This window comes from Affinundibacterium nitidum, assembly GCF_014284155.1.
In the GTDB taxonomy this organism is placed as follows: domain Bacteria; phylum Pseudomonadota; class Gammaproteobacteria; order Burkholderiales; family Burkholderiaceae_D; genus Undibacterium; species Undibacterium nitidum.
In genome coordinates this window covers 1-57,671 of sequence record NZ_JACOFZ010000013.1, presented here as the reverse complement: position 1 = coordinate 57,671, position 57,671 = coordinate 1, and the positions used below count along the sequence as shown (strand labels likewise).

Sequence of the window (57,671 nt, the reverse complement as noted above, 5' to 3'; positions counted from 1 at the left end):
CTGATGTCATCAAGAAATCGAGACCACGGTTCAATGCGTATTGGTAAGCATCAGTCGGGCCAAATGCCGCTGACTGTGGATTCTGTGCACCTGTACAAGAGCTCAAATTGCCACCGCCATCGCTATGGTTGGTTTGACTATGCAGATTGCCGTAGTAGACCGTGTACGGTAGTGAGTTCGTTGCTGGTACGGCAGGTGCCATCGCGGTTTTTGCCGCTGGCGGTGCACTCATTTTACGTGGGTTCTTGCCCGTGTTCATTGGCGCGAACGCTGGCATCGCTACTTGACTAGCTGCACCAATTTGCATAGGCCAAGATTGTTCAGTTACTTCTGCTTTATTGTGGAGCAAAACTTCATTAACTAATTGCGGAGCTGGCTTTCTTGCCGCATTTGGAATTTCTCTCGTTTCGACTGCGGCAGCGGTTAAACGCAATTGATAGACGCCATCAGGTAAGGCACTCGCATTCGCTGCTGTGCGGCCTGCCCAGAAAATCTGTTTGACCAATGCTTGGTTTGGTAATTTTTCTGCACCATTCCAGGTTTGTACAACGCGGCCGCCAGGTGTGACCAGCTCAAGTTTCCAAGCAACTGTGTGTTCTTTTTGGTTCAGCGGAAAACTGAAATCCAAGGTGAAAGTACGAGACTCGTCACCAACACGTGCGCTGGCTGCTGCGCGGTACGGCACGTGCAAGCTCGCTTCGAATTCGTGGTGATCTGAGATCGCCGCATAAACAGTGGAACTTGCGGTGAAAGTGAGTGCGCTGAGCGCGAACAAGCCGATTGCTCCGGACTTGCGCCGGATATTCTTCAGGTGAACCATGGTTTCCTCTCCCACATGTTTTGGTTTGGGCAGTGTGTCCCGCACCAAACATGGTCTTTGCGAACTGATGACGCAGCGCGATGTCGAATAAATCGTGTTTATGCGCAGTGCTGAATCGCCATTTCTAAGTTATAAAAATAATTTTTCGGTATCGACTAGGATGCATTTGGTGCTCGCTTTGGAGCTGCTTTTTTTGCCTGAGATCAATACTTTTTGTATGTTTGTTTTGCAAACAAACGAAGCCTGACACAGCGATGTGACAATTCAATTACAGAATGACATCTTGTTTTCAGAAGGGGCGCTAAAAAGAAAGAAAAATTGACTGGTCTACCCTCTGGGAGTAGGCATTTTCGAGGGTAAGAGTGAGAATTAGAGTTAACACTCTAACTGGTATTTTTCGTGGCAAAAATGGCACGGTATTTTGTTCGGACGGTCGTGCTTTTTACTGTGGGAAATTTGAATTTTTGTGGTTACAGTGACAACGCGTTTTGATGTATGAACAGGCCAACAGATGCATATCTTGGCAGTCTAAAATAATTAACAAAAATGAATATCGCACTCAGCTTCATCACACCGAACGAAAACCCGGTGTTTATAACCAAAGAAATTATCCACGATACTTCGAATAACACCTGGAAATAAAAGCACTGGCAAGAGCAGCAAGTGAAATGCAAGTAGCCAAACACGAAAGGTTTTTCCTTTTCTTAGTTCGACTCCGTTTGCCCACTCTTTGTGGACGACATATCCATCTTCAACCAGCAAAGAAATTTCTTGCAGAGCTTCGACTGGAATACTCTTTTTGAATGGATACACATTTGTTCCCATAGGAAAAGAACACCCTTTACTTGAATTTTAGTTTGGAGCGGCTTGCACATGTAGTTCGAATACCTGCGCATTCGTACGCAAAATGTGCTCAACCTTGTTAATCACTCCAGCCAATGAGTCTTGGACTTCTTTTGATCTCCAAATTGACTGTATAAAGCTTGGTTCAGCAGAGACGAATACGCACCAAGCGTCGGGAATGCTTCTATAGTCGTCGTCCTTTTGACTCACGCACCCCACCCATAAGTGGAATGGCTTACGCTGCACTGCGACCAACCAGCCCCAATCTTCCGCGGCGATATCCTCAGTAATCGTCAGACCAGATGCGCTCAGCTGATTTAGCATCCACTGAGCGAGCGCCCTTCCGAAACACTTTGGGTTCGTTTCTAATTCTTCACCTGTTTCTATTCGAAATAGAGAGGATTTAAATCGATATTCGACGCTCGTGAGCATCTTAGTTGATCATATCCCGCGCCAAACGACGTGGTACTTCCCAATCTAGCTCCCAGTCACGTTTTTTCTCTAAGCTGTCGATATGCTTGAGCTTTTTGCCTTCAACGAATTTGCCTGACAACAGCAATTTCGGTTTGGTCGGTGCTGAGACGTAACCGCGTTCTTCCCACAAGGAACGTTTCATGGTGGTTGCGGCGAGGATGCCGTAGTCGGCACCGCAGGTCAGACCTTTTTCTGCCACGACCGCTTCACCTGCTTTGATGTATTTCGCTGCGTAGATGGTGCCTTTAGTCGCGATCCAACGACCGCTGTGGATTTCGCCGTTGAGGCTAGTGATTTGGCCAACAGCGCGAATGGTGCCCCAGGCGCTGATATCGCCATTGCTATGGATAGAGTCTGCTTGCAAGTTACCTTGGCAAATAATCTCGCCGACGTAGATGCCGCCATGCACGGCGATGTCGGTTTCAGAAAACAATTCACCTTTGATGTTGATGTCGCCATCGGCAGCAATCGCAATCGCGCTCAAATGGCCACCGACGTATTGAATTTCGCCGACGTCGAGCACGTCATCGAGTTGCACATTGCCGTGGCAATCTAAAACGTCGCAAGCCAGATAGCCGAGCACTTGGATATCGCCGTAGCCTCCAAATGTCTCGTGATGGGCATCGCGTTTCAAAATACTTGGGTGTACCAGCTTATCGATAAACGAGCTGCCGTCTTTGGCTGGTTTGGCTTGGTCAAGCTCTAACAAACGCGCCATCCATTCGGCATTCGCGCCGGTTTTGAGCATGTGTTCCACATCGATATCGCCGGCGCAATCGAGCGCTTGCCCCACATACAAAGATTGCACGCGAATATCACCCGTAACGGTCAACTTACCGAGGCAAAATACTTCTTCCGCCTCTAAGTGACCATCGACTAAGAGGTCGCCGCCAACGATGACTTGATTTGTAATTTGCAAATCACCTTGAATATGGGCATCGCCCGTACAAGCAAATTGCTTACGTTTGAGTTTCTTGGCGAGGAAAGGAGCTGGTGTTGTGGACATATAGTTCTCTTGGAATTAGGTGGTTAAGCCGATAGTCGGCCATTCTTATGGGTTCTCGTTGAATGCAGCGCTTAATTCATCAGGGCATTGAGTAAACCGCCTTCGGCTAGTTCTCGGATCATACGCACGGTATCCACATCTGCTTCATGATAAGCGGCTCGGCGGTAATCGTCGTACATTTTATTGGTTTCATCTTCTTCAGCGGTGTGACCGTCGTCGTAGCAGAAACGTACAAATAAGCGATTTGCCTCAGGTTCTTCGATACTCATGCGCAGTGAAGATGCCTTGATATCGTTTTGCGCCGGTACTTGGTAATGAACGTGGTCATTGTGAACGATGCTGACATGATCTTTAACGAGCAAATTACCGTATTGGATTTCGCGTGTCATCGACACCTCAGTGCGATCAGTAATCGCGCATTGGTCGATATACGAAACAAACATCTTTGGAGATTCAGCGCGCAGCACCAAGCCACGCCACAATTGTTCGCGAGTGATGACTTCGATCATCGGGTTCTCAAGGTCGTTGATTTCAACGAGGTGTTCAAATTTCATTGCATTTGCTCTGTTGTTCTAAACTAAGCCGCTAGTTTACACCCGAAACCGATTGTCACCTAAATGTCGGCTAAATTCCAAAAAACCTAGGCAGAGCCCTTGATGGCGGTAACTTCAATTTCTATCTTCATGCGCGGGTCCGCCAAGCCTGCCGAAATCATCATTGCCGCGGGGCGAACCTCCCCGAAATACTGGCGCAAGGTGGGCCAGCATAAAGGAAACTCGTCTGCATTTGGCACCACGTAGTTGACCCGAACCACATCCGCCAAGCTTGATCCAGCTTGTGTTAACGCTGCTGCAATATTGCGTAAACACTGGTCAGTCTGCGTGATGATATCGTCGGAAATCGTCATATTGCTGTAGTCAAAACCGGTCGTGCCCGAAACGAAGACCCAGTTCTCATGGACGACGGCACGCGAGTAGCCTATGGTTTCTTCGAAGGTAGAGCCTGAACTAATGCGTTGACGAGTCATTTTATTCTTTCGATTTTGTTGATGGGTCGTGCTGGTGAATCCAATCTGTGATTTGCTTGGCTGTTTCAGCTTCGATACCGATGTAGCCATGGAAATGCAAAGCTTCACAAGCGTCGCCTTGCGGATTTTGTCCCCCCTGCATCCAAATGAGTTGCTTGTCTTTCGTGTTGCTCAGTCGTTCAAGTATGGAAGGCACAAGGCTAGGTGTACATACTTGGCAGGCGTCATTTTGATGATGTACCAATAGAACCGGAAGTGTTATCCCTTGTAGGTTTTGGAATGGAATGGCGCCGGGCTTACGGTTTGATACGATGCTAGAACTTAAAACTATACCCGCCAATTTATTTGGACCTAAATTGATGGCTGCTGCTGTTGCTGAAACCGTTCCGCGGCTGGTGCCAATTAACCAGACGGGTAAAGAAGTGTCATTGCTGACCATCTCGACAACCGCAGCGATATCTTGTTGGTGAGGTGCAGCGATGCGATCGGCATAATCTAAATCGTTGATATCAGAAGGTTTCCCCATGATCACAACATTAAACCCTGCGTTGAGGAAGTATTGGTAAGAACGCACTAGAAAATTGCGGCCGTCAGGTTCGCCGTTTTGCATCTTTCCAAATCCACCTGCACCACCGGGCAATAAAATCAGATTGGCTCTCGCCTTCGGGTGTTTGACATAAATAAGTGGCACGCTGACACCATCGCGCGTATTGAGTCGGGTAATTTCGCTAGCGAGAGCGGTGAATGAAGTGATGCTGAAGATGAGAAAGATCAATACATGGCGCATCATTGTCGTTGGTAAGAATTAAAAGCTAATCGCTTGATTGAAACGTTTCAGTACCTCATCCGAAACGCGTTGACTGCACATCAGGTAACGATCTTGTACTTGCGGCATGCCGCTTGGCGTATAGATATACAGTTGTTCGCCATTCGGGGTGGTTTTGATCAATCGTTGCGCCTCTTCGACCGAAACGAAAATAAAGTCTGCGCGTCGCGCCACAATCATCTTGGCCATGTTGCGAGACTCTGCCGTGGTCGTAACGATTTGGACTTTAGATTTAGCGATGGCATCGTCAATAGTCTGGCCGTAGGAAGCTGTTTCTTTCTTCAATAGGCGTCCGCCGCTTTGGCTTAAAGCTTGTAATAGATCAAGCGAAGGCGGCAATTGGAAATCGCGATGGGCTAGCATGATCGATGGACGATCCTGGTCGTGGAAGATCGCTTCAGAAAATTTCGCGTAGCGACCGCGCTCGGAATTCTTAAATAAACCTAGGGCACAACTAATTTGATCGTTGCGTTCGACCACACTTAATTGTCGTTTGAAAGGGGTTTCAACCCATTCAAAGCGGATGTTTGCCTTAGTGAAAGCGCGTGCTACTGTTTCAGCGAGTACACCAGTCACTTTTCCTTGTGGATTTTTAAAGACAAAAGGCTCGCGGGTCTCGTATAAGAGTTTGAGTGGTTCCGTCGCGTGACTGGCTTGCCAGCAAGCATTGAGGGCACATAATATAAGCGCTCGTGGGACAAACCATTTCCACATATCTTCATCACCGTTGGTTGAAACTATGTTGTGTACTTACACAAACTCACCACAGCATACGAAGTCGTTGTCGACTTGTCAAAAAGAATTACTTCTATGAATAAAATAGAAAGCCTAGGAAATAAGACTAATCAACAAGGTAAAGTAGAGCGGGTGGTTAAATTAGTCCCGCTTTGGCGGAATCGCATAGGTTGTGACGACATGCGCGACGACATCTTCACTGCCTTCCGAATACAAACCCACCTCACCAACAGCCAAACTCTTGCCTACTTTAAGTAAATGGCAAACGCCAATGATCGCGCATTCCGCTGAGGGTTTGCGGAGAAAATTGATGTTCAAATTGGTGGTAACGGCTAAGGGTACGATACCGATTTCATTGAGTACCGCGACATACATGGCAACGTCGGCGACCGTCATCAAGACCGGGCCTGATACCGTGCCGCCCGGACGCAAATGGGCGTCGCTAATATCTTGCCTGACAGTGGTGCTCTTATCCCCTAAGGACACGACCTTGACCGTGCTTTGCGGGAATTCGCGGTCAAGAAAGGCTTGCATAGCTTCAATTTGCATCATGGTGTTGTGCTCCCGTCCTTCATTTATAAAAACTTAAGGACGCCTTGAATATTAATCACGCGCTCTGTGCTTAAGTTTCTGTAGAATTTATTGATCGATTGTTGCAGCAGCCCTCGTGCTATTTCTAGCCACTTTCGGGGAAATGCTTTATGTTCCTCATTATGCCTTAAACCTATTCTTACTTTGTGAGTGCACTATGTCCAACCAAAAACCTATGCGTCGTGGATTCCTAAAAACTCTCGGTGGCCTGAGCGCGGGTCTTGCCGCATTTGGTGCAACACAAGTACAGGCGCAGGGCAAAGCCGGTGCTGGTGCTCTGACTCGCCCTAAAGGCGGTAAATACATGGGAGACTTCATTGCGCCTAAGCTCGACAAAGTGAAAGTCGCCATCATTGGTGTCGGCGCGCGAGGATCAGGCCATGCTTCCCAGCTTGCTGAGATCGAAGGGGTACAGTTCGTCGGTATTGCTGATGTGGTGGAGGCACGCGCACGCAAATCTGAAGTTGCAGTCGCAAAATTTGGACATACACCTAAAGTTTATTTTGGCGATGAGAACGGCTGGCGCACGATGTTGGCAGAAACCAAACCAGATGCCGTGTTTATCGCGACGCCATGGAATACGCATGCACCGATGGCCATCGCCAGCATGAAAGCTGGCGCCCATGCTTTTGTCGAAGTGCCGATGGCAACTACCATCAAAGATTTGTGGGAGATGGTCGATACTTCTGAGGCGACTGGTCGTCATTGCATGATGATGGAAAATGTTAACTACGGGCGTGAGGAATTGTTGTACCTAAATATGGTGCGCCAAGGAGTGCTAGGTGATTTGTTGCACGCAGAAGCTGCCTATATCCATGCATTGCGCTTTCAGATGGAAAATGGAGATTCGACAGGCTCTTGGCGTACTTTCGAATACGCGAAACGCAATGGCAATTTGTATCCTACCCATGGTTTGGGACCAGTCGCTCAGTACATGAACTTAGCGCGTGGTGAAGATAACTTCGGTCGTATCACTTCATTCTCATCGCCCGCCAAAGGCCGTGCCGCTTATGCACAGAAGTCGACAAAACTGACTTCACCCAAATTCAAAGAGCTCGATTTCAAAGGTGGCGATATCAATACTTCGATTATCAAGACGCAGCTCGGGCGTACCATCATGGTGCAATGGGATGAAACCACACCACGCCCATACACCCGTCACAATATGATACAAGGTGTGAATGGCGTGTTAGCAGGGTTCCCCAATCGTATTTCGGTGGAAGGCATTACCAGCAACTATCACAAGTGGGCAGAAGGCAAAGATTGGGAAGCGATCGCACAAAAGTATGAGCATCCTTTGTACGTCCGTCTAGGTGAGCTGGCGACGAAGATGGGTGGCCATGGCGGCATGGACTTTTTGATGTTATATCGCATTATCGAATGCTTACGTAATGGCGAGGCGCTCGACCAAAACGTGTACGAAGGCGCTTTCTGGTCAGCAGTGGGGCCATTGAGTGAGAAGTCGGTAGCTGAGGACGGTAGCTCACAAGTCTTCCCCGATTTCACGCGCGGCGACTGGAAGCGCACCCATCCTTTGAAAATTATTGCTTAAAATTGGAATAGAAAATAGACGCCGATTACTAGGGCGAATGCATTAGCGCCGCGGTAGTAGAGCGGCGTTTTTTCTTGCTCATTTTGTAGGTGTTTCAACATCCAGAAAACGCTGATGCATAGGCCAATAAAGAGTAGCTGGCCTAGCTCAATACCGAGATTGAATCCGATTAGGCTCCACCAGCGGTGATGGCTATTGATAACCATATCGCTGATACTCGATGCAAATCCGAGCCCGTGAAAGAGACCACAAAAGAACACTGCGATTAAACGAAAGTTTGACGGTAACTCTTTTTTAATCAAATTGAGGCTCGCCATGAATACAATGCTGGCGGCAATCGCAGGCTCGTACCATTGCGTCGACGTTGGTATCACGTCCATTAAAGACAGTATAAAAGTCGCGCTGTGAGCAAGTGTAAATGCAGTTGTTACCAACAGCATGTGACGCCAAGTCGCGGCGACTGCAACGATGCTCAGTAAAAAGGCCAAATGATCCCAGCCCGTTAATATATGGTGTAGCCCCGTGTTGATGAAATCAACCAGAACTTGATGTGGCTCGCGAAAAAAACGGTGTTGTAGGTGACCTGGGCGCAAGATAACGATCTCTTGTTCCGCATCACGGATTGCCTTGATTGTTAATTGCTGTTCTCCAGTTCGCTTTCCAAAAAAATTGGCCTTAATCTCGAGTGCTTGCGGTGCTGTTGTAAACGAAAATTTGATGAGCACCAGAAAAAAACGTGCACCATCGTTGGTATTGCCAATGTTCTCTTGGCTGTGCTTGTCTTCACTCTCTGCATTGATTTGTATGAAATCAATCGTTCCCGCTTGAGTCCCATCGAATAGTTGAACTCTCTCACCGACTTGCTGGGCTATCGCCGATTGGTAGACTGAAGCTTCCAAGGGAGATAGTTTGCCATCCCCATTCTGGTCGCCTTGTTTGAGCGCCGATACAGGAAGCGCTATCGCCACGAAGGCCGATGTTCCTTGGATATTGATACTTCCTTGTTGTGCCGGCATCAGATGTGCGAAAGCATATTGGCTAAAAAATAAGCTTAGAAAAAGGGTGCGAACTAGCAAAGTCTTCATATTGTGAAACGGTAAAAGTAGACCTTGTAGATTTTGCTCAAACAATGTGTAGGAAATATGAATTCCCGTTCATGACTGTTGTGAAGATGTAAGCGATTGTAAGTATTCATTTTCTTCATTTTTTCTTCATATTTGTTTTGCAAACTGGCTCACCAATAAGGCCCTTTCTTATCGTTGTGTAGTGATGAGAATCCTTTTACAAAACTTTCGCTAGGATTAAGAATGAAAAAGAATTACTTCAAACTAGTACTTTGCTTACTGTGCGCGATACCGGTGTTAACAGCTTGTGGTGGTACTGAACAGAGTGTTAGTACAGCAACGATTGCGCTCGCCCCAGCGCCAGCCTCTGTGACTAATACGGCGAATTTCCCTGCGCCGCGTGCAAACTATGCGCTCACCAAAATGGGTAACCAAATTACGGTGACGGATCTCGTTGGAAGTACCGGAAGCCAAACGCTGACTGATGCGAGCAAGTTGAATTTCGCCGATATGAGCATCAATTTGCGCGTTGGCGACATCGCTCAGAAGATGTCCGAGGCGAATTTACAGTCCTTAATCGAACTCTATATCGCTTTCTTTAATCGAAGCCCTGATGCTGATGGCTTGGCGTATTGGATGGAAACCATGCAGGCCGGAGGGAGTCTGGAGCGAATTGCAGAGAGCTTTTATGAAGCAGGGAAACTCTATCCGCAGTTGACAGGGTATTCAGAAACGATGAACCCGCAGGAGTTTATTCGAGTGGTGTATAAGAACGTATTGGGTAGAACAGGGTCCACTGCGCCTACCGATAGCGAAGTCAATTATTGGGCAAATGAAGTTAGCGCCGGACGTTTTACAAAAGCCTCTGTCATCAACGCGATGCTGGTGTCTGCGCGTACTTTTGCCAAAGATCCTGAATACGGATGGGTTACTACGCTACTCAATAACAAGGTCAATATTGGGCGATATTTGTCCGTCGAGCAGGGAATAAGTTATCTGAACGATAGCGATAATATTAGTAAATCTATGGCCGTGATCGCAGCAATTACTAAAGACGATACGAGTAAAGCCTTATCCTTGGTTGGCTTAGGACAAGATGACTTTTCTTTGTTGCCAAGTCGTACCGATATACCTAAGATAATCGCACTCGGTAAAGGTGACGGCGTATTGTCGGTCTTGTTTGATGCGTCTTTAGCGGCGAACAATAGTGGAAGTGTTTATGTCATCAATTGCTCAGCTGCAGGAAAGACAGTCAGTGCGAGCGGTAGTAGTAGCCTCATCCGTGTCACAGGTCTGGTCAATGGTGTGGCCTATGCGTGTACGCTGAATAGCCGCAGTGGCACTATTTTAGGGACGGCTTCTGTACCTGCGATTGGGACACCGACAGCGTTTTCCAGTTTGGTCGAATTTAAAGGCAATGTCGTGCTAGGAGCTCCGACTAACGAAGCGGTCATCGCTAACGTTCTCTCTCCGACTGAAAATTGGAATGTCATCGTTTCTTACGGGCGAATCAGCGGCACCTACGAAAAGAAAACATCGATTCGTAACTTGTTAGCTGGCGTGCCAACCGAAATCAATTTAGAAGGCTTGGCCGCAGACAGTGCTTATTTTTATCGACTGCATCTACTCAATAGTAGCAACGTTGAAATTGGAACGACCTCAGAAAGTCGCTTCCACACGGCGCGCTCAATTGGGTCCAGTTTTAGCTTTACGATTCAGGGCGACTCGCATCCTGAAAGACCAAGCGAATTTAGCAGTAGCTTGTACACACGCACTTTGCAAACAGCGGCTGCTGACCAAGCTGATTTTCATATCACCCTTGGCGATGATTTTAGTGTCGACACTTTAGATCCTGCAACCGTAACTAAGGCTCAGGTCGTTGAACGTTATACCTTGCAACGTCCGTATTTAGGTCTCATTGGACGTTCCTCGCCGGTGTTTTTGGTCAACGGCAATCATGAGCAATCTGCTGGCTACTTATTGAATGGCACCGAAAACAATGTCGCAGTATGGGCGCAAAATGCACGCAATATGTACTACACGCAACCTGCACCTAATAATTTTTATAGTGGGAATACTCAATTTTTACCGTTCATTGGACAGCCACGAAATTACTATTCTTGGACTTGGGGCGATGCTCTCTTTGTCGCCATTGATCCCTACTTGCCATCAACCGTGCCACTCGCCACCATTTTTGGTAATACTCCACTTAACACTGATATTTGGGCAGTAACGCATGGCGACGCGCAATACCAGTGGTTGAAGGCGACCTTGGAACAAAGCAAAGCAAAATACAAGTTTGTGTTCGCTCACCACGTGATGGGTGCTAACCGAGGTGGGGTAGAAGTTGCCAACTTAGCAGAGTGGGGTGGATACAATAAAAACGGTGTGAACGAATTTGCGCAGAAAAGACCTACTTGGTCCTTACCGATTCACCAATTGATGGTGGCGAATAAAGTGACCGCCTTCTTCCAAGGACATGATCATGTGTGGGTACGTCAACAGTTAGATGGAGTGACTTACCAAACTTTGTCAGAGCCAGCGAACCCTAACTACAACTTTTCTGAATTTTCATCGTCATTCTTGTCCGGCGATAAATTTCCGAATTCAGGTTACACCCGAGTCAATGTGTCTACCTCTGGTGTGAAAGTAGACTACGTACGGACTTATTTGCCAGCCGATGAGGGCGTAGGTAAAACGAATGGTAGCGTGGCGTTTAGTTACACGATTGCTCCAGTTAGTGTGGTGAGTGGCACTAGTTCTACGCAAGGTGTTGGCTGTAATCTCAGCTATTCTGGTTTCAATAGTAGTACTAGGGTTAATGCCAACAGTATCTATAACTGGAGCTGTAGCGACAGCAAGCGAATATTGTCGGGTAATGACATTCCAGATCATGCGGTCACTACCGGTAATTTTGCGACACCGATGTCCGCGCAAAACATTAACGTCACAATGCCGATAGCGCCCGTCCTTGCGACCAAAACGCCAACGACGATCATAGGTTATGCCAACAATAGTGTGAAGTTCGATCCTGCGACGGCTGGTTCTTGTTCATCGACCGCAACTTCTACCGCAAACAATGGTGGTTGCGTGATGGTGGGGGGAAGTGGGCCTTGGATTTTGGAAGCAATAGGCGGTGCGTTCGTGTTTGGTACGGATGAAAGCAATGCGCACGTGCAGCCCAACGGACAATATCATTATCACGGCATGCCAGAAGGCATTTTGAATAAACTTAATAAAGGCACGGCGATGAGTCTGGTGGGTTTCGCGGTGGATGGTTTCCCTATCTATGCGAGATATGGGTACATCAACAGTAACGATAGTAATTCGGGAATCAAGGTCTTGGCCTCAAGTTATCGTAAGAAGTCAACACCAGATGCAGGGCGCCCATCGACAAACATTTTCCCTATGGGTACCTTCACGCCTGATTATGAGTATGTGTCTGGATTAGGAGATCTTGATGAGTGTAACGGTCGATTCGGTGTCACACCTGAATTTCCGAAGGGCATTTACTACTACATGATTACTGATTCTTTCCCCTATATTCAACGATGCACAAAGGGAGCGAAGTAAGGTTTTTGTGAGTGCATGATGTTGAAGAGGCATTTTCAACATCATGGTAGAAACCTGAATAGCCACGATGATGCTGATCTGCATTTGCGCACTGAGTGCAGATCTGGCATAAACTTTATTTTGCTTGTGGTACCCAATTCATGAAGCTATCTTTCATTTCTAATTTAGCTTTCTTGAAAGGGATCTTGATATCGATTTTGCTCTCGGATTCGATTGGCAAGCTCGGGCTATTTGCTTCCATTTGATAGAGCGTGGTGATCGTTCCTTCGAATGCTAAGGGCATGCTCATTTCAAGTACGCGTTTTTGAATCGAACCGCTTGCAGGATCGGCCCAAATTCTAAGCGTACCCGCGGATTGCGTGATTTCGAAAACAACGCTGGGTTTGCCGTTGAGCGATTGATTATCACTACGTTTGAATTTCGCATTCGGGGAGAAAAATTCTGCTTCAGCTGGCGCAAACATTTCTTCGAGGTCGAAGGCGACTGGTTTTTTGCTCGCATCTTTTGGCGGCGGCGTAATACTCAGGACGGTGTATTGTGCCTTTCCTTTTTCCCATCCACTGAGTTGTTTCTTGATCGTGATGGTCTTTGTAGGATCACCGTCTTTGGTCGCATGAATAAGCTGCTCCACGTCTTTCGCTGCCCACTTTTTTGTTTCTTGGTTGGAGGCGATGACCTTGGTCCAAAGTGGATCGGCATCAGCAGCCAAACTTGCTTGGACGGGTGCAAGAACGAACATCAATGCGACGGCAAGATTCTTTAGATTCATTATTTTACCTAGTAGGTTGAGAGACCAAATTGTTCAAGCTTCAGCCGCCCTATTTTGCGTTTGTTTCCTTGCTCTCACTGTTGACCGTTTGCCGTGCAAAATCGACCTCCATGGTCAGGAATTGCTGTGTGATCCCGGTGTGAACCTTTGCCTTCCATTTTCCTTTTCGTGAAAATTCAGTTTCGATTTTCTCAATTAAGGTGATCAGTTTTTGAGGTGTATCGTGGGTCTTGCCATTGACCTTCGCCACCGACGGTTTTGAGGGGGCACACGTCAGCTCAATTTCGGATTTGATGAGCGCGCAAAATTTTTCTTTATCAGCAGCATCGTCGGTTTTCACTTGAATGCTGTAATTGATATTTTCCGGCTCTTTGTCTCGACCTATCATGGCCTGCACGATTTTTGAAACACCAATTTCTTTGATCGTACTGTCACGATTTGTGTTGGGTGATGGAGTGGAAGCTAGGGTGAGAAATAAAATTGCAGAGGTAATCATTGGCTGGCCTATTCTACAAAGCGAGTCAGCAGCCGATTAAGTTCGCATTTGCTGAGACTCTACATGTTTAAGGATGCAAAAAATACATGTAAATAAATAAAAAGACAAGCTTTTTGATCAAATTTATGCAAATGTTTACTCAGGTTAAATACCTTTACTGCAGGGCTCAGAATCACCGCCATTCAACTCTTCCATCATCGCATCAATAAACACACGGGTTCTGGCTGGCATAAGGCGTCTGCCTGGAAACACGGCCCAAGCGTTGAACTCGGGAGAATGCCATTGCGGTAGGATGCGGATCAAACTTCCGTCATGCACATGACAGCGCGCGAATTGCTCAGACAAAAGTGCAATGCCCATACCCTCGAGCGCTAGTCTTCGTAGCATTTCTGGAGAATTAGCAGTAGCAATGCCGGGCGGCACACCTTCCCAAGTTTGATCTCCTGACTTGAGTTTCCAAACCGCGGGGTCGCCATTACGCGCCAGTAATCGTAAAGTTTTGTGTTCCATTAGTGCTTCCGGTTCTTCAGGTTCACCAAACTGGGCTAGATAGTTCGGTGCCGCGTACAGACTGGCTGAAAACACCGCTAAGAGTTTGGCCGCTAGAGAAGCGTCGTCGGGTAGGGTGCCCATGCGAATCGCTAAATCGAAATTCTCACCGATGATATCGACGCGTCGCGGTGTCAGATCCATTTCCAAAGTAATCGCCGGATACTTCTGCATAAAGCGTACGAGTAACGAGGTCATGGTGTTGTTGGCGAAGTCGGCTGGCATCGAAACACGCAAACGACCACTGGGTTCGGAATGCCGAAGCTGGGTTAAGGCGAGCGTCGCTTCGACTTCTTCGGTGACTTGTTGAGCATGGGCTAACACGCTATTGCCGAAATCAGTTACTACGAGCTTACGGGTTGTCCGCAGAAGTAAGCGCTCCCCTAGCTGGGTTTCTAAGGCACTCATGCGGCGCGAGAGTGTGGACTTTGGAATGGCTAATCGTTGTGCTGCTTTGCTGAAGCTGCCCTCTTGCACCACACGGGCAAACAGCAATAAGTCGTTGGGGTCGAGTTGCATGGTCTTCCTTATTGGTTCAAATATGGAACAATCATATCCATTTTATAGTCTTCCGCATAGTTTTTGGAACGTATAAAGTGTGCTTACTTTCAACGCAGCGACCCAAATGAGTGATCGCTGAATTAACGACAAGGAGCGACACCATGAACATTTTGCAAATTAATTCCAGCGCCCGCGTAGCCGGTTCCCATTCCACTAACTTGGCAAATCAAGTCAGTGCACGTTTGCAGGAACAACATGCCAACGCCAATTTCAAACTGCGCGATTTAGCGATTACGCCTCAACCAGCTTTGGACGAAACAGCCTTACAAGCATTGTTCACGCCAGCAGATAAACGTAGTCCAGAACAAGCGGCTCGCGTTGCATTGGATGATGCTTTGATTGCAGAGATCCAAGCCGCAGACGTGTTGGTGATTGGTGCGCCGATGTATAACTTTGGTATCTCATCACAATTAAAAAACTGGATTGATGCGATTTCCCGAGCAGGCGTCACTTTCCGCTACACTGCCACTGGCCCAGAAGGTTTGCTGAAAGGTAAAAAAGTGTACGTGGTGTTAACCCGCGGTGGCTTGTATCGCAACACACCGAACGATACGCAAATGCCATACTTGAAAGCTTTCTTTGCTTTCCTCGGCATGACCGATGTGGAATTTATTTACGCTGAAGGCTTGGCGATGGGCACCGAAGGTGAACAACGCGCCATTAGCGAAGCACAATCGCAGATTGAAGCCTTGGTTGCATAATTAGTTGGCCAGACTTTTGCGCTGGCCAAAACATCACAACAGAAAGAGAGTAGTACCATGAAAACCGTCGTCACTTCAGAAATCATCCAACAATCGCGCGCAGTTGAGCAATTGGTGGTGGGTCAGGCCACCTCCGATGGCGCTGGCGTGAAGTTGACTCGTGTCCTAACACAGCCTTACCAGTATCGCCTCGATCCCTTCTTGATGCTCGACGCCTTTGGTAGTGATAATCCAGATGAGTACATCGCTGGCTTTCCCGACCACCCGCATCGTGGCTTCGAAACGATTACTTATATGCTAGAAGGTCGCATGCGTCATCGCGATAGTGCTGGCAATGAGGGGTTGCTGGAGAACGGTGGCGTGCAATGGATGACGGCGGGTCGTGGTGTGATTCACTCTGAACTGCCTGAGCAAGAACATGGCCGTATGGAAGGTTTTCAGTTGTGGTTGAACTTGGCAGCCAAAGACAAAATGACACCAGCGTGGTATCGCGATTTTAAGGCAGCAGACATTCCTGAAATCGAAACATCTGCTGGCGTGGTTGCCCGTGTGATCGCGGGGCAAAGCCACGGCGTTGCTGGTGCCATGTATCGCGTCACAACCGAGCCTATCTATCTCGATGTGCATATGCCAGCAGAATCAAGTTTCACCCAAGCGATTCCTGCTGACTTCAATGCATTCATTTATGTGTATCGCGGAGAAGTGAAAATCGGTCAACAACAAGTGCCTTTGCAAAGAATGGCGATCTTGAAGAAATGGCCGATGGCGGATGGTGTCACCATCACGGCGAGCGATGATGCCCGTTTGATCTTGGTTGCTGGGCGTCCTTTGGGTGAAACCATCGCTCAATACGGACCTTTCGTGATGAACTCGCAAGAGGAAATCTTCAAAGCAATTGATGACTTCCGTCACGGACGCTTGGTCGATACGATCACCACCAATCTGGGACAAGGCATTTAGCAAGTCTCACCAAAACGAACTGGCAGCAAAACCAAGGAGCATCCTCGTGATGCTCGTGGGTGAATTTACGCCCGCATTTTTGAAACGAATCAACAACACAAACTTTAGACTCCATTTTGGAAGGAAACGAACATGAAAACCATAGAAAAAACTCTCCCTATTCTCGCCCGTATTTTGATTGCGCTGATCTTCGTACTCTCCGGCGCCAGCAAGATCGCTAGCTTCGACGGCACCGTCGGCTATATTGCAAGTAAAGGTTTGCCATTGGCGAGTATCGCCGCAGTCATGGCAATTATTGTTGAACTGGGTGGTGGTCTGATGTTGGTGTTTGCCTACCGCGCTCGTTTAGCGGCATTCTTGTTGGCGGGGTTCACGGTAGTAGCTGCCTTCATCTTCCACAATTTTTGGGCGATGCCAGCCGATGAAATGCAAAATCAAATGATTCACTTCATGAAGAACTTGGCGCTTGCCGGTGGTTTGTTGATGGTCGTAGTCCATGGTGCATCTGCTAAAGCGGAATAAAAAAAGAGATAGCCTTGATCGGCTATCTCTTTCATTTTGACTAGTTAAAAGACGATTCTAGCTAGTCACTCTCTTAGTAAGACGCAGCACCAATAGCGGAAACCTCTTTACCATCGCTAATCCAGTGCTCATTATTGGCTGAGAAATAAGTAATCATCACTTGAAGTTGATGATCACGGAGCTTCTTATCAAAGGCCAATGCGGAATCTGGGTCAGTGATGGAAATGCCAATCACTGTTTCGCCAGGCATGACTTTTTGCCCAACCAAAGGCAAGCTCTTCCAGACTAAGTTTTTATCTGGGCCTAAGACCGCTTCCAGTGCTGTCTTGGCGTCTGCCACCGCTTGGCCATCAAGTAAAATTTCAATCTTCTTGATAATACCGTAGCCTGTTCCTCGATTACGAATGAGCCAGCGGAAGCCATGCTCATCGATCTCGATGGTCCAACCTATGATAGGAAAGCCCAAGCCTTGACGTTGCGGTAGTGCACGTTGACGTTGTGGCAGATCGCGTTGAGAACGCAGATATAAATAGCCTGCAATAATGCCGAAGAAAATAATACCTATCGCAACGATAAAAGGTAGGTTTCCCTTTGAAAGACTGGTGAGGTAGGGATCATAGAACAGTAAGAGCAAAAAGATCAGCAAGGGTGGCACAACATTAAAAGCCAATACCCACAAGAAATAGCGTTTGACGAGTGTTTGCACTTCACAGTACTTCGCAAACAAAAAGGCGAGCACGATGGCGATCAGTAGGAATGCTGTTAATGCCAGCTGTAAATACCATCGATTAACACAGGCGAAACGCGCAAGCGGAGAAGGTAAATTGCCAACTTGATTGGAATCACGGAAATTACGCAAAATACAGAGTGAGATTTGCTTGCCGCGATAGCACGACTCGTTGAGGTTAGTGCTTGAGATCGCGATATTGTCGAAATCGGGCGCCCATAAACCGATACCACCAAAATTATCGCTGGCGTATACCACGTCGTCTTCGAACTGCTGCCAGTTATGATTATCGAACTGCATCACAGGAACCACGCTACGTAAGAATTCCGCGCGTGCATTTCCATGCAAGCCAGGTTCACTTTCAATGTTAGCGCGCAACTGTTTTTTAGCATCTGTACTCGGTTCGTTGAGCAAGATCAGTAAATATTCATCGATCGCTTCTCGATTAACTGTGGTTCCCTGCTGAGGCGCGATCTTTTTGAGTTTGATGAGATTTGAAAGTGAAAATGCGCCTTGCTTGCCATCAGATTCATCGTTTAATACGTCTTGTGCCACCACGATGTTGATCCAGACTTTGTCCTTGGCCAGTTCTTTACGAAGCGTCATAAAGAATTCATTAAACAATAAGGCTGAATCCGCATCATTTGGATAATTCTGGAAGTATATTGATACTCCATCGCCACGCGTCATTGGTGCCGACATACCTAGTGTGAAAATAGGACGGAGGCGCGATCCTGTATCGTTCAAACGAGTACGCAATAAGTGACTGATGTTGCTAACCAACTTCCTCAACACAGCTTGTTTGTTCTCACGTGAATAGCGCTTCCAATCTCCATTCCAATCATTCTTTTGGATCAACCAATCGACTTTTGAATTGTATTGATGCGCAAGACGAATGAATTGATTTTGTTCAGCAGACCCGTCTTTGACATCAAATGGTACTTGGCCTAGTCGCAGGTCACCCACGTTGTCCACGCTCAAGCCGTAGTAGGCAACGCGATTGAGCACATGAAAGTTCATGGTTTGCGGTGTTTTTAGATTATTCCAATACGGATAGAAACCATATACAACACCCGCAAAATCATCGAGTGCACAGCCGCAATCTCCGCCCTTTAGTGTGATCGGTGCAATCTCATCTGGGATGCGCTTCTTGGCCATATTTTCAATCGCAATCGCCAGATAATTGAGATAGATGTCGGAGATCAAGCGCCGACTGTTTTGTAAGGTTGGCTTGTCGCATTGACTGACTTGCAAGCGCAGCCGACGAAGTTCGTCAAAGGCTTTCTTCAGGTCAAAAGTGAGGTCGACTTTGCCGTCTATAGTTTGGGGCTGCAGTGCAGAGATATCTTTGACCAATAGCTCAAACTCCTCGTCGGGCATGCGCAGGCTCGCAACATAGGGATTGCTAGTCGGTGAATTCATCTTGCAAGCACCGATACCCATAATCATTTTCGATATCGCTGCGTGCCGAAGCAAACTAATTTCAGGGTAGCTGACGTCTTTAATCTCCCCCAGTAGGCGAACTAGGACAGCGGGGATGCCGGTATTTTGCACTTGTCCCTTTAACTGAACCTTGATGTTTGCGATGGCTTGCGCGGTAAGGTGGATGTTATCAAACACGCGTGATGCTTCGGCCACTGCTTCACGATCGTCTTCTGTCAGTAATAGTGTTTCACTTGCAAATTTTTCGGTCATAAAGGAATCGAATAATTCACGAGTTTTGAAGTAGACAGTACCTTGTAAGCGCAATTCATCAATTACAGCCGTTGGAAATTCGCTGGTTTCTTTGAGTCTTTGTAATGCCGCTTCATTAATAAGGAAGCCATCAAAATCAGCAGCATTGCGTTCGATCAGCGGCCAAATTTGATTGACCAAATGATCGCGTCCACCAAGCGCCTGTTTCACCGCAACACGAAGAGCTTCACTCGAGTTGAATTCTTTGTCTTTGAGTGTAGTCAGAATCTGTACTACCTGGTCCTTCCCGCCTAAAATATCGAGGTCGTTTTGATTCAGCTTGTAGTAGAAAAAGGCGCTTTCGTCGAGCACTGGTTTTGGTGCGGCACGTGGTGCTGTTTTTCGCTGACCGCGGAAACGATTGACTAAGTCGATCAATTCCTTATCGCTGCCTTGACGTCGCACTTGGAAATCCGCCTGTTTTTGTTTTTCGTTTTGCATGAAGTCCCATGCTTCAAACTCTGGGCTCATCAAAATCGTAAGTTCATCCTTATGTTTGGCAGCAAATAGAGCTATACGATCAACGTTTTGCGCGAGCTTCTCAGCATAGTCGCCTTCGGTAATGACCTTAAAACTGAAGCCAAAGCGTTGTAACCATGAGAGCGTGATCGGGCCCACGATGCCGTCATTGAGCGGATCACCTTTGAGCGCATAATCATGTTGCCAATCTGGGAGTAAACGATAAATAGACTCGAGCTGTTTTTGCATTTTCAAGACGACTTCTTTGCTCAGACCCTTGAAGTGTTCTTGTTTGATATTGCGGTTATAGCCCACGATGTTGACGGTGCGGCTGCTAACAGCTTTTGCTTTAGGTTTAGCATCGCCATCTGCACTAGACGTTCCGGCAGCGCTGCTGCTGCTCGCCTTGCTTGAGCTGGCTGCGCCACTCGCCGCAGTGGTGATTTCGATTTGCGCAGCATAGGCTTGGCTTGTGCAGAGCAAGGTACTGGCCAATAGGCATGCCAATGCAAGCGAGTTGGAATTGAACTTGAGTAATCGTTTCACAGTGTTTTCCCATCCTTCATTAATTCTCTGCCGATACCGGCAAGCAAATCATCTTGTGTAATCAAATTGCGTTGATTTTTTACTGCGCGAATGGCGGCATAGCGTGCAACATTCAATAAGGCACCGCCAGCGAGCTCATAGCGTTCCGCGATTTCGCGAAAATTGACGTCTTTGTCGAGTTTGTCAGTGTTGGCGAATAAACCTTTCCATAGACGTTCTCGTTGAATTGCATCGGGCATCGCGAAATACACTTCGCTCTGGAAGCGTCGCGCAAATGCGGCGTCGATATTTGCCTTAAGATTAGTCGCCAGAATAACGACGCCAGGGAAGTCTTCAACGCGCTGCAAGAGGTAAGAAATCTCTTGATTTGCATGCCTATCGTTCGAACTACTTGCCTGATTACGTTTGCCAAATAGTGAATCAGCTTCATCGAAAAAAAGTATCCAATTCTTGTTCTGCGCTTGATCAAATACCCCGGCAAGATTTTTTTCGGTCTCCCCTATATATTTTGATACCACCATCGACAGGTCGATACGATAGACGTCGAGTGCGAGCGCTTTCCCGATGAGACTGGCCGTAAGTGTTTTACCTGTACCAGGGGGGCCATAAAACATAGCGCGATAGCCAGGCTTGAGAGATTTTTCCAATCCCCAGTTACGCAAAATTTCTTGAGGTTGGCGCAGCCAGGTGACGATATTGTTGACTTCGTCCATGACCTCTGGATTCAAAACAAGGTCAGACCAAGAAAGCTGGGTTTGCATTAACTTGGCCGGAAAGTTTGCACTAAAGTCTGGCTTGTGGACTTCACCATCAGCTAGCAACTGTAAAAATTCATGGCTCAGCTGCAGCGTGGCACTGAAGATGGGTTCTCCACTGGCTTGTTGGTCTAGTTTGATGATGCCGTTACGAATCAGGGTGTGCCCTTCCTTAAACAGACGTGCAACCGCGAAGCGTTTACTTAAATTGCTGCCAGCTAAAATAAAGGATGCCGTTTCGCACGTAGGCAAGAAGCCTATATGTGACTTTCCTCGCCAACCACCAATTTCACTATATGCTCGACCGAGTGCAGCATTTTGCAATGAAAACAAATCGAGGACTTGTGGTCGAATATGTGGCATCAGTGCCAGCATTAATACGATGCGTTCCGAGAAGCCAAAACTATAGTCGCTAACCACTTTGGCGTAGGGGCTCTGTGCTGGATCGAGTTTGGGAGCTGGACATAGCTCGGACAGATCAACATCTTGTTCATTATGCTGAAAGTAAGATTCGAAACGTCGCTCACACACATTGGTAAGCCAAGTGATTTCTTGTTCTAGTGCGCTGGTATCGATGATGGTGTTATTCATTCTCTTAAATTCTTATCTGTTAACGCCAAGTGACGTGTAAAGGAGCGCGCATCCAAGGAAATTTGATCATGGCGAAACTCCACGGTAGTCTGTCGAGTAACATGTCAAAACTTGAACTTGGTATTCTGAGTTGCCAGCTTTCGTCGACGAAACTCAGCTGGCCTTCGCGCACCAAGAAAGTTTGGCGCAAGCCAGCAATTGAGGTCTTACCTAATGCACTCCAATTGGCAATCACGCCCATTAACATTTGTTCTGTAACATTTATCTCGTGATCCGTGATGTCGATACTTGCAATAATAGGGACGCCGCCATGTATGCCACATAAGAGCTTGTTTAGTGCTAAGCGATATTCAGGTGTAGCCTGTTCTCCAGTGACTACGTATTGCAAAATATGGACTGCTCGCTCGGCTGCACCATCGTTGACAAAGGTCCCATCGCGTGTCAGCTCGAGGATGTTGAACAGGCGCTGAATATACGGTGCGATGATGACCATGCCAGCATTGAGAACATTGCTTTCGCCATATGGTATTTCTTCTTCCTCGCCTAACAGGCGCGCTTTCTTTTTGATTGATTGTAGCGCCCGTTTCTTTTCCTCTTCTTCAGCTAAGCGTTTGCGAATTTCCTGCGCCCTTTGTTCTTTTGCATAAGCAAGCAGATCACGCAGTCGCTGCTTGGTGTCGAGCCCTTCAGTATTTGTGTTAGCCGCATCATCGTTCTCACTCAATGTGTTTAACACGCCTTTGCTGAAAGATAGCGCAGACTGGCTTGCTCCCGGTTCCTTCATAGCCCAGTAAATCGCCCGCCATGCTTGTGTACTGAGAAAGCCATTCGCTTCGTATAACTTCCACTGTTGCGTCTCTTCGATCGCGCGACACAAGGCGTGGACATGCTGATGGAGTCGCGGATGACATCGATGGAAAAGAAACTCCAAATTGACGGTGTCTACAGCTTCGACCAGGCGTTCAATAACTGCTTTTTCTGACAATAATTTTTCAAGGCGGTGTAGCACTTGAGCTGAGGAACTTATTATGTGCTCGATGCAAAGGCGTATCCAAAGCTTTTCAGTTTGCAGTAATGGAGCATTACTGCGTAACAGAATAGCTAAGCGTTCCAGCTGCGAATTTGGTGCGGTAGCGTCTACTGTGAGGGCACTATCAGCTGCACTCGGATCACCTTGCGCTTCTCGTTTTTCTCTGAGGGACCTCATTTGCTCGGCCAGATACAAACCAGCCTCTGTGTTATCCACCGTTTCCTCTTCACTACTCAAGTACTTAGCGAGTTTGCTCCACATCAGGGTACGAGCATCCGCATCAAACGAAGATGAGATTGCAGCAACCGCTTGATTGAGTAGACTATCGACAGAAAAGGATTGGGTTTGTAGCAGTGATGTTGTTTCCAGTTCAGCCTGGAATGTCGCCTCCAAAGCCTCCCAAGGTGAGGTGAATAAATTTTGTGTTGGTGCTGTATTGTCACCGTCGATCAAAGTACTCGTTAAGATCTGATTCGAGATTTTGCTATCTTCAATCTGCTTAAATGAGGCATCGTGATCGTCATACTGGGCTTTGGATATCGTAAGTAAGGAAGCTACTCTATCTTGATGGCAAAGCGAGCCTAAGCTTTCATAGAGAAGTGAAGTTTTGCTATCGCCTAAACTGAAGTACAGCGCACGTAAATAAAGTGCTTGAGTCTGAGTTTCTTTAGGCCAGAAGCGCATCGCCTGTAGAAGGTGAACGAGATGCTGTGCTGTTGTCTTTTGTACGAGCTGTGTGGTGAACAGCTCATGATAGGTCTTGTTGAGGAGTGCAGAAAATAGTTGTTCCTCTGATAGGCTGAGTCTCCATATTTTGATCATGCTGCTGCCAGCGGCACGCAGATCGATCAGCAGCTCCTTTACAGGCAATGAAAATGCAGCGACCAAATCAAGTAATTTTTCATGCGACTCGGATCGCAATAAACGATCTCTAGTATTCGTCTGATGTAAATAACGCTTCTGCGCTTGCAGTAGGTCTTGCTGATGGTGACGAGTTAATTCCTGCCACACGAGGTCAAGTTTGTTCAAATTAGCCGCAAGAAAAGCTTCCGCAAGTAGTTGTGGCAAGGCTTCACGCCAGCCCTTCGGTAGTGGCGAATGTATTGATGTAGTAGCGTCTTTCCCCTGCATCGTCGTATTGGGCGCATGTACTTGTTTTGTTTGGTCGGTGCGATCCAAACCTAACTCGAGGGCTTGCTTTAGCGCCCGGCGATTGTCGGTGTCTTCAAGTAAGTAGGGGAGTAAATCTGGAGTAAGGCCAAAGTGACTCAGCAATAGTGGAGCGACGACTTCCGTTTGGTGCTGAGCTTCATACTGGACGACTGCACGTAACAGAGCGAGAATCTGAATTGGACTTGCCTGCATCAGATGGGCTCGCGTCTCTTGAGCGATGATCGATCGCTGCAACTCGGAGAATGACAAACTTGAGGTTTGGACGCGCTGTATAACATCACTCAAATACAAATCTAAGTATCGACGCACGTTATCTTGTTGCAGGAAGCGCATCCATGCTCGGAAATGCTGATCGGCGGCATCATCAACTTTGCTGACTGCAAGTAATTCTTCCAGTTTTTGGAGGAGATTTCTAGCGGAGCTGGTTGTATCTCTTTTCGTATCTGTTTTGAACTGATCGCGAAACAACATTTCTTCCAAATCGATCTCTTGATCCGACACCAAGCACTGCAAACTTAGATGCAGAAATTGCCGTGGATTTGACGCTCTGAGCGCGTGCTTCTCTACACTGTGTAAGAAGGCCTCAGCATACTCGTGCGCTTGCATGGCACGCTGGCCGTAGAGTTTTAGTAAGCGATGCAGATCATCGACATGTAGTTGTTCAGCATTTGCAGAGAATAAGAGCGCCTGTATTGATTTTTTTATGTCCAACCAACTTATGCCGGTTGCCCATTCTTGTTCGATACGCGCTAGGTCGACCTCTAATGCGCGATCTGAATCTGTTCCTGCTGCCGCCGTCTGTGCCTTGTTGTTGGGGACAATGAATTCATCATCTAATAGAAAGTCGAACTCACTTGCACTGAGATTCGACGGCGATTGGCTTCGTAGTTGGTCGATCCTACTTGCCTGTTGTTGTGTATTTAGTTCCCATGCCAACAATTCTTCGAGTTCGCTGATACTAAGGTCCATTCGTGACCGAACCGTTTCCAAAATGCTTTCCAACAATCGAGTCGGTGAATAACACCGATCACAAGCATTGAATGCTTGATCGAGAAAGCTGGCCCGGAGTTCGTCCGTCAGATTTGATGCCTGATTCACCCACCATTGCAGGACTTGCCTTAATTCTTGGACTTCGAGAGCAAGTTCTTGCAAACTCAATCGGCCCTGTTGCCAGTCTCGGAAATCTCTAAGCAACTGAGGCCTGACCTGAGGCTTGACCAGCGAATCAAAATCTCGATTAGTAGTGTTGATGTCTGAGTGATCATTGATGCGTGAACTCGCTCGGTCCAATCCGCTTGATTGCACAATCGGCAGTACGGTTGGCAATGCTTTGCGTAAACGCTCTTCTAAAGATGATGAAGGCGCAAGCTCGAAGGCCTCATTTATGGAGTTATTATTTAGACGTGTAACTGAGGCGAGAGCCGATGTGATCTCTTCGCGGATGTTCGAACGCCCAATATGTCTTCGTTGTTGGGTTGGGTGCGCGAGAACGTAATGAAGGAGACCGTGCTGTAGTTCTAGCGTGCTGCTGTCTATATTCGGTAACGCGCTTCTTAACCATTCCCGTAAGAGCTCAGGATGTCGAACAAGTTCTCTTAAGACTTTCGCTAAATCTGGCCTCAGAGTGTCGACGATGGCGAGTTTCTGCTCTAGATTCAGTTTTGCTACCAAATCAAGACGCTCTGAGGCGCTTAAATTCTGGAACTGTTTAATCGAGGCAAGTATGGTCTTTGCTGATTCGGTTAATGGTGTTGGCGACGCTAACTGTAAATTGTTGAGCGTTTCCTTGAATTGCTGCGAAGTGGAAGTAAGTGCCGTTTGCAAGTTAGCGATCATCGCCTGTTGGCGGCGTGTCTCGTCATCAAAGTGTTGATGCACTTTATTCAGCTGTAGGACCGCAGTCAACATGTGCTGCGCCGATACGAATTCCTGATTATGGGCTAGTGCGTTTCGCCATACTAAATTCAATAGATCAGATTCCTTGACCCCTAAAATCGTGGCAATCGTTTGCTTATTTCCGAACAAATCCGTGAGTAGTGCGTTCAAGTGGGGTAATAAAAGCGATGACCATTTCAGCAGTGTTGCGTTATCAACCGAGCTTGCGAGACGCTCGCACTGGCGGTTGCCGAACTGCGCAATTGCTTGTTTGATTTCTGCTCGACTCGCCTCTGCCTGGATAAGCTCGTCTGAAACTGCTTGAGTTTGATTCTGAGTAAGTTGTGCGTTTGTTGCAGGGGCGTGTCGGTGCTCCTCAGCAAACTCAATTGCAAAAGCTTGCAGCTGGTTATTTAACAGTCTTAAGGCCAACGGCGATTGTAGTGCTTCCTCCCATACACTGATTAGGTCTGTGGCGTTCAAACTATCTGCAGGCATCGGTAAGGCATACTGTACCAATGCCTGATACTCGTCAGGGCTTGATTTCGTTTTCGCTTGCGCTACCAACTTCTCGACCACCCATTGGCATTGCGGCTGCAAGACTGAGACTAGTTCTAATGCAGATACTGTATCGAGGTGATGCAACCAAGATGGCCAATGACTTTGGTGGAGACTTCGTAAAGTTTGAGGAAGATGGTAAAGAATAGCAGACCAATGTGTGCGCAAACTGGCAAAATCATTCGTGTTTAAGGCGCTGAAAATGCTTTGTAAACTGTCCACGGCCAAGTCAACAGCGGTAGGTTGATTCGAGCGCTTCGGTTCATAGACCTTAAGGTGTTGGTGCAGTTTACGGAGAGTCTCTTTACATTCTTGTTCACCCAAGCGACCTAATCGCGTTAAAGTTTGCGCTTGATCGATTGTGGTTTCATAGTCAGACATGGTTTTCGCAGGATCTTGACCAAGTTGTTGGTACCAGTCTTTGCTGAGTTCGTTGAAGCGAGAACGATTTGAGGTGTCCCGTTGGAACATAAAAAGCCATAGATTCTCAATGTAGGACGGCTTTTGGTCATGCATACTCAGCTCGAGACTGAGCCAATCAAGACAGAGTTCTTTTTCTTCGTTCGCCCACGTTCGCATCTTTTGCCGCAGTAGTAAAAAAAGATCGCTATGATCGAATTGCCGCACCAAGCGAAGTAGCTGTTGCGGTTGACGCGACAATCCATCTAATAACTCTGTAAAACGCGGCGAATTGATCGCCTCTTGTACTAAGCTTTTGTGTCCGTGTCGCGAATTGCCACTCTTTTCCCAGCTAATGCGACCTTCTTTGAGAAATTGAAGTAATTCGTTTTGACTCTCATCCATTTCTTCGGCGACTCGTTCCTTCGCTTGGCGATTCAATCCTAGTTGCTCAAATAGCGCAGCGCTCAATTGGGCGCGGAGGCGTCGACCAATTTCCATTTCAGACATTTCAACACTTACATCGCCAAGGTCTAGTTCGAGTTTTTGTATGCGTGCGATGTGATGTTGGTCTATGTTTGCTTGCAATGCTTGTTGTGCCACTACTTCATCGATAATTGGCAGCAGCATCGACTGTATCCAGTGCGCATAGCGTGCACCATCTCTGTCGGTCGTATCGACAGACAGATCAAAGGTCAGCGCATGAATGGCATGGGTCGTCATAGGCTTTTAGATCCAGTATCGTGACGACTGTGGATGGCGGTTTTTCTTTAGAAATTCGATCAGCTCTAAGGAACTTTGATCGAGAGCGCTGGCGTCACCACTATAATTTCCTTCAGCGAACGCGCGCATTTGGCCCAACCATTTCTCTTGGCGTACTTCAAATTGAGCAAGGAAAGGGAAATCTAACCAATAGAAGTCAGGCAAAATATGCGCTGGCAATTGTTCTGAGATGAGACTCTCGATCCAAAAACGCGCTTTGAGATCTGCAAAGCGGGCAGTGTAAGCAGGCAGAATGATACTGACTCTATGCGTATAGAAATCATGGCTGATAGCTCTGTCTAACGGCTTGTCAGTTTGTGCTTGGCGCGGGCGCAACAGGATATGCTCCAATACATGCAGACCCTCGCATGCTAGCGACACGTTAGCGATGGCATCAATCATCTGCTGTACATAGTCGCTTATTTCTTCGATAGGCAGTAACGCGAATGGCCAAACTTCTTCATCTTTATTGACCAAGCAAACCCAAGCATGTTGCTCGCTGGTGCGGAACATACGGTAGTTCTCTCTTGTTATCCCGTTTTGCAGCAGTGAGTCGCATAGTTGTCCATGTGGCAGTCTAAAGTCATGAATTTTTTGCATCTCTCGGGTCTGCGCGATCAACTCCAATTTATCTAAGCTTAAATCGCTCGGAACGTTAATTTGTTTGAGCAAGCGCTCGTGATAGCGAGTATTACTCACATGCTTGATTTGACCTTGCAAGGGAGTGACCAGGGAGCTCGATACGGCATCAGAATAACTGCCTATCAGAATGCGGATGCGTTGCTCTAGACGAGACAGATGCGAGCTCGCCAGTTGCAAATTTCTTCCACTCCCTCGGCCAGCACTCAATTCACACAGGTGCTGTAACAGTTGAATTTTGCAGTCGATCAAATGCTGTTCGATTTGGTCAGCGTGATAGTAATCATGCCTACGAAGTTCTATTTCAGGGAAAACTTCACCATATAGACCCAAAAGGCTATCAAGTACTCGGTTACGACGTTGTTCAAAATGATCTTGTTCTCGTAAGATCGCATCGACTTCTTGTTGGTCAGCGTGAGTTGCATACAAAGGCGCGATGTTCGAAATCTGTTTGTCCGTTAAAAAGCGTGCAAAGTAGGTGCGGTCAAGTTCAGGGTCGATTGAATACAGATCTCTCGCATGCTGCAATGAGTGCAGATAGTTCGCCATGATTTGTTCAAACGGATACAAATAGGCTTTTAGCTGTTTGGCTTTTGCATGTACCTCATCTGGCTCTGAGCGTGGCACGCCGAAATGGTTAATGCCATAAATCGCAGGAAGATTTTCTCCAAGCGAGGTGTAATGATTGAACTCTCGATGCTGTCCTTGCGGTAGTGTCACAATATCGCTGATGTCGCCTTGGTTGCGACGGAAAGCATCATGTGAAAATTCATGCTTTTTCAAAAATAACGCGACTTGTTCTCCGAAGGCGAGAACTTCTCGCTGTGATTTGGCTGATAGCGCGTGGTCTAATTGTTCGGTGACATTCTTTTCGTTGACGCTATTGCCGCGACTATGTTGGAGTCGTAGATCGAGAATTTTCTCTGGTGTTTTAATAAAGTGTAAAACAGGGCAATTTGCATCATGATGATCAAATTCCAAGTGTTCGTGTACTGCACCTTGCTCATCGATGAGGTGCAGCGAGTGTACATTCTTGACACCGGGAATATGGCGTATCAGGGTGATGAGTTTGACGACGTCAATGTCATAGCTCTCCTGCAAAAAGCTACGTTCATCAATATAACCATGTGTCGTGAGTGGCCCAGTTAAAATTTCTTCCCATGACATACCTTGTCGACGCATATCCTCGAAACGCGTAATTTGGCTACCCGAGCTAATCAATTTTGCACAGCGAAAGTAGATATCTGCATAAATTTCAGCACGCGGTCGACTATCATCAATCTCGACTTCTCCTCCGAGGGTGTAGGCCTGCGGCTGAACTATTTGAATTTGAGCGATATCGCGGCACAGGTTACGTTGTGCTGATAGCAAACTAAACACATCTTGACGTAGCTTTTCATGGAACTGTTGTAGCTCTGTATCGCTGTGTTTAAATAAGGATTCGTGAGGCTTAATGAAGACACTAAGTAGGCCGCGAACGCTATGGTCTTCATTATGGGTGTGTACCCATACATCCTCTACGGAAGGCAGGCGGTCATAGATGAGCTTACAAAAGTCCAGATCGGTTACAGGTTGGTTCGGGAAAACTTCTTGCGGTGGGTACAGCGCTTGTGCGTGATAGTCAATGTAGCCGTCAGTGCCGGTGAGAAAGTCAGCCACTGAAAAATCGGTTCGATACACGAGGTCGGTCAAGCCGTAGCATAAGAGCTCGAGTAAAGTTACACCTGGATCATGTAGGTTGTAGTCAGTCCAGCGCCCGCTCGAAAGTGCCTGCAATAATTCTATGCCTTGACGACGCAAACCATCAAAGTCGAGCCCGTCAGGATCGGCCTGAAGACGTTTGATGTGATCGACCTTAGACACGTTCGTGCGCCTCTTGCAGTTGTTGATGCAGTTGTTGCAGCAGACGGGCGACGCGGTTGTAAGGAAGTTCACCTAGCGCTTCGATGATTAATCGTAGTTGCCCAGCACTGATCACAAATACGCCCATGGCTTCAGCTGTCGCGTGCGCATCAAATTGTGCTGACGCTTGTTGGTTGAGCTGCCCAATTAGTTCGAATACTTGCTTAAATGGGCGTTCAGCCAAGGCCTCCAAGATGAGGTTGCCTTGATTCAGACTCAGTTGTAATGCTATCTCTTGGAACGCCATTTTATTTTTTCACTTTACCTTTAGCATCGTATTGTGGATTTGGTTGGCGCAAAGGTTTTTGATCGCTCTCTAACATCAAGGTATCGAGCCATAACTGTGTCATGTGATACTTGATCCAGACGTCGTCACCGTAGCTACAACCGACGCGCATTTGCAGTTTAAATTCGAAAGGCTTGTCTTCATCGTCAGAGACCCAACGTAACTCAATGCGGCTACATTTATTTCCAAAATAGGCTTGGTGGTAGTCGATACTGCTGTTGCCATTAAATACGTTCATGACGAATGCATGGGTAAGGGCGTAGCGACCTTCACTGTCTTTGGCGCCGACCCCAGCCATCACTTCCCAAGCTTGGCAGCCTGTCATATTTTCGGTGATGTCATACCAGTTGCCATCAGCAGGGATGGCGAGCTCTCCTTGACGTCCTACACGTGCGTAAGAGGCAATACATCCGGCAACATCAAGTTCGTGTTGTGGTTGATTTTGACGGATCCCAACCGCACTGCGATGTATGCCATCGGGGCCGGTGCTGCTCGACAAAGTAAGTAGTGCTTGATTACGGCCATCTAACAGGTTGAGGTTGTCGTTGGTTTTGTCCAAGCCCATGGACCACAAGGGATTACCGATATTGATATCCTTGTAAAAACTCATCAGCTTACCATCGCGAAGTTGCGCCACCTTGAAACCCGCTTCCGGTGTTTTATCAAAGCCTTCATCGAGCATGTTTAACATGGATTCAATGAGATCTGAGAAATCTTCTTCAGTCGGCATTTTGCCGTGCTGAAATTGTTCTTGCAGCATATGGCGAGTACGTCTGGTCATGTTGGTTTCCTTGCCGGAATAATGAAAGTAGAGCCGACTTTGAGTTCGTTAATGCCAATTGCCTTCGCCGGTTTTTGCTCAAACTGGTCGGCGACAACGATCCAATGCTCTTGCATAGGAACAGCAATACTCCATGGATAACTGGGTGATAAATCTTTCTGCAAACGATCTGCTTTCGCATTGTCGTTCAGTACGAAGCGCAAATCGCTGACGTCACCTAATGGCGATACCTGCAACAGAGAAACGCCCGTGACTTCTTCGATGTAATCGAGGTCATGTAGGAAAGAGACGACGTTATGTTGTTGCACGGACCAACCAAAGTGATGATTTAAGCCCCGTTGATTCCATGGTGATAAATATTCGCATATAGCTTGGTTGATCTGCTCGATATAGCGGCCGCTCATTTGACTATTGATACGAGCCGCACCAAATGGCGTTTTCAATTTCACCGTACAACGTACTTGAACTTCTTCGTAGACCGGATTCTCGACGCTAATACTGACATCGGCAGCAGCAAATTGCTGTATATATTGTTGAATCTCGTGAATCAGATGTCCACTCAGGTTAGGTTTTTGATTGCCATGCCCACCTTGGTTCAGGTGGGGGACTGGTACGATCAACAAATGTCCTGGTTGAATGCGGTGTTGCGGATTCTGTTCCGAAGTCAGATGCGAAAAGCATTTGACTTTGTATACTTGCGGAAATTGTTCAAGAATTAGTGCTTCGTAGTCTTTTGCCGTCAACGCTCGATTCTTGTGGCGTAAACGTTCACTGGCCCGAGTACGAAATTGCGTTTTGCTCTCCGCTACTTTGCCATTAAAGCTACTGCGAACTTGGAGTACACCGTTTAACCCTGCGATCGGACTGCGGCTTCGCGATATGCTGAGAGCAGGTAACACGGGCTCTGGTTTTTGCCCCTCATGAGTGGACCAACTTACTTTGATTGCTTGTGCAAAAACCCCATACAAGCTGCAGAAACGTTCGATGCCGCGCTCAGCCGTAACGCCAATCCAAAACTGATCAGATGGCATTACAGTGTGTTCCTTATTGATATCGTCGGGCAGGTTAAGCTGCACGATGCCACTGGTCATAAAACTATGGGTGGAATCATCAAGGATGTTGGCCTGTTGTAGGCGCTTCCAGCGATTCGAACTCAAATACCACCACTGCAGTCCTGTGGGTGCGGCTTTATTCATAGGGAGCGAATCTTCGCGCAGATAGAAGTACAAGCTTAGGGGACCTCCAAGCTTATCTCCTTGTAGTCCTATCATAAGATTGCCAGCAGCAGGATAGTGCGCCACCAAAGGAATCATTTTGCTTTCGCTGGCGCGCATGACCTTTGTCCCCATGGGATGCAAATGCAAAAACTGTTCGTTGGATTCTGTATTGGCGTCAGCTCGAGTCTGGTCGAAATTGATGGTGGAGTAAGCTTTATAGTTGAAGACGATACGACTAATCTGTGGCGTGTAAGGTGGATTCGGTTGCGGCGTCATTAAACCGACTTTCTTCTTTTGCGCGTTTTGCGTCAGTACACGGGTGAGCAGCTGGGGAAATTCTTGATGACCAAAGGCGCCCACTGGTTCATCTAAGCTCAATTTGAACATCCCATTCATAGTGCCAGAGGTATAACTGAACTTCAGGCCGTCTTGCGGTAAGTGAGAAGCACGTGTCGGTTTGTACAAGGAGATCACACTGGACAAAGAGATACGGTTTTCCTGCATCACTTGATTGCTTGGACTACCATCTTCCTTATTTTCGTAGGCAAATAGCGGCAGATTGGCGCTGGTCTTGCTCCATTTACCATCGACCAGCACCGATAGCTTTACTTTCACCGCATCCGCTCTGAGTGGCTCAGTGTAGCCGCGATAGTATTCAGGAAAACCGCCCAAACTGTTTGGTAGGCCGGCCCATTCGATATCGATTGAGGCGTCGCGCAATTGTTTACCCAATACCTCTTCACAGCCAAGGATTAAGTACGAGCTCAGATCGGGTAATGGGCCAAATGGTGTGAACGGGGCGAGGGCGCTAACTTGACCAATTTGATTATGCAAAACCAATTGTCGACAAGACTTGACTTCAACTTCGAGATCGACTTCTTCAAGCAGCCAATGCGTCAGAACTTCATACGGATAGGCATACTCGTTGCGATTCATCTCGAACAGCAACACAGGTGTTTGCGTTTGAAAGTCTTGACCATGAAGCTTTGCATCGAAACCGACAATTGCAGGCGCGCTCGCCGGCAAAACAATGTGAATAGCTAAACAATTTTCGACCAATTCAGGGTTCAGACCGCGGTACTCCGGCCTATATTCAGGAACGACTAACCACCCTGTGGCGGTGGTAATCGAAACCTTAAACATAGAGCGCATGAGCTTGACGAAGACATCGCTCAGACGTAATGCCGAGGCTTGATCGCGTTCGCCTTTATGTTTTTGCTGTAATTGTTCAGCGATTTCTTTTAAGCTACTTTCTATGGTGTAGCGGGTATTGTGACGCAACTTGAGCATCAACTTGATATGACGTTCACCCTCTTGCATCAGCAAGGTGTGGCTGGCGATGGCAAAGCCAAAGCGCGCTGCACTCACCGCAGGTAAGTGTTCGCCCGGTTTTGGCGCACCCATCAGCGGTACAGGGGGTAGTTTTTCGTGGGCGCCTGCTTCCGCGTTATCAGGTAAGACTTCAATCTGGTGGTAATACCCGGCTTGCGTACGGAGTAAGCGTGTTTCTTGATGGTGTCGATGAAAATAAATAGTGTGTAAAGAACTGACCCGGGCATTATTCAATTGAGCATTTTCATCGGCTGTGTAGATGATTTCTTTGAGATCCGTGTCGAGCCCAGCGACAAATTCAGCCCCCTTGTTGACCAGCACTTGCCGAGCATTTGGGCTGGTCTGCATCACGAGATACGCGCTATCGGCTTGTTGAGCTTTCTGCTGCATTCCAAGCACGTCCTGGTAATAGAAATCGATATGCTTATCAGCGAAACGATTTAGACGTCTTTGCAGTCCTTGATACATCTGTGCGAAACCCAGTAATAAGCTGATCGCAGGATCATGTTTGCCACTGGTTAGGGAGCTTGGTAATAATTGTGTTACACCTTTCTGAAGTATCCGTATGGCTTGATTCAGGGTATGAAAATTGTGCCTTACTTCGCTATGCCGAAAACTTTTTGCATCGCCGTGAAGTACTTGTTCTTGCCTATCATCTGTTTTCTTTGCAGGGTCGGCGGCGCGCGGTAGTGGCCAATCGACCAAGGCATTAAAGCTAGTGCTGCATAATCTTTGTGTATAGGGCTGCAGTAAGCGAGGCGTTGCGTCGCAGAGGGCCTGCACCTCCCATTTCAGTCCACGCAAAATGCCTTCAAGGAGTTTTCTTAATTCTAATGCTACTGCACTTTGCTGCGTAGAGAGCGCGCGCAGCCATTGATCAAGTAGCCGCAAAATCATCAATGGTGAGTCAATTTGATCACGGTAAGAAAGGTCGATCTTGCGCACGATATCGTCACGGAACCAGTCACGATAATTGGGTTGAGTCGACAGTCTTTTTTCAAAACGTTCAGTTAATTTTTGCGTATCTAGCGCCAGTATCGTCGCCATTAAAATACTTTCGTCGGCGCTGAAGAACTGTTGCCAGTTTCCTTCAATGCTGAGATCTAACTGATGGAAATGCATCAGGCGGGCGTATTCATTCGCCAGTGTCAGCAATTGTTCAAAGCGTAATTCGTCGAGCTGAAAGTAGTCCCCACTCAGGGCAGGTAATTGCCGTTGATGTTGTGCGAGGCCATCACTGATCATCCATTGCGACTTCATGTTGATCCTGTTACCGATCTAAATTTGAACATCGGTACCCTCACGCAAATAGTAAGGGTAGACGATGTTGTGTCGCGTATTGGTGGCGATGATATTGTAGATGATATGAAAGTCGAGTCTGCCTTCATAGGCAGACGAAGTGTCCATATTAATTGCTTCTAATTTCACCCTAGGTTCGTAAAATAGAATCGCACGACTGATCAAATCCTTTAAGACAGTCATTGTGCTTTCGTTGATATTTTCATAGACCTGACTTTTGATGCCACACCCAAAACTCGGTTGCATCACGCGTTCACCAAGGTTGGTCGCGAGGATGATACCTAGACTTTGGTGAATATCCTCCCCAGCGCTGACCATCTGCACGGTGCCTCGCTTGCTAAACTCAGGCGGAAAGCTCCAACCTGTGCCGAGAAATGAAATATCTTTATCCACCTAAATTACGTCCTTGTTCAATCTCAATCAACCACCAATCATGACAGTGGGGAAACCCAATACGATATTGCCACCATGTGCCGTGGTATCTCCGATGCGTGCCGCTGGTTTACCGCCAATTAATACGGTCGCACTGCCTTTGACTATGCTATCGGGAGGGCCAACACAAACACACATGTCGCCGAGCACTGCCGCAGGTAAACTACCGATCAGTACGTTTGGTACGCAAGGACCAGAGATCGGGCCGCCGACGTGCGGGATCGGTGGTAAGCCTGGCGTGACCATAGGGCAAACGTGCATGTCAGTGATTCGGGAAGCAGGTGGCATCGATACGCTCGCTTAGTTAATCATGACCATGGCGCCTTTTACCGTTGTTTGCCCAGCGGCAGACAGCTCGGCTGTAGCGGTTCCCTTGGCGGTAAAGCCGACATTGGCGGTGTTGGTAATATTGAGCCCTGTCGTTTTGACGTCCATCTGTGCTGTGACCTCAACATTCTGTGTCGCTGTGATGGCCACTTTGCCCATGGCTTTGATAGTGATGTCTTTGGGGCTGTCTAGCAAAATACCAGAGGGGCTCAATTCGACCTTATTATTGTTCTGATCCTGTAAGAGAATCGACTTGTCCTGATCACTGATCACAATTTTATTGTTGGCAGGCGTGATCAATGTGATGATTTTCTTCCCATCGTCGTATTCCATTTTGAGCTTGCTACGCGTGACTAGCGCTTTAATATTGTTCTCAGCCGTGAGTTCATAGGCCGGCGAATGCTTGCTGCTATACAAGCTACCCAAAATGACTGGACAGGAAGGATCGTTGTTGAAGAAACCGAGCACAACTTCATCGCCAATCTCAGGAATGATGAAGCTGCCAAAGCTAGAAGATGCATAGAAATTTGCCAGGCGCGCCCATACGCCTACTGTCTCTGCTTTCATTAAAGGCACTTCGACCTTGATTTTGTATTGCCCCTCGGGATCAGCATCGAGTTTCAACACGATACCAATGTGTAAGCCGTTAATCCCTGCGGTGACGCCAGCTGCTTCGGGCGCTTGTAGTGCGTGCTCTTCAGTGAACCAATAGCTTGGCATGCCGAATTCGACTTCAGTCGTCCAGTTACCATCTTGGATTTTATGTGTGACTTGGCTGGCGATGACGTTACCGTTAAAGTGTTTGCCAACCGCTGCGAGTTCGAGAATGGCGCCAGGTTTTGCTAACGCGCTACCCTGGAATTGCATGCGCCCTTGAATGCGCGAGAGCGCTGCTTTCAACTGCTGTGCTTTACTCCAAGCTGTCAGGGCACCCATTTCTAGTGGTGCGGCTGTTTGCAGCCCGAATTGGCTTAGGCCTAATACTTGGGCTAAGGTACTTGAATTAATATCACCTTGTCCAGTCAGCGGCATACTGGCAGCACTCGCTTCCACCGTTTTTAAAGTAGTCAGGTCCCAACTGGTGCTGGAAACTGAGCTTAGCTGCCAACGAGCATCGAGATCGGCATGAAACTCCATGAGATCTTTACCATAGGTGAGGGTCAACACTGGGCTGCCACTCGTATCAGGTGCTTTAACATTGACTGTCCCTGCATCGATATTCACCAAGAAGCCATTAATCTCAGCTCGTGCCATTACGTAATCCCAATCCGTGGCGTAATATTGGACAAGCTCCTTGTAAGTCACGGTCGTTGCAGTGACGTTAGCAGTGAGTCCGGAGTAGGTGCCGATAATGCTGGTAATGATGTCGCTATCTTTCTTATCAACATAGTTCGCATTTTTCCGTCCTACGGTCATGGCTAAGGCAGGATCTCGGCACTCGATCACTAACCGAGCGTAATTATCGCCAGTGATTTTGACTGAGTGTTTAATCACCACGCCAGTAAAGATAGGCGTCACGACGCTATCGTAACCCGCACTAATCACCACCTTTACCCCAGGCTTGAAATTGCCAGTGTCAGCAACTGGGAATTCTCCGTTCGGCATATCACCATCGAGTAGCGTAATGATGGCACTGGGAATGCGGTTAAAACTATGAACGGTTTCGATAGAGACGACCTGAACGATATCGGGCATAGGTGAGCCATCACAGGTGACTGTGAAACTTAATACGCCAGAACTATCGTTTAGAGGAGAGATTGCCATTTTATTTTTCTTATTCGGTTAGGCTAAAGGTGGGAAGCGCAGTGTCATGCCGAGTTCAAGATGACGGAAAGAACTTAGGCCATTGATACGTGCCACTTCCATATAGTAGTTGCTATCGCGATAGATGCGATCGCAGAGTAAGGGCAGGGTATCTCCCGCTTTCACAACAACTAGATGAGTCAGGTCTGGAGAACTTCGGCTCTCTTCCTTGACGATTTCAGCGGCGCTGGTGTATTCAACGAAATTAAGAGATATCTTGGCGCGTAGCGGTTCACCATTGGGCTTGAATAGTGTGTAGTCAAATTTGAGCCCCTCAACACGGCCATAAAAAATCAAGCTACCCCACACGACCTGCACAATAGGGGCTTCATGTTTTGTGCCGACGTAGGTATATACGGCGTTGCGTAATTCTTCAACCTGTTGTTTGACCGTTTTGGTCGTGCCAGGCACCACGCCAGTACCATCAAGCACCAGTTCTTTCAAACTCAGTTTTTCTGGTTGACTGGCATGGAATTTTGATTCATTTCCTGCTTGACCTAGGGCTTGATTTTTAGCGTATTTGATCGAGAAGTCATGGCCGTATCCGCTGGGATTCATCAAGGCTTGAAATACTGGACGTGAAGCGTCGACGCTGATTGCCCCATTTTTGGCAACACTGCAGCCTGAAATTTTCAGTAGAGTCTTTTGACCGGACACGATTAACGCTCCCGCCGTTCACGAAGCATGGTTTGTACCATCTGCTTACATTGAGCCAAAATTTCTTCTTTGATTGCCTGTTGATCAAGCAAAGTCTCGCCTTCCGATGTCGCGGGGCGGCTTACGATATTGGTCTTGATGATAAGTTCTTTGATCTCGATCGCCATGGCTATAACCTACTTACTACGTTTCGAATACGTGTATGCAAACGTCATTTTTTCTATCGCCACTTCATTTTTAGTGGCGTTGAATCCTTCTACATCCCACTTGATCGGATAAGCATCGACGAAGGCCCAGGCCCTTAAAACTTCGCCCTCAGCGCCATTGAGTTTCACAATAATTGTTTGCGGAACGATGGCTTTAATGAAAGCACCTTCTAAGGTCTCTTTACACCATTTCACCAGCGGTGAATTGAGTGTAGAGATACCACGCTTCAATTCCAGATTCGGGTGTTTAATGCTTTTAGGAAGTTGGTGGACGAAGCGATTCTCACCGCCCTCGACCACCGATTCCGTTTCCATTTCGATGCCAATGCCAGATACTTCGCTGAACGAAGCATCTGGCACTTTCATGCCGTCACCAAAAGTGACGGTAAAGTAAAACGCAGGAGGGGGATAACCCCCCTCAAAATATTCACCACTCATTGTGTTGATTATTTATTGTCGATCGTTAAACCTTCATGCACGATTTCGATGGACTCAATCGCGACTTCATTGCCTTCAGATTTCAAGTCTGTACTTGAAATTTTGGTTGGCCATGCGTTGGTCAAAGTCCATACCATCGTGTCGTTGCCTTGCTCGTCAAGCAAACTAATGGTGACAGGCACACGTTTGATGGTGTTCATCTTGATCTGGTTGAGCCAATCCCAGAACTTATTGTCGCCTTTGAATACACCTTTTTTCATTGTGATATTGCCGTACTTTTTCATACCAGGCATTTTGATCACTGAGAAAACAGGGCTATTACCATGACGATATTTGATCTCTTCAGATTGAATATCGAGACCCGAAACTTCTTGGAAAGACATTTCGTTGGCGTCCCACTTCACGCGGAAGTAAAACTTCGGTAAAGGCCATACGTTGCTTGATTGTGCTGAGCCGTCATCTGCCATAACAAACCTCTTCTAAAATAAATAAGTTAAAAATTGTCGGAACAAAGTGTCTTTGCCTATAGGCTGACACCGTCAGCGCCGGATTATGACTTCTGCATTTGTTGTTGGAACGTGATTTCAATGAATTCCGCTGGGCGGCTCAAAGCAACCAAAATAGTGACGCGCATGTAGCCTTCGAGAATATCTTCAGCCGTCATCGTTTCACCCAAACCACAGCTGACGCTAAATGCATCTTCTGGGCTCGCTCCAGCTAAACCACCGCGCTTCCAGATGCTCGTCAAGAAGTTGCTAGCCATACTCTTCACAGTTACCCAAGTGCTGCTGACGTTTGGTTCAAACACATACGCTTTCGTTGCCAAACGCAGAGATTCTTCGAGCATGATCATAGTGCGACGTACGTTGATGTAACGCCAGTCGAGGCTGTTACCATCGAGTGTACGAGCGCCCCAGACTAAAGTGCCTTCGCCGATGAAGCTGCGGATCGCATTGATCGATTTACCAGCTGTAGTGACGTTCAGGTCTTCTTGTTCGTCGTGTGTGATATTGACCGCGGGAGAAATTACGGAAGCCAAGCTAACGTTGGCTGGTGCTTTCCATACGCCGCGTGCATTGTCGACCATCGTGTACACGCCTGCCATCGCTGCTGCTGGCGGCAAGAGGTTGAGTTTGTTCTTGATTGCCAATAACATTTTGGAATAAGTTGGGCAGACAGAGAACAATATTTTGTGTAACTCATCGTCAGATAAGTAGGTCTTTGCTTTTGGATCGCGGTCGGCTTTGCCAACTTGAGCCAAGATGTCTTTCAAATCCTGTGGCGCATTCTCGCCACCAGCTTCTGCTAACAACAATTCGCTGACTTTCGAAACGTCAACAAAACTAGAGAAGCCGAGGTCCGTAGTTTGTACGATCGATGTATTCAACCAAGGATAGTATGCCGCAGAGTAGTTCAAGAAATTCGTGCCAAGGTCGCCTCGGAAAGCGGCGACCGGGTCGTTGTCTGAACGTTCCTTGAATCCATTGTGAATATCCAAAATGGCGAAACGGTTCTTCATCTGGTAGCCGCAGTGTTTTAGCGAGTACTGTTGTACGCCGATGCAATCGCCTTCTTCTAGTGCTACGGCGTCAGGAATCACTACCATCGTTGGTTCTTGCTCCTTCAAGAGCATATCGATACCTTTTTCGAGTGGTTTGCGCTCGACGCCTTGGTCACTGTAAGTTCCAATAGAAACGATGTAGCATGGGCCACCACCATTTTGGAAGAATAATTGCATCGCGCGATAGAGGTAATAGCGTTTGGTGTCAGCTTTACCGTTCGGGCGCTTAAGCACATATTCCTTTTCGCCAGATTTGAAATCAGCATGTTCTTTATCAGCTTTCTCTGCGATCTCAAATTTGTCGTCCGGCTCTTCTCCAAAATAGTTTTTGAACTCTGATAAAGAAGTAATGCGCCATGGTTTTTCGTGCAAAGACGTGCCTTTGTTATCGGCAATTTTGGTGTAACCCACAAATGCCGGAACCGCGGTCGCTACTTCAACAACCGAATTCGGGAAGGCATTCTTTTCAACGATATAGACACCGGGGGTTTTATACGCGCCAGCCATATGTGTTCCTTTGAAAATTATTGATGAATATAAATTTCCGCAACGACCAGTGACTGCCCGTCCGGACCCTTCTCTTTGCCAATTTTGTCAATGCTAGCGTTTGGCAACCGCCTCATTAAAACTCTGCCATTGGCATCCTCTTCACGCAGCTGAAAGCGTTGTGGCGGTATGCTTCTCATTGGTAGCTTTACCTCTGAAACAAAAGCAAGGCTGTTCTCAATTACGACCTGTCGACTCGGAATAAAACGATAATCCGATTCTGAGTTTGCATCGAGATCAACAATTTCTAACTTCTTCTTTGCTAACGCACCAGAAAAGTAATATTTCCAATGCATATGCTTACTGCGCAACTGAATCTGATATTTCTTTACATCTCCAACAGTGCTCGGTGTCAGCGCGTGTGGTAGCTTTACCGAGAACAAAATCGGGCGACGCTGACGTTCAAAACTACTTAAACCGAAGTCTTCGGTTTCTGCGCTTTTGGCGACGAAACTGGAAATAGTTTGCTCTGCATTTTGTTGCACAAGCTGATAACAAATCGGTTTAGCGATATCCCAAGCGGTGTAGGTGTCGATGTTTGGATCTGACGAACTGACCAGAAATTCAAAGTCAAATACTTCGCTTGTATCACGCCATTCGAGTTGTTCTTGCCACACTTCAATGCCACCCGTTACAGTGCGTACCAGTAAACTCTCTTTCTCCATCTTCGCGGCGCAAGCTTTACTCGCTTCTATTTGAGGCGTGAAGACCTGCGCATTTTCTCCATCACCAAAAAATTCGTGATCGATATGAAGTGCAAACAGTGGCAAGTATCGTGCCATTGATCAGCTACCGCCCAAGACCTTGTTCCGGTGCCGAGATCATTGGGGCTTGACCCACAATTGCTCTCGCATCGACGGTAATCATTCGGACCTTGTAGTAAGCCGAAGGTAGATATTTGCCCCCCATTAAGCTCCACAAATTATTCAAATCAGGAATATTCAGGTTCTCCATATCCAAAATGAGCTTATCTATTTTTGGGTCTAAGCCGGGGCTACTTTGTCGATCAAAGACTGGTTGCTGTTGAAAGAAACTGATCGCCTGTGACAATGTGCGAAGGGCACCGGGGTAGTTGTCCGCACCGAAATTGGCGGACAACATTACGTATAGATTCAGGAATAAGGGGCTACTTTGAACGAGGAAAGCATCACTGACGTTGCGGCGACCGTTGCCAGGTCTGTGGGGCATCGTATCTTTTTCGATGTTGACCAGAGTTAGAACAAGTTTGTTATTGGCATTCGGGGCTGGCGTACCATCAAGCTCGACCAAATTAGAAACCACCGCCACATCTTCAACCAAATGGAAGTTGTTCCTGAATTGCTGGTTAAGCTGGTTTGCAAGATGGCTGATGGCCGCGTTGATCACTATTCACCCCGAGTAAATTTCTACAGCTTGTACGATTGGAATACCAGTAGAACGATTTTTTACTGTTTTTATCTAGTGATAAGTACTATTGAAATTAGTTTACTACATTAGCAAGTAAGTTAAGTTATAAACAAATTTTACTTTGGTCGATTTGCAACAGGCTGATGATATGCCTTTTCTATGTGCTCTTAATGTGTTAAAGATCCTATAGAAAAATTTAACATTGCTAGTAACAGCATGCATCTACTGTTTAAATATATTCAAAGTACACGAAATTCACATTTTTACATGTAAATGGTGTTTTTTATATGTAAGCTTCAACTTATGAAAGACAGTGAACGCTATGCTTTATTTAAGTGGAGTCATGTGACCAGGTGATGACCTCATAGCACTGAGCCTATCCGCAAAGAGGGAAAATTCAGTTAATACCACTTAACGATATGAATGACGAATGTGGGTGGCGTAGATTGAAGCGCGGGAGAGTCTTCTAAAGGCGCACGCGGTCTATTTCCGCATGTAGATGGTGAAGTCGTCGGGCAGGTAGTCGTGACGGATTTCTGCATGCGGGTCGAGCTGCTTTGCAAAATCCAGCACTTGCTCAGGCATATATCCCGTCAGCAGCGATGTGGGCCTAAAAGAGTTCGCATCCAATAAATTGAAAATCACGCCTTTATTGGCGATCTCCCACATTCGAGTGATGCTCTGCCATGGATGAAGTTGGTTCTCACTTCTATAGTTGAGACTACCGGAGGCAATGACAAAATCGACCTCAGGCAAGCCTGCGGTCAGAAAATCACTCTGAAAGAACTGGGTATTGGGTAAGTGCCCGTAAGTCTGCGTTGCTGCTTCAATAAATTCTTTTAGAAAGTCGACCCCGAGATAGATAGTGTCGCTGAAGTGATCGCATAAAAATGGTCGTAAATCGCCATAGCCGCAACCGAGATCGAGAATACTGCTGTTGCTAAGATCTCCCCAATATAGGAGCGCTTCAAAACGTAGTTTTTGACTAGACTCATCGCGATAGCCCAAGGCTTGTGTAGTGGATCCCTGTAAGCGTTGGCGGTGGAAGCTTTGAACGCTCGCTTTTTCGATCAGATTCATGTGGGCAGCCATAGGTTTTAAGATGAACTTATGCTAACAGTGTTAAGCGCAGATGCAAAGCCTGTCTTATTTGGCCGTTCGATTCCCGATCTTTAAAACCTTAAGCGTTGGATATTCATCCGAAAACTCGGATAGTGTTTGATCGGTAGCGCCAATTCGGGAATACTGTAGCTCTATGATCAATGGGCAATAGTGTCGCGATAGAGACGGCGACCTCTGCGAGCCTATTTTTAAAAGGTAAGGCGTGGGTTCGATTCTCGGGAAATTTCTAACAATTTGCGTGTTGTTATGCGCGGTTTTGTTGCCCGTAAAAGCGCAGTCGATCGACAAAAACATGTGTCCCCGCCAGCCCATCCGTTTTGCCCACTACGAGATGGGAACGCTCTATGTCAAAGGTAGTGGGGGAATTGATGAGGATCTCCTCCAAGAGTTGATTAAGCGAAGTGGCTGCACATTTACTGTGTCGATCTTGCCTCGGGCCCGAAGTTGGTACGAACTAGAAGAAGGTAGTATCGATATGCTGGCCTCTGGGGTGCAGACAAATGACCGCGATAAATATGCGTGGTTTGCGCCCTACCTTCAAGACAAAAAATATGTGCTGTTGGGGCCAAAAGTGCCACCTGCTATCACCACAATGGAGCAATTTATTGCAGACGAAAAGTTGATGATAGGCGGTGTTCGATCGTTCAAATACAGTCCTCTGTACGATGCCTGGAGTGAGCGCTTGGTCGCCACTGGAAGGCTAGAACAAGTGGGTGATATTGATACTCTATATCGCATGTTTGCACATGGCCGTTTCGATGCCACTATCGCCTCACCGCTAGCCTATCGATATTATCTCGAACGTTATCCACCTCATGGTCGGATACGTTTTATGGATTGGGATCCCGGCAGTAAATCGGTGTCTTCGCTTGCTCTCTCGAAGAAAGCTTTCTCGGCGAAGCAAGCAAGACAATGGCAAGCACTGATACGTGCAATGTTGAGTGATGGGACTATCCTGCACATATTAAGCCAACGCTTTTCAAATGAAGAGGCGAAAGCATTACTATTTACCATCCCTGCTAAGAACACTCGTCCCTGAGCATTTGGTTTTCGCTTGATTTTGTGTCGCGATAGCCCTAGCAGACAGAGTACAATACGAGCTTAACTTGTTTTGGTAGTTTTCATGTCTCACGGCCTCAATCAACCCCAACGCGATGCAGTCAATTATATGGATGGTCCATGCCTAGTTTTGGCAGGAGCCGGTTCAGGTAAAACCCGCGTTATCACTCAAAAAATCGCAAATCTGATTGAGATCCACGGCTATGATGCTAAACACATCGCGGCGCTGACCTTTACCAACAAGGCAGCGTTAGAGATGCAAGAACGGATTGCTAAACTCTTACGTGAGCCGAAACAAGCAAAGCAACTGACGGTTTCTACTTTCCATTCTTTGGGTGTAAAAATTCTACGGCAAGAGGCTCGTGCCCTCGGTTTGAAAGACCGCTTTTCCATTATGGACAGCGATGACTGTTTTTCGTTAGTGCAAGACTTGGCAATCACTACCGACAAACAGTTGATTCGTCGGATTCAAACCGCGATGTCGCTGTGGAAAAATGGTTTGGTCGACCCTGAACAAGCATTGGCGCAAGCGCAAGATGAAGAAGAGGCCCAAGCGGCACGTATTTATCGCAGCTACGTGGCGACGCTGTCTGCTTATCAAGCGGTCGACTTTGATGATCTGATTCGTTTACCAGTGGAACTGTTCCGTCACAATGAGGAAGTGCGCGATAAGTGGCAGCGTCGATTGCGTTACCTCTTAGTCGATGAGTATCAAGACACGAATACTTGCCAATACGAATTGGTGAAATTGTTAGTGTCTGGCATTGGCAAAAAACCGATGTTCACCGCGGTGGGTGACGATGATCAAGCGATTTACGCTTGGCGTGGTGCGACCATCGAAAATTTGAAAACCTTGCAGGTTGATTTTCCCAATTTACGCGTAATTAAGCTCGAACAAAACTATCGTTCCAGCACCCGTATTTTGCAGGCAGCTAACTCAGTCATTGGCAATAACCCTAAGCTATTCGAAAAATCTTTGTGGTCCGAACATGGCTTGGGTGACCCCGTCAAAGTGTTGGGTATGCAAGATGATGAGCAAGAGGCTGCACAAGTCGCGATTATGATTTCAGCGCACCGATTTGAGCGACGTGCAAACTGGTCAGACTATGCGATTTTGTATCGAGGGAATCATCAGGCACGGATTATTGAACAATCCTTGCGCAAGGAGCGCATTCCTTACACGATTTCCGGTGGCCAGAGTTTTTTTGATAAAGCCGAGATTAAGGACATCATTGCTTACCTGCGTTTGATTGCGAATGAGGAAGACGATCCGGCTTTCATTCGTGCCGTGACCACGCCGCGTCGAGGCGTTGGGCAAGCAACGCTAGAAGCGCTTGGTTCCTTTGCAGGTAAATGGCAGTGTTCACTGTTCGAGGCAGTGTTCAAGGGTGGGATCGAAGCGATTCTCACCGATAGACAACTACGACCTCTGCGCGAATTCTGTACCTTCATTAATAATGTGGAAGCACATGCCCATCGTGAAGGGCACGCAGAAATATTGCTGGCTGAGTTGATGAAAGAAATCAATTACGAAAGTTATCTCTACGATAGCTTCGATGACAAGGCCGCCCAAGCGAAATGGCAAAACGTACTCGATTTTACGCAATGGCTGTCGCAAAAAGGCAGTGGCGGTAAAGATGGTACTGACGATCATCGCAGTCTGCTCGACCTCACACAAATGGTTGCGCTCATGACCATGATGGAAGGCAAAGATGAAGATCCCGATGCCGTGCGTATGTCGACCTTACATGCGTCGAAAGGATTGGAATACCCGCACGTATTTTTGGTTGGTGTTGAAGAAGGGATCTTGCCGCATAAAGGTGACCCCGATGCGCCTGTCGAAACCATAGCTGCGCGTATCGAAGAAGAGCGTCGTTTGATGTATGTCGGCATTACGCGTGCCCAGCGTAGTTTGCATGTGACTTGGTGCAAGAAACGCAAACGTGCTGGCGAATCGATTCACTGCGATCCTTCACGCTTTATCAAAGAAATGAAACTCGATGAAGGTGATGCACCACCGAAAGAAGATGAGGTGATTACGCCGAAAAATCGATTAGCGAGTTTGAAGGCTTTGTTGAGTCGCAGTAAGGAATAGAATCCTATTTTTTCCAGGCATACACATGCCGCACAAAATAGTCTTCACTACCGACTAATTTGACTTCTTTTTTACGATCAAAACTGTCCGCAGTGATCGTATAGGTGAATCTAAACTGCGCTGGACGACGATCGTCTTCGCCAGGCATCGTCGTCACAATTCTTAAGGCGCCATTGGGCCGTAATTCGCGCGAGATTACTTCTTCTTGGCCGAGCTTCTTTCCGTCTTCTGATAGGCGAATACCATCTTTGGCGTTGGCGTGTGGTTCATCGTCGTAGCCATAACTCCATAGCCAAGTTGAGGCCTCTTGTTCAGATTTGCTGACGCGTAAATTTGAGGGGATATCGACCCAAACGTTTTTACCATAGTCGAGATAGCTTAGCTGTCCGCGCCATAACACATCGCTAATGCGGGCTAAGTCTTCGACACGCACGCGTTGCTCTGCCTCGTATTTTTCCAGTTGTTTTTTGTAGTTCGCTAAATCCCAATCAAGCTTCCAAATTTTCACGTATTCTGCAATCGGCGGCAGCCCCATACTAGCGCGCCGTTCATCGAGGTGATCGGGGTCGGCGATAGGGAATAATTCCATTTGGTCATTCACGCGACGCAGTTGGCTACCATATAACTGCTTATCGCCTGCCTCAGTGGCCATTCGATCTTCCATTAAAGCCAACGAAGCTGCATCGGCTTTTTTGGCCTTCACCGCGGCGCGCAACAAGCTGACATACTTGAGGCGCATCTCTGGCCTTGCGTGCTGGACGACTAAAAATAAAGTTTGGCTCGCTTTCGGTCCGACTTGATCTGACCCCAGCCAACCATTTTCAGATATGATTGATTCCACCTGCTTGAGATTGTGCTCATCTTTGTCGTCGATTTGTTGCCAGAGCGCCTTCACTTCTGCGGAATCTGCCCCCAACTTCTGTTCCATCGCGATCAACTTCTTACGTAGATCTTGGTCTTCGCTATAGATTTTCTCGAGTTGTGCTTTGAGCTTGTGATCGTAGTTTTTCTCTTGCGCTACGAGTTTGCTCTTGAGGGTTTTGAGGGTAGGGGCCCAACGCTTGTCTTTATGCAGCGAGATGAGGTCGCTGTCGGTGGTTAAATGATCCAGGTTAAACCAGCCCTGCGCAATACTTTGCTCTAGCCATTTAAACGCACTGTCTTTGTCGCCAGTCAAAGCGGCGACGCAAGCGGCATCATATAGGTCGGCGTAGCTGCCTAGTTTCAGGGAGAACGCCTGTTTAAACTGGGCGGTGGCAGTTTTGTAGTCTTTGTTATTGAGCGCGCTGCGTGCTTGCAATAGGTAGTCACTATAACTTTGCGCCTGCGTGGTGGAAAATGCGAGAGCGATTGATGCAGCAAGTATCCATTTTTTCATGTGCGACCTTAGCGAATGAAAGTGTGAAAATTAGTGATGCTGATGTTGTTCGATACGATGTAAGACGCGGAAACACAACCAAACGCCTAAGACCCCGAAAAATACCACGCCCAATCCATAACCCGCCATCACGCCGCGAGCGCCGAACCACAGACCACCAAAATAGACGAATGGAATCACGCCTATGGTTGAACGCCCCCAATTGAGAACGGTCGAATATAAGGGATAACCGAGATTGTTGAACGCCGCATTGGCGACAAACAAACTGCCGTTAAAGAGGAAGCTGCCAGCGACAAACATGCAAAAGAAAACGATGACATCCTCCGCCATGCCAGTTGCATCGAAAGCGCGGGCGATGAGGTGGCTAAAGATGGCCAATAAGATCCATACGATGCTGACGTAAATCAAAGTGAATTTGAGGCTATCACGCATGGTGGAACGCAAGCGATCAAATCGTTTGGCACCAAGGTTTTGTCCAAGAATCGGACCTATTGCGCCAGATAAAGCAAACAAGCCCGCAAAAGCCATCGGAATTAAGCGAGAGACGACAGCCCAACCAGCGACCGCTTGATCACCATAGGCGGCGATCGCGGTCGTCACTGCTGCGTTACCGACGGGGGTGGCGACATTGGTCAAAATGGCGGGAATTCCTATGCTCGCAAAAGCCTTCGCGCCGCGTTGGAAGACTTCTTTGCTTGGCTTGGCGTAGAGTTGATGAACCTTGAGCACACCATAAAAGCCCACGCCCGCCAACACGATACGTGCGCAAATATTGGCGTAAGCCGCACCGTCTAGCCCTAAACCAAAGACGAAAATAAACAGTGGATCAAGAATTGCCGTCGCAGCGGCAGCGCCGAGTGTGACAAACATTGCACGTTTGCCGTCACCGACTGAGCGCAGCAGTGCACTGAGTGCCATGCCGAAGGCGAGTAAAGGAATGGATGGGAGTACAAGACGGCAGAAACGTGCCGCGAGCCGAGCGGTTTCTCCTTGCGCCCCGAGCACTTGTAACAACAGGTCGAGCGCCGGATAAGTTAAGGACACCATAACGAGGCTGATGCCCGCAATCAGATACATGGAGCTTGCTGCAAATTGTCTGGCTAAAGGAAAGTCTCCACTCCCGATCGCGCGAGAAACTGTCGCCGTCACAGCAATGGACAATCCAATTGATACTGAAGTGTGGAAGAATAATAAAGTACTAGCATAGCCTACGGCAGCCGCTAATTCATGGTGTCCTAGCTGTGAAATATAGAGCAGGTTTAATACGTCGACCAAAAATACTGCGATGAGCCCGACGGACCCAGTCGCTGTCATGTTAATCACATGACGCATGGTAGAACCTTCGACAAATTTTCCTTGGAGTGTTTTGACTTGAGCAGCTGTGGCCATTGAATTAGACGTGTGATTTAGAGCGGGTGTAAATGCCGTAGTGTATCAGTTTGGGATCATTAAAGTTGGCAGGCTGCCGTCTTTTCGGCCTTTCAAAATGGCAGCACTAATGCGTTGCAGAATTTGGTTTTTATTCGGGTCTATTTTCATAGCAAAATGATTGGTCAAAATTGACACAGGTTTGCTTTGGACGCAAAACACGGGAGTCTCTCTATCCTTTTTGATATCGAAGTTATGGTTGATCGTTTCTTCGATTTCTTTGGCATTGCTAATTCCTCCATACCAAATCAGGCCGTCGACCCGCTTGAGTGCCAGTTTTTGCAGTCGAGCTATGCCAGCACCTGTATCGTGCTCCACTCTGAATAATTGATTCGCTTGACCATCAAAGTCTTCGCCCACACTGGTGCCGGAAACAATTCCTATGGTTTGACCTTTAAGATCTTCAAGTTTTTCGAATTTGAAGCGACGATCACATAAGGTCACTAACCAATTGCCATTGCCGTTGATGGGTTCAGAAAAGGCAAATTTCATACTTTTTTCTTTCGTGACCGACATCCCCATTAATATGCCGTCACCGTTCAATGCATTTTCGATAGCGCGTTTCCATGGTACTCGGCGTAGATCAAATTGAATATGAAGTTGTTTTTCTAAGTAGTCGAGTAAGTGTAAGTTAGGCTTAGATAGCGGAACTTCTTTTCCGATGGCATCAAACTCAGCTATCGTATAAAGGCGAACACGCTCTCTTTCCTGCGCTTGGACTTGAGGTATAAGACAAAGTACAGAAAGCAATACGAAAAGATGAGTTGACTTCATAGCAAACCTGTCTTTGATGAAGGAATTTGTTACCTAGAATGGTTTGTAACATCTTTCTACGATTTCAAACTTGGAGAGCATATCAGTTGGATTTCGCAACTGCTGTCTCAGGATGGCGAAAAAGCCTGTTCAAAGTCCATATCCTGTGCGATCCTGACTTTGTTGATTATTCAAGCAACTTTTTTCTGAGAATCAGCGTCATAGTCAGTCTAGTCAAGTTGACGAGAAATGCTAGCTTGTCACACAAAAAGTCACATTCAAGACGGAAGGAAATGAAGATGCGTGCAGCACCGAATTTGGTATTAAAACGAATAGTTCAAACCCTGGTTGTTGGTTTTATGTCGAGTGTCGCAGTGACTGCCAATGCACAGTCTGCCAGCGGGCAAGTCTCTGCACCTGCCGCCTCCATGGCACTTCCAAGTTTTGCTTCGCAGTTAGCGGGTTTTAAAAAGAACCCAGGCTTTTTTGATGTCTACACGCATCATGACCACGGAAAACTATATTTGGCTGTGCCGGAACAGCAAGGCGCCTTCATTCTATTTTCTTCTTTGCCACAAGCCCTGGGTTCCAATGATATTGGTCTCGATCGTGGACAAGCAGGCGCGAGCAAGCTGGTCCATTTTGAGCGGCACGGTAAGCGCTTGTTTTTGATCCAAGAAAACACCAGATTTATCGCCACTTCCGATAGCACAGATGAGTCTGCTTCGGTGCGTGAAGCCTTCGCTGGTGCAGTGTTATGGGCGGGAGATATTCTCGCGACTGAAAATCAGCAATTCTTGGTCGATTTCTCCTCATTTCTCTTGAGCGATCGTCATGGTGTGATTGATAGTCTAAGTCGCAGCCGTCAGGGAAACTACACGGTCGATGAAAAGCGCAGTGCAGTGTTAACGCAGCAAGCAAAAAGCTTCCCTGATAACACCGAACTAGAAGCGATGCTCAATTTTGCGGGATCAGGAGAGGGGCAATTTGTGCGCCAAGTTGCCGCCGACCCCAAGAGTTTGCGTATGCACCAGCACATCAGCATGGTGCGTCTGCCTCAGCATTATCAAACACGCACCTATCATCCATTTTCCGGTGGTTTCGATAATGAGGTAATGGATTTTGGTACGCCTTTGGCTGATAGCATTGTCACTCGCCTACAGGTAAGACATCGGCTAGAGAAGGTAGATCCGAATGCTGCTGTGAGTGCGGTGAAGAAACCAATTGTGTATTACTTGGATCGTGGCACACCAGAGCCAGTGCGCTCTGCTTTGCTGGATGGCGCGCGATGGTGGAGTAGTGCATTTGAAAAGGCCGGTTTCAAAGATGCCTATCGCGTGGAGCTTTTGCCGGAAGGGGTTGACCCTATGGACGTACGATACAACACCATTATGTGGGTGCATCGTGCAACGCGTGGCTGGTCCTATGGTAATGCGATTACCGATCCACGTACGGGTGAAATTATCAAAGGTACTGTGACGCTGGGTTCCCAACGAGTGCGACAGGATATTTTGATTGCTGAAAGTTTGTTGGCACCCTATGGAAAAATGAGTGCAGCTGACAAGAAAAAAGCAGCAGAACAAATGGCCTTGGCACGCTTACGTCAGTTAGCCGCCCATGAAGTGGGGCACACCCTAGGAATCGCCCATAATTTCGCACCTAGCCGTTTGGGAAATGGTTCGGTCATGGATTATCCACATCCCATGTTGAGCCTGAATGCGAAAGGCGAGCCGCAAGTCAATGACGCCTATGGTGTCGGAGTCGGGCCGTGGGATGATTTTGTGATTCAACATCTGTACGGTACTTTCCCTGGCCAAGACGAACAACAGGCCCTCGCTCAGTTGCGCATCAAAGCAAAAGCAGCGGGTTTGCAATATGTGGGAGACGCTGATTCACGTCCAGTGGCGTCAATGCATCCCAATGGTTTGTTATGGGATTACGGCGCTGATTCATTGAAAACTTTCGATCAATTGATGGCAATCCGCCGTTATGCCTTAGACCATTTTTCTTTAGCTGCTTTACCAGCGCAACGTCAGTTAGGTGAATTGGAGGCACGTTTGGTGCCCGTCTACTTACTACATCGTTATCAAACAGAAGCAGTGGCGCGTTTGATCGGCGGCGGTGAATATGAATATGGCCTCGCGCAAGATGCGAATGAAGGCCGCGTACAGCCAGGTATCAAGACCGTGCCTGCTCAAACGCAACGAGCGGCCTTACAAAAGTTGTTGAGTAGTGTACGTGCTGAACAACTCGCTTTGCCAGCAAGTCTGATCGACGCCCTTACTCCACAGAGCGAAGGTTATGAACGCACGCCAGAATATTTTAGTAGTCGTATGAGCGTTGCCTTTGATGCATTCTCTGCAGTTGAAGCAGCTGCAGCGCAGACTAGTTTGTTTCTGTTTGATGCCGCGCGGTTTAATCGCTTGGCATGGCAACAAGCGCGTGAGCCGCAGCAATTGAGTGTAGAGGAAGTTCTTCAACAAAGTTTTGCAAATACTTGGAAACGCGACGCTATTGCCAGCAAAGTTCTAGCCGGTGAGGCCGTTCAGCTTGCAGCGAACTGGGTGGTGCTGGATGCGACCTTATCAATGCTTGATAGTGGTCGTTTGCATCCACAGGTGCAAGCGCAGGTCCGTCAGCAGTTACAAGAGCTCGCTATTTGGTTACAGAAAAATCCAAGCAAGGGCGCACAAGCAGGAAGTCGACAACAAGCGGCAGAACTCATTACGAGGTATCTACGTGATCCGAGTAGTGTGAAACTACGTGGATTGCCACCGATTCCGCCGGGTGCACCAATTTAAATGGACTTCGATGCAGCGCAAAGCCGCGCCAAATTTTTTTGATCCTGTCCAGATAAAGTTCTAGACTGTTGGAAGAGGTAACTGCCTACAAGGAGTGTGTGCGATGGGACTGCATCAATTAGTGTATATGAGTCAAATTACGACCGACGAATCAGTATTGAATTCCATTCATAGCCATGCGGTGCGCAACAATACTGCCCTTACTGTTACGGGAATGCTATTGTTCGCGCAGGGCAGATTTCTACAGGTATTGGAAGGTGAGCGCAAAGATGTTCATCATACTTACGAGAAAATCAGAGATGACTCGCGTCATGATCACGTCACACTGTTAGCCGATAAACCGATTCAGGAGCGTAGTTTTTCTCACTGGAATATGGGATTCAAACATTTGCAGGAGAGCGAAGCTGCGAAAAACCCTCGCTTCCAAAGCTACCTAACGCAGGATTTACAGCTTTGCCAAAAGGATCCAGATCTCGCGCTTGAGATCTTGCGTTTTTATGCATGAAGGCTATTTTTGCCGTCAGCATTCATCGCTTATGAAAAAAATGTGTCGTCGAATTTGGCTTGTACTGCGTGTAGTCCAGTATTGAGAATTGGCTTTTTAGTCTTTGTTCGAAATCCCATACAACGAAACGCTCTTGCTAACGAGAAGCGAAATCGGTTTTTTTGATATTGGGTATATTCTTGCAAGGCCTGTTGCATTGTGGGTTCCTGAAAGCTCTGCTCGCTTGCGAGCTCTTCTGGTATCGCGTCATGAATATAGTAAAGACTTGTGCTTTGATCCAACTTCGCACTGCTTAACGTTTCAGCAGCGGAGTTATATGGCAACACCACCGCTTGGAAAAAGTCAGAATAGAAGTAGCGTCTTACATTACCTAATCCAAAATCAATCAAAATGTTACCGTCGACGATACAAACGACATGGGTTGCAAGTTGGCCGGGTTTAGTGAATTGTTTGCCGCCCAAAAGGAAGCGTACTTCCGATCTTTCAACAATTGCATTGCAAGTCTTCAGTTCGACATTCACGCCTTGTGCCTGCAGAATGCGTTGAACTAAGGTGCTGATAAATAGGCAACAATTGCCATATTTTTTGATATGGCCGATATACTCTAAGTCGGCGAACAATTGCCTGAGAGAGTTTGATGTCTCTTGGTTATCAATTCCTAGAAATAAAGTGCGGTTCATAATTTTAAGCGAGCAGTCACAGTAGAAGTTCTTGCATACTTTAAAGTAGAGTAGTTTGCCGAGCGGCAAAAACCAAAGACATTTACATTTGTTACGAATTCGCCCAGTTTTTCTTACAAACATTTACGAGACAGTTTAGAGACTATCAACTAGTCAAAATTTCGCTATTTTGAGCAAGCTTGTGTATTCTTGCCTGATCTTGTTTTTTGAATAGGTTAGCTATGGCAAACGCGCATTTTCCTCATTTGCTTGAACCCTTGGATCTCGGTTTTACTCAATTACGCAATCGCGTGATGATGGGTTCTATGCACACGGGCTTAGAAGATCGTTTTTACAATTACGGTAAGCTCGCAGCCTATTTCAGAGAACGTGCACGTGGTGGTGTCGGCTTGATTGTCACTGGGGGTATTTCACCCAATCGCCGTGGTTGGTTGTTACCGTTTGGCGGCACCATGAATAGCTTGGGTGATATTTTTAATCACCGCAAAGTGACGCGTGCTGTGCATGAAGAAGGTGGCAAGATCGTGATGCAGATTTTGCATTCGGGCCGTTATGGTTATCAGCCCTTCATTGTTTCTGCCTCAGACAAGAAAGCACCGATTTCTAAATTTAAGCCTAAGGCACTGACGGAAGCCGGTATCGAGAGCACGATACGCGACTACGTTCGTTGTGCGCGCTTGGCACAAAAGTCGGGCTACGACGGTGTTGAAATCATGGGTAGCGAAGGTTACTTGTTGAATCAATTCTTATGCGTTCGTACCAATCATCGTACTGATCGTTGGGGTGGTTCAATCGAAAATCGTATGCGTTTGCCGGTTGAAATTGTGCGTCGTGTGCGTGCTGCGGTCGGTGAGAAATTCATTATCATGTATCGTCATTCGATCTTAGATTTGGTCGAAGGTGGCAATAGTTGGGAAGAAGTCGTCACCGTGGCGCAGGCCTTAGAAAAAGCCGGCGTGACTTTGTTCAACACCGGTATCGGTTGGCATGAAGCTCGCGTGCCGACGATTGTAACTTCTGTGCCGCGCGCAGCCTTTGCTAGTGTGTCAGGGCGTTTAAAAGAAGCAGTGTCGATTCCTGTGATCGCCTCGAATCGTATCAATATGCCGGCACAGGCAGAAGAAATTATCGCGAGTGGTGCGGCAGATATGGTGTCGATGGCACGTCCATTCTTAGCCGACCCTGAGTTTGTGAAGAAAGCGGCGGAGGGGCGTGTCGATGAGATCAATACCTGTATCGCTTGTAACCAGGCTTGTCTCGATCATACCTTCTCGAATCAACGCGCTAGCTGCTTGGTCAACCCACGTGCAGCACACGAAACCGAACTTCAATATGTCAAGAAGCCGATTGCTAAACGTGTTGCTGTTGTGGGAGCAGGTCCGGCAGGTCTCTCGGCTGCGACCGTTGCAGCAAGCTGCGGTCATGATGTGAGCTTGTTTGATAGTTCAGACACGATCGGTGGTCAATTCAAAATCGCGATGCAAATTCCAGGTAAGGAAGAATTCAAGGAAACCTTGCGCTATTTTGCTAAGCGCTTGGAAATTACCGGCGTCAAAGTCAATTTGAATCGTCGTGTTACGCGCGAAGAGTTAGTGGCTCAAGGCTTTGATCACATTATTATTGCCACTGGCATCACGCCAAGAACACCGCGCATCGAAGGTGTTGATCATCCTAAAGTGATGTCGTATCTCGATGTCTTATTGCACAAGAAGCCCGTCGGTAAAAAAGTCGCCATCATCGGCGCTGGCGGTATTGGTTTTGACGTGGCGGAATATCTTTTACATGATCCTGCAACTCCGTTGCCGATTTCCCTCAGCACTTGGTTAGGTGAGTGGGGTATTGATCTGCAAGCGAAACAAAATGGCGGTTTAGTCGCACCACATGTCGCCCCACCTCTGCGCGAGATCCACCTGTTGCAGCGTAAGACGAGCAAGGTTGGTGCTGGCTTGGGTAAGACTTCGGGTTGGGTGCATCGTGCGACTTTGCAACGTAATCAGGTCAAGATGCTAGCTGGTGTCGAGTACCAAAAAATCGACGATCAAGGTTTGCATATTGTGGTGGGCGGCCAAGCACAGGTATTGGAGGTCGATCAGGTGATCATGTGCGCGGGTCAAGAGTCTCTGACTGAATTGATGCCGCAACAAGTGAGCGAGTCTGGGCCAAAGTTCCACAAAATTGGTGGCGCTGCTTTAGCCTCAGAACTTGATGCTAAGCGTGCGATTAAAGAAGGCGCGGAATTAGCAGCTTCTTTGTAAAGATCGAATCTTCGGTTATCCATGTCAGCTCGCCTTTACGACGCTGACATGGCGTTCGCGCTTCTATTGAATTGGTAAGAAAATATCAGTTTCCAACGCATCCTCATGCACTTCAGGGAAGAAATTCCGACGCTGCAAAAATAGGGGGAAGTCGCGTAGCTCCTCTCCGCTTTGCGGTAGCCATTCTTCATACAATCGTCGTATCGACAGTTCGAGATTGTCGTCTGATCCATAATGCCGCATCACAGCACAACGACCTGCTGGGATGGTCTTCATGACGATGTTCTTCACCAAGCTCTGTTGTAGTTCAAGGTGATCACGACCGTCGATCGCTGTGGCGATGTCGAAGCGAAAATCCTTCACCGCGACAAGTTCAGGATGGTCATACAAAATATTGAAGGTTGCGTAGCATTGTGGTGAAAGCTTTTGACCACGACGCCATTCGATAAACTGCCGTATGGATTGTCCGATCAGAGCTGGATCACCTCGATGTTCAAAAGCAGCGATAGAGGTTTCGCCGAAATCAATGCAGCGGATTTCAGTCTTGGCGATTTCTTGTGGCGTAGGTGTCATGTGCTGATTCCTCAGGTTTTTCAGTGGCTGTTGGAAGTCATACCAATGCCGCCAATCTGGTGATTGACGGAAGGCAGACGGAGATTGACCAAGATGCCGCTTGAAGGCCCGTGCGAAGCTCTCAGGTTCGTCATAACCGTGGTCCAAAGCGACATCAATCACTTGAGTTTGAGGTCGATAAGCAAGACGGTAAGACGCACTTTTGAAGCGACACAACTGCACGTACTGAAACACACTGATATCAAATCGTGATGAAAATAATCGATGAAAGTGAAACGGTGATAGATGTGCCACCGCACTGAGGGTATCGACTGACAGATCTTCATCCAGATGCTGATCGATAAACTGCAAGACTGTACGCAATCGTTGTTCGATGGAACTCAAATTGTCGTCACGTTTGCTGTTGTTACTCAAGGGCTTCTCCTAGTCGGGTCGGTTGACCTGATACTCAGTGTAGAGATAGGCATGACAACTCGCCCGACAAAACTTGCGCATTGAATGTTGGGTTGATCAATGGATGCTGTCGATTGCG

46 protein-coding genes (1 of these 46 running past the window's edge) are annotated in these 57,671 nt (G+C 47.3%); 10 read left to right on the top strand and 36 right to left on the bottom strand.

The window, feature by feature from the left end; genetic code table 11:
* From H8K36_RS18365 to H8K36_RS18325, 9 genes are all read right to left on the bottom strand, one after another.
* A protein-coding gene (locus H8K36_RS18365; RefSeq protein WP_186917982.1) for a CehA/McbA family metallohydrolase crosses the window boundary here: on the bottom strand, window positions 1-820 show its 5' portion. 1,976 nt of this gene lie to the left of the window's left edge; 820 of the gene's 2,796 nt are visible here — the first part of the coding sequence; the start codon lies at window positions 818-820; its stop codon lies beyond the left edge, outside the window.
* A gap of 537 nt (window positions 821-1,357) precedes the next feature.
* The gene (locus H8K36_RS18360) at window positions 1,358-1,645 is read right to left on the bottom strand and encodes a hypothetical protein (RefSeq protein ID WP_186917981.1); all 288 of its coding nucleotides are present in this window, start codon (window positions 1,643-1,645) and stop codon (window positions 1,358-1,360) included.
* 27 nt (window positions 1,646-1,672) lie between these two features.
* A complete protein-coding gene (locus tag H8K36_RS18355; RefSeq protein WP_186917980.1) occupies window positions 1,673-1,987 on the bottom strand; it encodes a hypothetical protein in 315 nt (104 codons plus the stop codon).
* A gap of 109 nt (window positions 1,988-2,096) precedes the next feature.
* A complete protein-coding gene (locus H8K36_RS18350; RefSeq protein ID WP_186917979.1) occupies window positions 2,097-3,143 on the bottom strand; it encodes a polymer-forming cytoskeletal protein in 1,047 nt (348 codons plus the stop codon).
* Window positions 3,144-3,214: 71 nt separating this feature from the next.
* Window positions 3,215-3,697 (bottom strand): SRPBCC family protein, encoded by a 483-nt coding sequence (locus H8K36_RS18345; protein WP_186917978.1) that lies wholly within the window; start codon window positions 3,695-3,697, stop codon window positions 3,215-3,217.
* An 86-nt stretch (window positions 3,698-3,783) separates the two neighbouring features.
* Window positions 3,784-4,170, bottom strand: coding sequence for a RidA family protein (locus H8K36_RS18340; RefSeq protein WP_186917977.1), 387 nt, complete (start codon window positions 4,168-4,170; stop codon window positions 3,784-3,786).
* A gap of 1 nt (window position 4,171) precedes the next feature.
* Complete coding sequence (locus H8K36_RS18335) at window positions 4,172-4,945, bottom strand: alpha/beta hydrolase (protein ID WP_186920463.1); 774 nt, start codon at window positions 4,943-4,945, stop codon at window positions 4,172-4,174.
* Window positions 4,946-4,975: 30 nt separating this feature from the next.
* Window positions 4,976-5,710 carry a substrate-binding periplasmic protein gene (locus tag H8K36_RS18330; protein ID WP_186917975.1) on the bottom strand — a complete coding sequence of 245 codons (735 nt, stop codon included), beginning with the start codon at window positions 5,708-5,710 and terminating at the stop codon, window positions 4,976-4,978.
* A 162-nt stretch (window positions 5,711-5,872) separates the two neighbouring features.
* Complete coding sequence (locus H8K36_RS18325) at window positions 5,873-6,283, bottom strand: PaaI family thioesterase (protein WP_186917974.1); 411 nt, start codon at window positions 6,281-6,283, stop codon at window positions 5,873-5,875.
* A gap of 196 nt (window positions 6,284-6,479) precedes the next feature.
* Here H8K36_RS18325 and H8K36_RS18320 point away from each other — a divergent pair, with 196 nt between their 5' ends.
* Entirely contained in the window at window positions 6,480-7,874 is a 1,395-nt protein-coding gene (locus H8K36_RS18320) for a Gfo/Idh/MocA family protein (protein ID WP_222611276.1), read from the top strand.
* Here the strand turns inward: H8K36_RS18320 and H8K36_RS18315 are convergent.
* A complete protein-coding gene (locus H8K36_RS18315; protein ID WP_186917973.1) occupies window positions 7,871-8,890 on the bottom strand; it encodes a HupE/UreJ family protein in 1,020 nt (339 codons plus the stop codon). The two genes, H8K36_RS18320 and H8K36_RS18315, sit on opposite strands and share 4 nt — an antisense overlap.
* A gap of 291 nt (window positions 8,891-9,181) precedes the next feature.
* Between H8K36_RS18315 and H8K36_RS18310 the strand changes: the two genes are divergently transcribed.
* Entirely contained in the window at window positions 9,182-12,511 is a 3,330-nt protein-coding gene (locus H8K36_RS18310; protein ID WP_186917972.1) for a YHYH protein, read from the top strand.
* 115 nt (window positions 12,512-12,626) lie between these two features.
* Here H8K36_RS18310 and H8K36_RS18305 read toward each other — a convergent pair whose 3' ends face one another.
* The 3 genes from H8K36_RS18305 to H8K36_RS18295 form a co-directional block, all read right to left on the bottom strand.
* A complete protein-coding gene (locus tag H8K36_RS18305) occupies window positions 12,627-13,280 on the bottom strand; it encodes a hypothetical protein (RefSeq protein ID WP_186917971.1) in 654 nt (217 codons plus the stop codon).
* Window positions 13,281-13,329: 49 nt separating this feature from the next.
* The gene (locus tag H8K36_RS18300) at window positions 13,330-13,776 is read right to left on the bottom strand and encodes a hypothetical protein (RefSeq protein ID WP_186917970.1); all 447 of its coding nucleotides are present in this window, start codon (window positions 13,774-13,776) and stop codon (window positions 13,330-13,332) included.
* A gap of 144 nt (window positions 13,777-13,920) precedes the next feature.
* On the bottom strand, window positions 13,921-14,844 hold the full coding sequence (locus H8K36_RS18295; RefSeq protein WP_186917969.1) for a LysR family transcriptional regulator: 924 nt from the start codon (window positions 14,842-14,844) through the stop codon (window positions 13,921-13,923).
* 143 nt (window positions 14,845-14,987) lie between these two features.
* Here H8K36_RS18295 and H8K36_RS18290 point away from each other — a divergent pair, with 143 nt between their 5' ends.
* From H8K36_RS18290 to H8K36_RS18280, 3 genes are all read left to right on the top strand, one after another.
* The gene (locus tag H8K36_RS18290; protein WP_186917968.1) at window positions 14,988-15,587 is read left to right on the top strand and encodes an FMN-dependent NADH-azoreductase; all 600 of its coding nucleotides are present in this window, start codon (window positions 14,988-14,990) and stop codon (window positions 15,585-15,587) included.
* 57 nt (window positions 15,588-15,644) lie between these two features.
* Window positions 15,645-16,547, top strand: coding sequence for a pirin family protein (locus H8K36_RS18285; protein WP_186917967.1), 903 nt, complete (start codon window positions 15,645-15,647; stop codon window positions 16,545-16,547).
* A 132-nt stretch (window positions 16,548-16,679) separates the two neighbouring features.
* Window positions 16,680-17,069, top strand: a complete 390-nt coding sequence (locus tag H8K36_RS18280; RefSeq protein ID WP_186917966.1) for a DoxX family protein — start codon at window positions 16,680-16,682, stop codon at window positions 17,067-17,069.
* A gap of 73 nt (window positions 17,070-17,142) precedes the next feature.
* On the opposite strand, the gene H8K36_RS18275 is transcribed toward H8K36_RS18280, so the two are convergent.
* From H8K36_RS18275 to H8K36_RS18190, 18 genes are all read right to left on the bottom strand, one after another.
* Window positions 17,143-20,535 carry a hypothetical protein gene (locus tag H8K36_RS18275; protein WP_186917965.1) on the bottom strand — a complete coding sequence of 1,131 codons (3,393 nt, stop codon included), beginning with the start codon at window positions 20,533-20,535 and terminating at the stop codon, window positions 17,143-17,145.
* On the bottom strand, window positions 20,532-21,881 hold the full coding sequence (locus tag H8K36_RS18270; RefSeq protein ID WP_186917964.1) for an ATP-binding protein: 1,350 nt from the start codon (window positions 21,879-21,881) through the stop codon (window positions 20,532-20,534). Before H8K36_RS18270 ends, H8K36_RS18275 begins: the two co-directional genes overlap by 4 nt.
* A 19-nt stretch (window positions 21,882-21,900) precedes the next feature.
* The gene (locus tag H8K36_RS18265) at window positions 21,901-27,639 is read right to left on the bottom strand and encodes a contractile injection system tape measure protein (RefSeq protein ID WP_186917963.1); all 5,739 of its coding nucleotides are present in this window, start codon (window positions 27,637-27,639) and stop codon (window positions 21,901-21,903) included.
* Window positions 27,640-27,645: 6 nt separating this feature from the next.
* On the bottom strand, window positions 27,646-30,180 hold the full coding sequence (locus H8K36_RS18260) for a hypothetical protein (RefSeq protein WP_186917962.1): 2,535 nt from the start codon (window positions 30,178-30,180) through the stop codon (window positions 27,646-27,648).
* On the bottom strand, window positions 30,173-30,466 hold the full coding sequence (locus H8K36_RS18255) for a hypothetical protein (protein WP_186917961.1): 294 nt from the start codon (window positions 30,464-30,466) through the stop codon (window positions 30,173-30,175). Before H8K36_RS18255 ends, H8K36_RS18260 begins: the two co-directional genes overlap by 8 nt.
* 1 nt (window position 30,467) lies before the next feature.
* Complete coding sequence (locus H8K36_RS18250) at window positions 30,468-31,286, bottom strand: hypothetical protein (RefSeq protein ID WP_186917960.1); 819 nt, start codon at window positions 31,284-31,286, stop codon at window positions 30,468-30,470.
* Window positions 31,283-35,095 (bottom strand): baseplate J/gp47 family protein, encoded by a 3,813-nt coding sequence (locus tag H8K36_RS18245; protein WP_186917959.1) that lies wholly within the window; start codon window positions 35,093-35,095, stop codon window positions 31,283-31,285. The genes H8K36_RS18250 and H8K36_RS18245 overlap by 4 nt, the downstream gene beginning before the upstream one ends.
* Before the next feature lie 18 nt (window positions 35,096-35,113).
* Window positions 35,114-35,527: a GPW/gp25 family protein gene (locus H8K36_RS18240; protein ID WP_186917958.1), complete on the bottom strand. Its 414-nt coding sequence runs from the start codon at window positions 35,525-35,527 to the stop codon at window positions 35,114-35,116.
* 27 nt (window positions 35,528-35,554) lie between these two features.
* The gene (locus tag H8K36_RS18235; protein ID WP_186917957.1) at window positions 35,555-35,854 is read right to left on the bottom strand and encodes a PAAR domain-containing protein; all 300 of its coding nucleotides are present in this window, start codon (window positions 35,852-35,854) and stop codon (window positions 35,555-35,557) included.
* A gap of 12 nt (window positions 35,855-35,866) precedes the next feature.
* Window positions 35,867-37,657, bottom strand: coding sequence for a type VI secretion system tip protein VgrG (gene vgrG, locus H8K36_RS18230; protein ID WP_186917956.1), 1,791 nt, complete (start codon window positions 37,655-37,657; stop codon window positions 35,867-35,869).
* An 18-nt stretch (window positions 37,658-37,675) separates the two neighbouring features.
* Window positions 37,676-38,353, bottom strand: coding sequence for a CIS tube protein (locus H8K36_RS18225; protein ID WP_329604243.1), 678 nt, complete (start codon window positions 38,351-38,353; stop codon window positions 37,676-37,678).
* Between the two features lie 2 nt (window positions 38,354-38,355).
* Window positions 38,356-38,520 carry a DUF5908 family protein gene (locus H8K36_RS18220; RefSeq protein ID WP_186917955.1) on the bottom strand — a complete coding sequence of 55 codons (165 nt, stop codon included), beginning with the start codon at window positions 38,518-38,520 and terminating at the stop codon, window positions 38,356-38,358.
* Between the two features lie 9 nt (window positions 38,521-38,529).
* On the bottom strand, window positions 38,530-38,997 hold the full coding sequence (locus tag H8K36_RS18215; protein ID WP_186917954.1) for a phage tail protein: 468 nt from the start codon (window positions 38,995-38,997) through the stop codon (window positions 38,530-38,532).
* A gap of 8 nt (window positions 38,998-39,005) precedes the next feature.
* Entirely contained in the window at window positions 39,006-39,464 is a 459-nt protein-coding gene (locus H8K36_RS18210) for a phage tail protein (RefSeq protein ID WP_186917953.1), read from the bottom strand.
* An 83-nt stretch (window positions 39,465-39,547) separates the two neighbouring features.
* Window positions 39,548-41,065 (bottom strand): phage tail sheath family protein, encoded by a 1,518-nt coding sequence (locus H8K36_RS18205; protein ID WP_186917952.1) that lies wholly within the window; start codon window positions 41,063-41,065, stop codon window positions 39,548-39,550.
* 17 nt (window positions 41,066-41,082) lie between these two features.
* Complete coding sequence (locus tag H8K36_RS18200) at window positions 41,083-41,886, bottom strand: hypothetical protein (RefSeq protein ID WP_186917951.1); 804 nt, start codon at window positions 41,884-41,886, stop codon at window positions 41,083-41,085.
* A 7-nt stretch (window positions 41,887-41,893) separates the two neighbouring features.
* Window positions 41,894-42,469, bottom strand: coding sequence for a Pvc16 family protein (locus H8K36_RS18195; RefSeq protein ID WP_186917950.1), 576 nt, complete (start codon window positions 42,467-42,469; stop codon window positions 41,894-41,896).
* Window positions 42,470-42,973: 504 nt separating this feature from the next.
* The gene (locus H8K36_RS18190; protein WP_186917949.1) at window positions 42,974-43,570 is read right to left on the bottom strand and encodes a class I SAM-dependent methyltransferase; all 597 of its coding nucleotides are present in this window, start codon (window positions 43,568-43,570) and stop codon (window positions 42,974-42,976) included.
* A gap of 334 nt (window positions 43,571-43,904) precedes the next feature.
* Between H8K36_RS18190 and H8K36_RS18185 the strand changes: the two genes are divergently transcribed.
* The gene (locus tag H8K36_RS18185) at window positions 43,905-44,651 is read left to right on the top strand and encodes a substrate-binding periplasmic protein (RefSeq protein ID WP_186917948.1); all 747 of its coding nucleotides are present in this window, start codon (window positions 43,905-43,907) and stop codon (window positions 44,649-44,651) included.
* 84 nt (window positions 44,652-44,735) lie between these two features.
* Window positions 44,736-46,766: a UvrD-helicase domain-containing protein gene (locus tag H8K36_RS18180; RefSeq protein ID WP_186917947.1), complete on the top strand. Its 2,031-nt coding sequence runs from the start codon at window positions 44,736-44,738 to the stop codon at window positions 46,764-46,766.
* A 4-nt stretch (window positions 46,767-46,770) separates the two neighbouring features.
* On the opposite strand, the gene H8K36_RS18175 is transcribed toward H8K36_RS18180, so the two are convergent.
* Genes H8K36_RS18175 through H8K36_RS18165 form a run of 3 tightly spaced genes read right to left on the bottom strand, consistent with a single transcriptional unit; the run spans window position 46,771 to window position 50,346 of the window.
* The gene (locus tag H8K36_RS18175) at window positions 46,771-48,144 is read right to left on the bottom strand and encodes a DUF6624 domain-containing protein (RefSeq protein ID WP_186917946.1); all 1,374 of its coding nucleotides are present in this window, start codon (window positions 48,142-48,144) and stop codon (window positions 46,771-46,773) included.
* Window positions 48,145-48,174: 30 nt separating this feature from the next.
* Window positions 48,175-49,533 carry an MATE family efflux transporter gene (locus H8K36_RS18170; RefSeq protein ID WP_186917945.1) on the bottom strand — a complete coding sequence of 453 codons (1,359 nt, stop codon included), beginning with the start codon at window positions 49,531-49,533 and terminating at the stop codon, window positions 48,175-48,177.
* Window positions 49,534-49,578: 45 nt separating this feature from the next.
* Window positions 49,579-50,346, bottom strand: a complete 768-nt coding sequence (locus tag H8K36_RS18165; protein WP_186917944.1) for a substrate-binding periplasmic protein — start codon at window positions 50,344-50,346, stop codon at window positions 49,579-49,581.
* A 278-nt stretch (window positions 50,347-50,624) separates the two neighbouring features.
* On the opposite strand from H8K36_RS18165, the gene H8K36_RS18160 reads away from it, so the two are divergent.
* Together H8K36_RS18160 and H8K36_RS18155 are read left to right on the top strand one after the other, a co-directional pair.
* Window positions 50,625-53,126, top strand: a complete 2,502-nt coding sequence (locus H8K36_RS18160) for a zinc-dependent metalloprotease (protein WP_230404809.1) — start codon at window positions 50,625-50,627, stop codon at window positions 53,124-53,126.
* A gap of 103 nt (window positions 53,127-53,229) precedes the next feature.
* Complete coding sequence (locus H8K36_RS18155; protein WP_186917943.1) at window positions 53,230-53,631, top strand: BLUF domain-containing protein; 402 nt, start codon at window positions 53,230-53,232, stop codon at window positions 53,629-53,631.
* Between the two features lie 29 nt (window positions 53,632-53,660).
* On the opposite strand, the gene H8K36_RS18150 is transcribed toward H8K36_RS18155, so the two are convergent.
* Window positions 53,661-54,311 carry a hypothetical protein gene (locus tag H8K36_RS18150; protein WP_186917942.1) on the bottom strand — a complete coding sequence of 217 codons (651 nt, stop codon included), beginning with the start codon at window positions 54,309-54,311 and terminating at the stop codon, window positions 53,661-53,663.
* A gap of 221 nt (window positions 54,312-54,532) precedes the next feature.
* Here H8K36_RS18150 and H8K36_RS18145 point away from each other — a divergent pair, with 221 nt between their 5' ends.
* Entirely contained in the window at window positions 54,533-56,566 is a 2,034-nt protein-coding gene (locus tag H8K36_RS18145) for an NADPH-dependent 2,4-dienoyl-CoA reductase (RefSeq protein WP_186917941.1), read from the top strand.
* A 63-nt stretch (window positions 56,567-56,629) separates the two neighbouring features.
* Here H8K36_RS18145 and H8K36_RS18140 read toward each other — a convergent pair whose 3' ends face one another.
* Window positions 56,630-57,553 carry an AraC family transcriptional regulator gene (locus H8K36_RS18140; protein ID WP_222611275.1) on the bottom strand — a complete coding sequence of 308 codons (924 nt, stop codon included), beginning with the start codon at window positions 57,551-57,553 and terminating at the stop codon, window positions 56,630-56,632.
* Window positions 57,554-57,671 lie beyond the last annotated feature (118 nt).

Coding starts and splice junctions, on each gene's coding strand:
- H8K36_RS18320 (WP_222611276.1), top strand. CDS start 6,480: ATGTCCAACCAAAAACCTATGCGTCGTGGATTCCTAAAAACTCTCGGT.
- H8K36_RS18200 (WP_186917951.1), bottom strand. CDS start 41,886: ATGGCACGATACTTGCCACTGTTTGCACTTCATATCGATCACGAATTT.
- H8K36_RS18360 (WP_186917981.1), bottom strand. CDS start 1,645: ATGGGAACAAATGTGTATCCATTCAAAAAGAGTATTCCAGTCGAAGCT.
- H8K36_RS18315 (WP_186917973.1), bottom strand. CDS start 8,890: ATGCCGGCACAACAAGGAAGTATCAATATCCAAGGAACATCGGCCTTC.
- H8K36_RS18305 (WP_186917971.1), bottom strand. CDS start 13,280: ATGAATCTAAAGAATCTTGCCGTCGCATTGATGTTCGTTCTTGCACCC.
- H8K36_RS18300 (WP_186917970.1), bottom strand. CDS start 13,776: ATGATTACCTCTGCAATTTTATTTCTCACCCTAGCTTCCACTCCATCA.
- H8K36_RS18265 (WP_186917963.1), bottom strand. CDS start 27,639: ATGACGACCCATGCCATTCATGCGCTGACCTTTGATCTGTCTGTCGAT.
- H8K36_RS18150 (WP_186917942.1), bottom strand. CDS start 54,311: ATGAACCGCACTTTATTTCTAGGAATTGATAACCAAGAGACATCAAAC.
- H8K36_RS18255 (WP_186917961.1), bottom strand. CDS start 30,466: ATGGCGTTCCAAGAGATAGCATTACAACTGAGTCTGAATCAAGGCAAC.
- H8K36_RS18180 (WP_186917947.1), top strand. CDS start 44,736: ATGTCTCACGGCCTCAATCAACCCCAACGCGATGCAGTCAATTATATG.
- H8K36_RS18170 (WP_186917945.1), bottom strand. CDS start 49,533: ATGGCCACAGCTGCTCAAGTCAAAACACTCCAAGGAAAATTTGTCGAA.
- H8K36_RS18235 (WP_186917957.1), bottom strand. CDS start 35,854: ATGCCACCTGCTTCCCGAATCACTGACATGCACGTTTGCCCTATGGTC.
- H8K36_RS18205 (WP_186917952.1), bottom strand. CDS start 41,065: ATGGCTGGCGCGTATAAAACCCCCGGTGTCTATATCGTTGAAAAGAAT.
- H8K36_RS18245 (WP_186917959.1), bottom strand. CDS start 35,095: ATGAAGTCGCAATGGATGATCAGTGATGGCCTCGCACAACATCAACGG.
- H8K36_RS18340 (WP_186917977.1), bottom strand. CDS start 4,170: ATGACTCGTCAACGCATTAGTTCAGGCTCTACCTTCGAAGAAACCATA.
- H8K36_RS18220 (WP_186917955.1), bottom strand. CDS start 38,520: ATGGCGATCGAGATCAAAGAACTTATCATCAAGACCAATATCGTAAGC.
- H8K36_RS18310 (WP_186917972.1), top strand. CDS start 9,182: ATGAAAAAGAATTACTTCAAACTAGTACTTTGCTTACTGTGCGCGATA.
- H8K36_RS18145 (WP_186917941.1), top strand. CDS start 54,533: ATGGCAAACGCGCATTTTCCTCATTTGCTTGAACCCTTGGATCTCGGT.
- H8K36_RS18355 (WP_186917980.1), bottom strand. CDS start 1,987: ATGCTAAATCAGCTGAGCGCATCTGGTCTGACGATTACTGAGGATATC.
- H8K36_RS18215 (WP_186917954.1), bottom strand. CDS start 38,997: ATGAGTGGTGAATATTTTGAGGGGGGTTATCCCCCTCCTGCGTTTTAC.
- H8K36_RS18165 (WP_186917944.1), bottom strand. CDS start 50,346: ATGAAGTCAACTCATCTTTTCGTATTGCTTTCTGTACTTTGTCTTATA.
- H8K36_RS18285 (WP_186917967.1), top strand. CDS start 15,645: ATGAAAACCGTCGTCACTTCAGAAATCATCCAACAATCGCGCGCAGTT.
- H8K36_RS18325 (WP_186917974.1), bottom strand. CDS start 6,283: ATGATGCAAATTGAAGCTATGCAAGCCTTTCTTGACCGCGAATTCCCG.
- H8K36_RS18210 (WP_186917953.1), bottom strand. CDS start 39,464: ATGGCAGATGACGGCTCAGCACAATCAAGCAACGTATGGCCTTTACCG.
- H8K36_RS18290 (WP_186917968.1), top strand. CDS start 14,988: ATGAACATTTTGCAAATTAATTCCAGCGCCCGCGTAGCCGGTTCCCAT.
- H8K36_RS18280 (WP_186917966.1), top strand. CDS start 16,680: ATGAAAACCATAGAAAAAACTCTCCCTATTCTCGCCCGTATTTTGATT.
- H8K36_RS18190 (WP_186917949.1), bottom strand. CDS start 43,570: ATGAATCTGATCGAAAAAGCGAGCGTTCAAAGCTTCCACCGCCAACGC.
- H8K36_RS18350 (WP_186917979.1), bottom strand. CDS start 3,143: ATGTCCACAACACCAGCTCCTTTCCTCGCCAAGAAACTCAAACGTAAG.
- H8K36_RS18330 (WP_186917975.1), bottom strand. CDS start 5,710: ATGTGGAAATGGTTTGTCCCACGAGCGCTTATATTATGTGCCCTCAAT.
- H8K36_RS18295 (WP_186917969.1), bottom strand. CDS start 14,844: ATGCAACTCGACCCCAACGACTTATTGCTGTTTGCCCGTGTGGTGCAA.
- H8K36_RS18175 (WP_186917946.1), bottom strand. CDS start 48,144: ATGAAAAAATGGATACTTGCTGCATCAATCGCTCTCGCATTTTCCACC.
- H8K36_RS18185 (WP_186917948.1), top strand. CDS start 43,905: ATGTGTCCCCGCCAGCCCATCCGTTTTGCCCACTACGAGATGGGAACG.
- H8K36_RS18160 (WP_230404809.1), top strand. CDS start 50,625: ATGCGTGCAGCACCGAATTTGGTATTAAAACGAATAGTTCAAACCCTG.
- H8K36_RS18250 (WP_186917960.1), bottom strand. CDS start 31,286: ATGACCAGACGTACTCGCCATATGCTGCAAGAACAATTTCAGCACGGC.
- vgrG (WP_186917956.1), bottom strand. CDS start 37,657: ATGGCAATCTCTCCTCTAAACGATAGTTCTGGCGTATTAAGTTTCACA.
- H8K36_RS18345 (WP_186917978.1), bottom strand. CDS start 3,697: ATGAAATTTGAACACCTCGTTGAAATCAACGACCTTGAGAACCCGATG.
- H8K36_RS18270 (WP_186917964.1), bottom strand. CDS start 21,881: ATGAATAACACCATCATCGATACCAGCGCACTAGAACAAGAAATCACT.
- H8K36_RS18155 (WP_186917943.1), top strand. CDS start 53,230: ATGGGACTGCATCAATTAGTGTATATGAGTCAAATTACGACCGACGAA.